Consider the following 52,112-nt stretch of genomic DNA (forward strand, 5'->3'; position numbering starts at 1 on the left):
GGGAGGGGGGCGGCGAGCAGGGGGAAAGCGGAGCAGGGTGCCGGCCTCCCGGGGGGTCCTCCCCCCCCGGCCTGCGTGCTGTCGGCGCCGGTCAGACCACCGTGTAGTCGACCTCGATCGAGAAGATCTCCCGGTCCCCGGAGCGGATGGTCCCGGTGAAGGCCTGGTCGTGGACGGCGGGCTCGGCCGGGGCCGAGGGCTCGACGTCCACCGTGCAGAGCTCGCCGGCCGCCGCCAGGTTGTCCGCCCGCAGCCGGAAGAGCCCCGGCAGCCAGCGGGAGTCGGGGCCGGCGGCCGCCTCCAGCACGTGGTCGAAGAGCGCGAACGCGGCGTAGCCGGCCACCGACACGGGCAGCGCCGGATAGCTGTCGAAGTGTCCCCGGCACATCGACGCCTCGACCGCCAGCTTGGCCGCCGCGTTCCGGGCGTCGGTGGCGACGTCGACGAGCGGGGCGGGCAGGGCGTAGGGGTTGGCCGGCTCCGCCGCGTCAGGGGCCCTGGCCGGCCCCATCATGCGGCGGAAGACCGGTACGGACATGACGAGGTACTCGACGTCCATCTGCGCCACGAGGTTGCCGTGGGAGTCGCGCAGCTCGGTCCGGGCCTCGGCACGGTGCCGGCCCGTCATCTGCGCGCTCGCGGTCCCGGTGAGCGCGGTCAGGGCGCCGTCGGTGGCCGGAAACATCCGGCCGATGCCGCGGTGCGCGAGGTAGTAGTGCCGCCTGGTGCTCGGGTTGGTCGTGGCCGCCGCGCACAGGCCGAGGATGGCGAGGTGCCGGCCGGCCTCCGCGATGTTGACCGGCGTGGCCTGCCGTCCCGTCGGCGACTGGACCGGGACCCGTGCGCTGGTGAGCCCGGGCTCCGGGCTCGTCAGCTCGCTGAGTGCGTAGTAGGGCGGCGTCACGCAGATGCGCGGGCCGATCTGGCCGTATCCCACCGTTGTACCGTCGACAGAGGTCATGCAGTGCCTCCCCGAACCTAGTCAGCAGTGTTCGAACAGGCATCATGTGCACCACGAAGCGCGCCACGCCATGCTCGAAACGTGACTATTAAGTAAAAACCTCTGTATGGATGGGTATAGGGTGAATTTGCCGGGGGCTAACCGGCCAGTCCGCCGATCACCACGTCCCACTGCCGCACGCCGCGCTCGGCGACCAGCCCGCGCAGCGCGAACGGGTCCTCGTCCAGGATCGCCAGCGCCGCGTCGGCCGACTCCGCCTCGAGGATCAGCAGGGCGCCGACCCCGCCGTCGACCGGGCCCGAGGCGCGCACGACGCCGTCCGCGTTGAGGGCGCGCAGGAAGGCGCGGTGGTCGGGGCGGACCTCGTCGCGGGTCGCGACGTCGTCGGTGTAGGTGTAGCTCACGGCGTAGGTGCTCATGGGGGCAGCCTGCCATCCGCCCGGGTCGGCCGGTTAATTCTTGATGAAGACGCTCGCCCTGCACCCGCGCGCGCCCCACACTCTGAGCATGGACGCACGTGAGAACCACTTCGACCTCGTCGTGATCGGCTCCGGACCCGGCGGTCAGAAGGCCGCGATCGGTGCGGCCAAGCTCGGCAGACGCGTGGCGGTGGTGGAACGGCGCGACCAGGTCGGCGGCGTGAGCCTGCACACCGGCACGATCCCGTCCAAGACCCTGCGCGAGGCGGTGCTGTACCTGACGGGCCTGCAGATGCGCGACGTCTACGGCTCCAGCTACCGGGTCAAGGAGCACATCACCGTCCCGGACCTGCTGGCCCGGCTGCAGCACGTCATCGGGCGGGAGATCGAGGTGGTGCGCAACCAGCTCGCCCGCAACGACGTCGAGACCGTCGTCGGCAGCGCCCGGTTCACCGGCCCGCACGACCTCGAGGTGGCCGACGCCGAGGGCGACGTCGTGCGCCGGCTGACCGCCGACAAGGTGGTCGTCGCGGTCGGCACCGCGCCCGCCCGGCCCGCCAACATCGCGTTCGACGGCGTCCGCGTGGTCGACTCCGACGGCATCCTCGACGTCAGCCAGGTGCCCCGCACCATGGTCGTGGTCGGCGCCGGCGTGATCGGCATCGAGTACGCCTCCCTCTTCGCCGCGCTCGGCACGCGGGTCACCGTCGTCGAGGCGCGCGACAAGATCCTCGACTTCTGCGACTCCGAGGTGGTCGAGGCCCTCAAGTTCCAGCTCCGCGACCTGTCGGTGACGTTCCGGCTGGGGGAGAAGGTCGAGTCCGTCACCGCGGGGGAGACCGGCACCATCACCACGCTCGCCTCCGGCAAGCGGATCCCCGCCGACTGCGTCCTGTACTCCGCCGGCCGGCAGGGGTCCACCGACGGGCTCGACCTCGCGGCCGCCGGCCTGGAGGCGGACAGGCGCGGCCGCCTCCAGGTCGACAAGCAGTTCCGCACCGACGTCGAGCACATCTACGCCGTCGGCGACGTCATCGGCTTCCCGGCGCTCGCGGCGACCTCGCAGGAGCAGGGGCGGCTGGCGGCGTACCACGCGTTCGGCGAGCCGGTCTCGTCCGTGCTGGAGCTGCAGCCCATCGGGATCTACACGATCCCGGAGATCTCCTACTGCGGGGACACCGAGGACCAGCTCACCACCGCGGGCGTGCCGTACGAGGTGGGGGTCGCGCGGTACCGCGAGCTCGCGCGCGGGCAGATCGTGGGCGACTCCTACGGGATGCTCAAGCTGCTCGTCTCCACCGAGGACCGCAAGGTGCTGGGCGTGCACGTGTTCGGGACGGGCGCCACGGAGATCATCCACATCGGCCAGGCGATCATGACCACGGGCGGCACGGTGGACCACCTGGTCGACACGGTCTTCAACTACCCGACGCTCGCCGAGGCCTACAAGGTCGCGGCGCTGGACGTCACCAACAAGATGCGGGACGTGGAGCGGTTCGGGCTCTGAGGCCTGACGCGCGAGGGCGCCCGCCCACCGGGTGGTGGACGGGCGCCCTCGTGCGTGACCGGTGCGGCGGTGCTACTTGTCGCCGGCGATCGCGGGCACCTCGGCGTCCGCGAGGGTCACGAGCGCCTGGGCGTGCACGGCGTGCTGCCAGTTGCCCAGGTCCGCGACCGTCTTGATCTTGAGCTCGGCGAGCATCTCGTCGTGCTTGGGCGTGAGGCCCAGCAGCGCCGACGGCGGCGCCGCGAGGATCGCGGCGATGCTCTGGTCCTTGTAGGCCTTGTCGACGAGCTTGTTCAGGTTCAGGCTCACGTGCCTGCCTTTCGTCCGTGCGGTCGTGGATCGGCCGGATTCTCACCCGGCCGAGGGAAGGATGTCGCGATCGAAGGCGGTATGCAACTTTTGCCCGCATTGTCGGAGTAGCGCTGATCTGTCGGAACCCGCTTTGTTACCGGGGTGAATGAGTCGTCAGCTACCTCTTGAGTGTTGGACGTTCGTCCGGTTGACTTGGGCCTCGTGGTGGTCCCGGACGTCTCGACCAGGCTGGCTGCCGCGGTCCGGACCGCCCGTACGGCGGTGGGCCGCGGCCCGCTCCCGGCTGCGGCCGAGTACGTCCCGCACGACGACGCCCGGTGGCCGGCCGTGCTGCTCGACCCGGCCCGCGCCGTCGTCCCGTTCCTGGGCCGCGAGCGGGAGCTCGGCGAGCTCCGTTCCTGGGCCGAGGCGGACGTGCCGGTCAGCCTGCGCCTCGTCGTCGCCCCCGCCGGTTTCGGCAAGACCCGGCTCGCGGGCGAGCTCGGCGACCGGCTGGGCGGGTCCGGCTGGACCGTCGTCCGGGTGCCGCGCGGCAAGGAGGCCGCCACGGTCCGCGCCCGTCCCGCGGGCGACGTGCTGTTCGTCGTCGACGACGCGGCGGCACGGCGCGGCCTCGGCGCGATGCTCGACGCCCTGGCCCGCCCCGCCCGCGGCCGCACCCGGGTGCTCATGCTCGCCCGCGTCGCGGGGGAGTGGCTGCGCCGGCTGCGCTGGGGCTCGACCCTGTGGACGCAGCTCGGACCGGGCGACGCCACGCAGACGGCCCTGGACGTCTCGCTCGCCCCCGACCTGACGGACGTCATGGTGCTGGAGGCCGCGGTCGCCGCGTACGCCGCGCACCTCGGCGTGGCGGCCCCCGCGCTCGGCGACCTGTCCGCGGACGAGCCGGACCACGGCACCCGCGTGGTCGACCTGCACGCGGCCGCGGCGCTCGCCGCCCTGACCGTGGCCGGCGTGCCGGTCCCGGCCCACGAGCCGAACCCGTTGCGGGGCCTCCTGGACGTGGCCGCCGTCTCGTGGGCGGCGTCGGCGCAGGAGGCCGGGCTGGAGCTGAGCCTCGACGAGGTCCAGGACGTCGTCGCGGCGGCCTGCCTGCTCGGGGCCGACGACACCGCGGCCGCGCGCGACGTGCTGCGCCGCGTGGTGCCGGGCGTGCCGGCGCGCGCGGGCGCGCGCTGGCTGCTCGGGCTGCCGACCGCCACCGCGGAGCTCGGACCGAGCGCCGCCGGGCCCGACCGCCTCGGCGACCTGCTGGTCACCGACCGGCTCGGCCGGTCGGTCTCCCTGGTCGGGTCGTGCACGTGGGGGCTGTCCCGCAAGGCCGCGCTACGGGTGGTGCGGGTCGCCCGGCGGCTGGAGGTCGAGCTGTCCGAGGCGCCGGAGGCGACCGCGCTGGCGGGCGAGCTCCTGCGCCGGGCCGCCGACTCCTACGGCGACGACCCGCGCGCGCTGCGGACCGCGTTCCTGCTCAAGCAGCGGTCCGTCGTCGACGCCTCGCCCGACGACGTGTACCGGGGCGAACGGGCCGTCGCGGTCGCGAAGGACGCCGTGGGCCGCGTGGAGGCGCTGGTCGACCTCGGGACCGCGCTGCGGGACGTGGCGCGGCTGACGGAGGCGCTGGAGGTGCTGGGCTCGGCGGTCGAGGCCTGGCGCAAGATCGCCGCCGGCGACCCGGACCGGTACCGCACCGCGCTGGTCTCGGCGATCAACGCCCTGGGCAGCGCGCGCTGGCGGTCCGGGCTCAGCCGGGAGTCGCTGGCCGCCCACCAGGAGGCGGTCGAGCTGTGCCGGGCGGCTCCCGAGCGCGACCGGGCCTGGTGCGAGGCCGAGCTGGCCCGCGTCCTGATCAGCCTGGGCGTGGTGCTCAACGACGCCGGCGCGCCCCGGGCGGAGGACGAGGCCTTCGCCGAGCTGCTCCCGATCCTGCGGACCCTGGTGGAGCGCGACCCGCGGCAGTGGTCCGTGTTCCTGACCACGGCGCTGTCCAACCGCTCGGTGGTGCTCACCGAGAGCCGCCCGCAGGAGGCCCTGCCGTTCGCGCGGGAGGCGGTGGCGCTGAGCCGGGAGATGGTCCGGCAGGCCCCGAAGCGGCACCGCAACGAGCTCGGGTTCGCGCTGACGAACCTGGCCAACACCTACGCCGCGCTGGGCCGGGACCGCGAGGCGGTCGAGCCGCTCGACGAGGCCGTCGCCGTGCGGCGCGAGCTGGTCCGTGAGAACGCGGCGGCGCACACCTGGACGCTCGCCTACAGCCTCGCGTCGCTCGGGGCGGTGCGCTCCCGGCTCGGGGACCTCGAGGAGGCGATCTCGCTGGAGCGGGAGGCGGTGCTGCTGCGCCGCCGGCTCGCCCGGGAGCACCCGGCGCGGTACCGGCGGATGCTCGCGGCGTCCCTGTCCAACCTCGCGGTCACGCACTCCCGGGCCGGCGAGCCGGAGGAGGCCCTGCCGCTGGAGCGGGAGGCGGTCGCGATCCGGCGGGCCCTGGCCAAGGACGGCCAGCCCGGCGAGGACCACCTGGCGCACTCGCTCTCCAACCTGGGCGTGCTCTACGCCGAGCTCGGCCGCCCGGCCGACGCCGTGACGCCCACCCAGGAGGCGGTGGGGCTGCTGCGGCAGCTCGCCGAGGAGGACGCCGGCCGGTTCGAGCCGCCCCTGGCCGACGCCCTGCTCAACCTCGGCGCGGCGCTCCTCGACGCGGGCCGCCCCGAGGAAGGCGTGGAGCCGACGACGGAGGCCGTGCGCCTGCGCCGGGAGCTCGCCGGGCGCAGCCCCGAGGTGCACCTGCCGGGCCTGGCGGCCGCGCTGAGCAACCTCGTCGCGGTGCACGTCGACCTCGGGAGGTCCGACACGGCGGCCGAGTACGCGCAGGAGGTCGTGAACGTCCGCCGCCGGCTCGTCGACGGCTCCTACGCCCACGAGCAGGACCTCCTGCGGGCGCTGGACCTGCAGGCTCGCGTGCGCCGGTCCGGCGCCGTCGACGGGCGCGCGATCCGCTGAACCGTGCGGGTGTGACGAGTCTCCCAGCCCGATTCGTAGAACACCCGTGCGAATGTCAGTGGTCCGCCCTAGGATGCCTCTGTGAGCAATCGTCTCGTCGTCTCCGGTGCCCGTGAGCACAACCTCAAGAACGTCGATCTGGACCTCCCCAGGGACCGGCTCATCGTCTTCACGGGGCTCTCCGGCTCGGGCAAGTCGTCGCTCGCGTTCGACACGATCTTCGCCGAGGGTCAGCGCCGGTACGTCGAGTCCCTGTCCGCCTACGCGCGGCAGTTCCTGGGCCAGATGGACAAGCCCGACGTCGACTTCATCGAGGGTCTGTCGCCCGCGGTGTCGATCGACCAGAAGTCCACCAACCGCAACCCGCGGTCCACCGTCGGCACCATCACCGAGGTGTACGACTACCTGCGCCTGCTCTACGCGCGTGCGGGCACGCAGTTCTGCCCGGTGTGCGGTGAGAAGGTGCAGTCGCAGACGCCGCAGCAGATCGTGGACCAGATCCTGGAGCTGCCGGAGAACACCCGGTACCAGGTGCTGGCGCCCGTCGTGCGCGGCCGCAAGGGCGAGTACGCGGACCTGTTCAAGGAGCTGCAGGCCAAGGGCTTCTCCCGCGCCCGGGTCGACGGCGAGGTGGTCCAGCTGACCGACCCGCCCACGCTCGAGAAGAAGCTGAAGCACGACATCGAGGTGGTCGTGGACCGGCTCGTGGCGCGCGACGGCGTGCAGCGCCGGCTCACCGACTCGGTGGAGACCGCGCTCGCCCTGGCGAACGGCCTCGTGATGATCGAGCTGGTCGATGCCGACATCGACGACATCACGCGGACGCGCAAGTTCTCCGAGAAGCGGGCCTGCCCCAACGAGCACCCCCTCGCGCTCGACGAGATCGAGCCGCGGACCTTCTCGTTCAACGCGCCCTACGGCGCGTGCCCCGAGTGCACCGGCATCGGCTTCCGCCTGGAGGTCGACCCGGACCTCATCGTGCCGGACGACGAGCAGACCCTGCGCGGCGGCGCCGTCGCCCCGTGGGCGCAGACGTCGTCGGAGTACTTCGAGCGGGTGCTCTCCGCGCTGGCCGAGGAGATGAAGTTCTCCATGGACGTGCCGTGGCGCGCCCTGCCGGCCCGGGCGCGGGAGGCGATCCTGCACGGTCGCGACCACAAGGTGCACGTCAAGTACAAGAACCGGTGGGGCCGCGAGCGGCAGTACTCGACCGGCTTCGAGGGTGCGGTGACCTTCCTGGAGCGGCGCCACCGCGAGACCGACTCGGACTGGTCGAAGGAGAAGTACGAGGCCTACATGCGTGAGGTCCCGTGCCCGACCTGCGGCGGCGCCCGGCTCAAGCCCGAGGTGCTCGCGGTCAAGGTGGACGGCCTGTCCATCGCCGACGTCTGCCGCCTGCCCGTCGGGGAGGCCGCCGAGTTCCTCAAGGGCATCGAGCTCGGCGTCCGCGAGGCGCAGATCGCGACGGAGGTCCTCAAGGAGATCCACGCCCGCCTGGGCTTCCTGCTCGACGTCGGGCTGCACTACCTGACGCTGGAGCGGCCCGCGGGCACGCTGTCGGGCGGCGAGGCGCAGCGCATCCGGCTCGCGACCCAGATCGGCTCCGGCCTGGTCGGCGTGCTGTACGTGCTGGACGAGCCGTCGATCGGCCTGCACCAGCGGGACAACCGCCGGCTCATCGACACGCTCACCCGGCTGCGGGACCTGGGCAACACGCTGATCGTCGTCGAGCACGACGAGGACACGATCCGCGCGGCCGACTGGATCGTCGACATCGGCCCGGGCGCTGGCGAGCACGGCGGCGTCGTCATCCACTCGGGCGACTACGCCGGGCTGCTGGAGCAGCAGGACTCGCTCACGGGCGCGTACCTCGCCGGGCGGCGGTCGATCCCGCTCCCGGCGCAGCGCCGGCCCGTCGACGCCGACCGGCAGGTCACGGTGGTGGGCGCGCACGAGAACAACCTGCGCGACGTCGACGTGTCCTTCCCGCTCGGGGTGCTGACCGTGGTGTCGGGTGTCTCGGGGTCGGGCAAGTCGACGCTCGTGAACTCGATCCTCTACACGGTCATGGCCAACCAGCTCAACGGCGCCCGCCGGGTGGCCGGCCGGCACAGGCGCGTGACGGGCCTGGACCAGCTCGACAAGGTGGTCCACGTGGACCAGGGGCCGATCGGCCGCACGCCGCGGTCCAACCCCGCCACCTACACGGGCGTGTGGGACCGGATCCGCAAGATCTTCGCGGAGACCGAGGAGGCCAAGGTCCGCGGTTACGGGCCGGGCCGCTTCTCGTTCAACGTCAAGGGTGGGCGCTGCGAGGCGTGCGCGGGCGACGGCACCATCAAGATCGAGATGAACTTCCTGCCGGACGTCTACGTGCCGTGCGAGGTCTGCCACGGCGCCCGGTACAACCGCGAGACCCTCGAGGTGCACTTCAAGGGCAAGACGGTCGCCGACGTGCTCGACATGCCGATCGAGGAGGCCGCGGAGTTCTTCAAGGCGTTCCCGGCGATCTCGCGGCACCTGTCCACGCTGGTCGACGTCGGCCTCGGGTACGTGCGGCTCGGGCAGCCCGCCCCCACGCTGTCGGGCGGCGAGGCGCAGCGCGTCAAGCTGGCGGCGGAGCTGCAGAAGCGCTCGTCGGGCCGCTCGGCCTACGTGCTGGACGAGCCGACCACGGGCCTGCACTTCGAGGACGTGCGCCGGCTGCTCGGCGTGCTGCAGTCGCTGGCGGACAAGGGCAACACGGTCATCGTGATCGAGCACAACCTGGACGTCATCAAGAGCGCCGACTGGGTCATCGACATGGGTCCGGAGGGCGGCAGCGGCGGCGGCATGGTCGTGGCGCAGGGCACGCCAGAGGTCGTGGCCGAGGTCCCGGAGAGCCACACCGGGACGTACCTCGCCGAGATCCTCGACGGCCACGCGCCCGTGGACGCCGCGGCGACCAACGGGGCGCCCAAGCCCGCCAAGGCCAAGGCGACGGGCGCCAAGGCGAACGGGACCGCGGCCAGCCGGTCCCGGCGCAAGGCCGCCGTCGCGGGCTGACGCGGCCGGGGCCGGCCCCGCACCGGAGGGCCGGACCGAACCCCTGCGCGGGGTCCGGCCCGGCCCTCCGGCGTGCTGCGGAGGTGCGTGTCGCGCGCCTGCCGGGGAGCGTTGCCCGGGGCATGCGTCCTGGCGTCGCCGGGCGGCAGTGCTCTACAGTGATCTCGACGAGGAGGTTGCCTGATATGTCGGAGATGTACGGTGCGGACATCAGCGCGCTCCGGACCCTCGGAAACACGATGGTCCAGCAGAGCGACGTGCTCGAGACCGCTGTCGGCCAGATCACGCAGGCGGTCTCCGAGACGGCGTGGTCCGGTCCCGACCACGAGGGCTTCCTCGAGGAGTGGCACGTGACGCACTCCGGGGCCCTGCGCGCGGTCGCGCTGGGCCTCGCGGAGGTGGGCCGCCGCGTCATCGCGAACGCGGACGCCCAGGAGCGGACGAGCGAGACGTACGACGGCGCCGTCGGCGGCGTCACCGGCCCGGGTCCCGGCCGCGGCCCGGAGGGAACGGACCAGAGCTCGTCCGGCGGCCAGGGCGACAAGGACAAGGCGGCGGGCGACCTCGGCAAGCTGGAGGACGCCGGCAACGTGCCGCTCGACGACAAGGCGATCGACGCGAGCCAGATCGAGCAGGGCAGCCTCGCGGACTGCTGGTTCCTCGCCTCGGCGGGCGCCATCGCCGAGCGGGACCCGGAGTGGATCCGCGAGCACATCAAGCGCAACGACGACGGCACCTACACGGTGACGTTCTACGAGGACGGCGAGCCGGTGCAGGTCACCGTGGACTCGCAGGTGTACGAGAACGCGGCCGGCGACCCGAGCGGCGACCCGTCGTGGATCTCCATCTACGAGAAGGCCGCCGTCCAGCACCTGGGCGGCCAGTACGACGACATCGAGTACGACAGCGCGTCCAAGGCCCTGGAGATGATGACGGGCAAGGACACGTCCAGCGAGTCGCTCGATCCCGTCCTGCCGTGGGACGACCCGCCCAGCCTGGAGTCGATCCGCGACCGGCTGGGCAACGGCGAGCCCGTCGTGGCCGCCAGCCCGGACGGCGGTGGCTGGTTCGGCGACCCGCCGCCGGACAAGGAGGTCGTCAACAACCACGTGTACGTGGTGGACGGCGTCTCGGCGGACGGCAAGACGATCACGCTGGTCAACCCGTGGGGCCCGAACGGCGGTACGGGCTCGGACGGGAACACCAAGCCGGGGACCATCACCATGTCGGCGGACGAGTTCTATGACAACTTCGACTCCGTGACCTACGGCGGGTCGATGAAGTGACCGCCGTCGAACGAGGGAGAGGGGCTGCCGTGGCCGACGACACGGGAACGGGCCCGGGCGCGGGTCCCGTGGTCCGGGTGAGGCAGAGCGCGCAGGCGCGGTTCGGCGCCACGCGCGTGGGTGTCATGGTCGCCGGGCCGCGCGACGGCGTGCCGACGGCGCGCCTCCTGGTGCGTTCCGACGACGGGCGGCGGGCCACGGTGGACGCCGTGGTCGGCGACCGCGTGGACCTGTTCGGCGAGGGCGCGCTGGAGCTCGTCGGGGTCGAGGGCGGGCGCACGCCGAAGGAGCAGAGCGCGGTCACGGTGCGCCAGGTCCCGGCGGCCTGACCGGCCCGCATGGCTTGACAGGCCCGCGCGCCCGGCCCGAGCAGCCGCCTGCGAGGCGTGGCCCTCGTCACCCCGCCCCGCTAGGGTGAGCAGCATGAGCGGAGCCACGCATGACTACGCCGTGACGGTGCGGTGGACGGGCGCGGGGGACACGGGTACGTCGTCGTACACCGCGTACTCGCGCGACCACGAGATCGACCTGGCCCACAAGCCGCCCCTGCTGGGCTCGGCGGACCCGGCGTTCCGGGGCGACCCGGGCCGGTACAACCCCGAGGAGCTGTTCGTCGTCAGCCTGAGCCAGTGCCACATGCTGTGGTTCCTGCACCTGGCGGCGGAGTCGGGCCTGGTCGTGCGCGAGTACTCGGACGCGGCGACGGGCACCATGCGCGTCGAGTCGCGGGGCGAGGGTGCCTTCACGGACGTGACGCTGCACCCGCGGGTGGTGGCGGACGCGGGCGAGCTCGCCACGGACGAGCACGTGGCCGCGCTGCACCACAAGGCGCACGCGATGTGCTTCATCTCGCGCTCGGTCAACTTCCCGGTGCACGTCGCGCCGGTGCCGCTAGCCGTCCCGGCCTGACCCCGGCGGCGCAGGCCGCGCCATCCGCGGTGCCGGCCCGCGTCGTCGTCCCGCGTTGTCAGTGGCAGCGCATAGGTTGGTGCCATGGCGGATCCAGCAACCTATCGACCCAAGGCGGGAGAGATCCCGACGTCGCCCGGTGTCTACCGGTTCCGCGACGAGCACGGCCGGGTCATCTACGTGGGCAAGGCGAAGAACCTGCGCCAGCGCCTGGCGAACTACTTCCAGGACGTGGCGCACCTGCACGAGCGCACGCAGCGGATGGTGACCACCGCGGCGTCGGTCGAGTGGACGGTGGTGGGCACCGAGGTCGAGGCGCTCGCCCTGGAGTTCACCTGGATCCAGCAGTACGACCCGCGGTTCAACGTGAAGTACCGCGACGACAAGTCGTACCCGTACCTCGCGGTGACCCTCGGCGAGGAGGTGCCGCGCGCGCAGGTCATGCGCGGGGCCAAGCGCAAGGGCACCCGGTACTTCGGGCCGTACGGGCACGCCTGGGCCATCCGGGAGACCCTCGACCTGCTGCTGCGGGTGTTCCCGATCCGCACCTGCTCCGCGGGCGTCTACAAGCGGGCGGGCCAGTCGGGCCGCCCCTGCCTGCTCGGGTACATCGACAAGTGCTCGGCGCCGTGCGTGGGCCGCATCAGCGTGGACGACCACCGCGCGCTGGTCCTGGACTTCTGCGACTTCATGGCGGGCGACACCGCCAAGTTCGAGCGCCGGCTGACCAAGCGCATGCAGGAGGCCGCCGCCGAGATGGAGTACGAGCAGGCCGCCCGTCTGCGCGACGACATCGAGGCGCTGCGCCGCGCCACCGAGAAGAACGCGGTGGTGCTGGGCGACGCCACGGACGCCGACGTGTTCGCGCTGGTGGGCGACGAGCTGGAGGCCGCCGTCCAGGTCTTCCACGTCCGGGGCGGCCGCATCCGCGGCCAGCGCGGCTGGGTGGTCGAGAAGGTCGAGGACATCAGCGACGGCGAGCTCGTGGAGCACCTGCTGCAGCAGGTGTACGGGTCCGACCAGGACCTGAGCGGCCCCGAGGCCCGCGACGCCGTGCCCCGCGAGGTGCTCGTCCCGGTGCTGCCGCCCGACCTGGACCAGGTGGGCGCCTGGCTCACCGGCCTGCGCGGCTCGCGCGTGGACGTGCGGGTGCCGCAGCGCGGCGACAAGAAGGAGCTCGCGGAGACCGTCCGCAAGAACGCCGAGCACGCGCTGGTGCTGCACCGCACCCGCCGCGCGGGCGACCTCACGACCCGCAGCCAGGCGCTGCGCGAGATCCAGGAGGCGCTCGACCTGGAGTCGGCGCCCCTGCGCATCGAGTGCTACGACATCTCGCACACCCAGGGCACCTACCAGTCCGCGTCCATGGTGGTCTTCGAGGACGGGCTGCCCCGCAAGAGCGAGTACCGCTCGTTCAGCATCCGCGGGTCGGACGGCGACGGCGCCCGCGACGACACGCAGGCCATGCACGAGGTCATCACGCGCCGGTTCAAGCGTTACCTCAACGACCGGCTCAAGGCCAACGACGTCGAGATCTCCGCGGGGGAGGACCGCGACGCCGACGACCCGGCCGGCGCCCTGCCCGGGGCGCTGCCCGGCGGCGAGGTCGCCGCGGACGCCCCGGAGGAGAAGGCCCGGTTCGCCTACCCGCCGAGCCTCGTGGTGGTCGACGGCGGGCCGCCGCAGGTCGCCGCCGCCAAGAAGGCGCTGGAGGAGCTCGGCATCACCGACGTCGCGCTGTGCGGCCTGGCCAAGCGGCTGGAGGAGGTGTGGCTGCCCGGCGAGGAGTACCCGGTCATCCTGCAGCGCTCCAGCGAGGGCCTGTACCTGCTGCAGCGCGTCCGCGACGAGGCGCACCGGTTCGCGATCACGCAGCACCGCCGCCGGCGCAGCAAGGGCATGACGGCCTCCGTGCTCGACGACGTCCCGGGGCTCGGGCCGGCCCGCAAGAAGGTGCTGCTCACCCACTTCGGGTCGGTCAAGCGGCTCAGGGCGGCGAGCGTCGAGGAGATCGCCAGCGTGCGGGGCATGGGGACCACGACGGCCGCGGCCGTCGTTGCCGCCCTGAAGGCCTGACGCTGGCATGCTTGGTGCCATGAGCAACACCGAGCCGTCCCCCACCACGGCCCCCGAGGGAATCGCCGCGGTCGAGGCCGCCACGCACACCCCCGAGCGCAGCGACCCGCAGGTCCTGGTGATCACCGGGATGTCCGGCGCCGGCCGCTCCCGGGCCGCCGCCGTGCTGGAGGACCTCGACTGGTACGTGGTCGACAACCTGCCGCCCATGATGCTGGTGCCCCTGGTCGACCTCATGGCCAAGGGGTCCAGCATCGAGCGCGTCGCCGTCGTCGTGGACGTGCGCGGCCGCCAGTTCTTCTCGGAGCTGGACAAGGTGCTCGTGCACATGACGGAGGCCAAGGTCGCCTACCGCATCCTGTTCCTGGACGCGAGCGACGAGGTGCTGGTGCGCCGCTTCGAGCAGGTGCGCCGCCCGCACCCGCTGCAGGGCGACGGCCGGATCCTGGACGGCATCGCCGAGGAGCGCTCCGTCGTCGCGACGCTGGCCGAGCGCGCCGACCTGCGGATCGACACCTCCGACCTGTCCGTGCACGACCTCGCCCGGGAGATCCGCGCCTGGCTCGCGCACGACGCGACCGAGCAGCTGCGCATCAACGTGATCTCCTTCGGGTTCAAGTACGGCATCCCCCTGGACGCGGACCACGTGGTGGACGTACGGTTCCTGGCCAACCCGTACTGGATCACCGAGCTGCGGCACCTGACGGGGCGTGACCAGCCGGTACGCGACTACGTGCTCGCCCGCCCGGGCGCCGTCGAGTTCGCGGACCGCTACGTCGACGCTCTGGCACCGGTGCTCGCCGGCTACCTCAACGAGGAGAAGCGTTACGTGACCATCGCCGTGGGATGCACGGGCGGAAAGCACCGGTCCGTCGCCATGTCCGACGCCATCGCGGAGCGCCTGCGCGCCCGCGGGCAGCTCGTCTCCGTCTCGGCGCGTGATCTGGGCCGCGAATGATCCCGCACGCGCCGGGGGTGCCCGACGTCCCCGCCCCGGAGTGGAGCAAGAACCCGTCGGTCGTCGCCCTCGGCGGCGGCCACGGTCTGTCCGCCAGCCTGTCCGCGCTGCGGCTCATGTCGGACCGCCTCACCGCCGTCGTGACGGTGGCCGACGACGGCGGCTCGTCCGGCCGGCTGCGCGACGAGCTCGACGTGCTGCCTCCCGGTGACCTGCGGATGGCGCTCGCGGCCCTGTGCGACGACTCCGAGTGGGGCCGCACGTGGAGCGCGATGCTGCAGCACCGGTTCTCGTCGTCGGGCGAGCTGGACAACCACGCCATGGGCAACCTGCTCATCGTGGCGCTGTGGGAGCTGCTCGGCGACCCGGTCGAGGGGCTGGACTGGGTGGGCCGCCTGCTCGGCGCCCGCGGGCGGGTGCTGCCGATGGCGTCGGTGCCGCTCGTGGTCGAGGCCGACGTGCGGCACACCGCGGCGCCCGGCGAGCCGGAGGCACCCCTGGAGACCGTGATCGGGCAGAGCAAGGTCGCCGTGACCGAGGGCCGGATCGAGCAGCTCCGGCTGCTGCCCGCGGACCCGCCGGCGTCCCCGGAGGCCGTCCAGGCAGTGCTCGACGCCGACTGGGTGGTGCTCGGCCCCGGGTCCTGGTACTCGTCCGTGCTGGTCCACCTGCTGGTGCCCGCCCTCGCGGACGCCCTGCACGTCACCAAGGCGCGCCGGTGCGTCACGCTCAACCTGTCCGCGGAGAACGGCGAGACGGCGGGCCTGACCGCCGTCGACCACCTGGAGGCCCTGCACAAGCACGCGCCCGGCCTGCGGATCGACGCCGTGCTGGCCGACCCGTCCGCCGTTGAGGACGTCGCGGCCCTGGAGGCCGCGGCCGCGTCGATGGGCGCGCGCGTGATCATGCGGCAGGTGCGCCGCGGCGACGACACCGCCCGGCACGACGGCCTGCGCCTGGCGGCCGCGTACCGGGACGTGTTCGAGGGCGTCTACGGCGACGTCTGACCGGGCCTGACCAGCCCCGGCGCGCGATCGCCCGCACGACGACGTGCGGGGCGCACGCCCGCCGTCCGCGATGCGAGACCCTTCGTGGACACCGTTGACATGCCCTGCGGACGGCCGTAACTTCCCGCATACCGAATTCCGATCAATCCGATAGGGAATTCGAATCGGAGGGAGACCGGCATGGCACGAGCGATGAACGGCACGGTGCAGATCGCGCACGCCCGCTCCCTGTGTCGTGCCCGCCAGTGTTGTCCCGCCGGCCGCTGACCGCACCCAGGTAAGACCTAGCAGCGCCCCCCTGCTGACCGGCCCGTCGCGGCCGTCCGTCGTCGCCCCGCCCCGGGGCCGACATCCCGCGCTCCGTCACCTCGCGTCGCCCGCCACCCGTCGTAACCCCCACCCTGCCCCCGCGTCACTCCCGGTGACGGACCTTCGTGCACCCTCACGCAGGTCCGCCTCGCCGTGCCCCGAGAGGACACCCCCCCATGGTCCCGAACCATCCCCGCCGTACGTCGCCCACAGCAGCCGCCGCCCCGGCCGTCGCCACGGCCCTGGCCGCCGCGCTCGCCCTGACCGGCTGCGCCGGACCCGACACCGCCGCGGGCGGCGCGCCCGCCGAGCCGACGCCGGGCGGCACGCTCCGGTTCGCGCTCGGGGCCGCGCCGCAGGGCGTGGACCCGCAGCAGGTCGGCTCGAACGTCAGCATCTACGTGGCGCGGCAGCTCGCCGACTCGCTCACGGACCAGGACCCCGAGACCGGCGAGATCCAGCCGTGGCTCGCGGAGAGCTGGGACGTCAGCGACGACCTGACCCGGTTCACGTTCCACCTGCGCGACGGCGTGACGTTCTCCGACGGCAGCGCGCTGGACTCCGCCGACGTCAAGGCCAGCTTCGACGCCGTCGCGGGCGACCTCGGGGCGAGCGCGCCGCTCGCGGCGAGCTACCTCGCGGGCTACGAGCAGACCGAGACGCCCGACGAGCAGACCGCGACCGTCGTCTTCGACGCGCCGAACGCGCAGTTCCTGCAGGCCACCTCGACGGTGTCGCTCGCGATCCTGGCCGAGGAGACGGCGGCGGTGGACCCCGCCGAGCGCCTGCAGGGCGACGTCGTCGGCTCGGGGCCGTTCGTCCTGGACAGCTACACGCAGGACCAGGGCGCCGTGATCACGCGCCGCGAGGGCTACGACTGGGCGCCCGCGTCGGCCGAGCACGACGGCGACGCCTACCTGGAGCGCGTCGAGTTCTCCGTGGTCCCGGAGTCCGGGGTGCGGGCCGGCGGGCTCGCGTCCGACCAGTTCGACGCCGTCGGCGACGTGCTGCCGCAGGACGTGCCGCAGGTCGAGGGCTCGGGCGGCGCGGTGCTGACCCGCGCCAACCCGGGCGTGCCGTTCGTGCTCCAGCCCAACCTGACCCGCGCGCCCCTGGACGACGTCGAGGTGCGCCGCGCGCTCCTGCTGGCGATCGACCGCCAGGAGCTGGTCGACACGGTGCTGTCCGACGCGTTCGAGCCGGCCACGGGCATCCTCGCGTCCACCACGCCGGGCTACGCCGACCTGTCCGACCGGCTCGCCTTCGACCCGGAGGAGGCCGGCCGCATCCTCGACGACGCCGGGTGGGCCCCCGGCCCGGACGGCATCCGCGAGAAGGACGGCGAGCCGCTGGAGATCGAGGTGACCTACACCCCGGTGTTCACCGGCAGCGGGCCGGTGCTGGAGCTGGTGGCCCAGCAGCTGCGCGCCGTCGGCGTCGACCTCACGCTCCGCCAGCTCACGGCCCCCGAGCAGACCGTCGCCCAGGACTCCGGCGACTACGACTTCTACTACTACAACGTCACCCGGGCCGACGCCGACATCCTGCGCACCCAGTTCTCCACCGCGCAGCGCAACCTCAGCCTGCGCGAGCCCGACGACGTCGTGGACCCGCTGCTCGACGAGCAGCTCGGCGAGGCCGACCCGGCCGCCCGCGACGCGATCGCGGCCGAGGCGCAGGAGGCGCTCCTCGACGAGGGCCTCGCGGTCCCGCTGTTCGAGCTGTCCCAGTCGATCGGGGTGCGCGGCGACGTGCACGGGGTCACCTTCGACGCCTCCTCCCGCCTGCTGTTCCACGACGCCTGGATCGAGCAGGAGTGATGGTCGCCTACGTGCTGCGCCGCCTCGGCGGCGCCGTCGCGGTCCTGTGGGCGGCGTTCACGCTCTCCTACCTGATCCTGTACCTGCTGCCCAGCGACCCGGTCGCGATCATGCTCGACCAGGGCGCCGGGGGCGAGCGCGTGGACCCGGCGCGGGTCGCCGAGCTGCGCGAGCGCTACGGGTTCGACCAGGGCCCGCTCCAGCAGTACCTCACGCTGCTCGGCCGCACCCTGACGGGCGACCTCGGCTCGTCCATCAGCAGCGGCGCCCCCGTGACCGGCCTCATCGCGGACGCGTTCCCCGAGACGGCCAAGCTCGCCGGCCTCGCGCTCGCGCTCGCCCTGGTCGCCGGGGTGGGGATCGCCCTGCTCGCGTCCTGGACCCGGGCCGCGTGGCTGCGCGACCTGCTGCTCGCGCTGCCCCCGCTCGGCGTCGCGGTGCCCGGGTTCTGGGTCGGCCTCGTGCTGCTCCACCTGTTCTCGTTCACCTGGTTCGTCTTCCCGGCGGTCGGCAACGAGGGGTTCGCCTCCCTGGTGCTGCCCGCGGTCACGCTCGCGACCGGCCTCGCCGCCGTCGTCGCGCAGGTGCTCTCCCAGGGCCTGCGCGAGGCCTGGGGCGCGCCCTACGTCGAGACGGCGTTCGCCAAGGGCTCCGGACGGGCCCGGGTGCTCGGCGCGCACGTCGTGCGCAACGGGTCGCTGCCCACCGTCACCGTGCTCGGCGTCCTGGTCGGCAACCTGCTGGGCGGCACGGTCGTGGTCGAGACGGTGTTCTCCCGCCAGGGCTTCGGCCGCCTCGTCGAGAACGCCGTGACCACGCAGGACATCCCCGTGGTCCAGGGGCTCGTGGTCGTCGCCGCCGCGGTTTTCGTGCTCACCAGCCTCCTGGTCGACCTCGTCCACCCCTTGCTCGACCCGCGGGTGCTCGCCGGCGCCCACGGCCGCACCGGGGGAGGCGCGCGATGACCCGGCCCCTCGCCGTGCTCCGCACGGGTCCCCTCGCCCTGCTCCGCACGCGGCCCGCCGCGCTGGTGGCGCTCGCGATCGTCGTCCTGGTCCTGGCCTGGGCGCTCGTCCCCGGCCTGTTCACCGGGCAGGACCCGATCACCGGCGTCCCCGCGGACAAGCTCCAGGCGCCCGGCGCCGCCCACTGGTTCGGCACCGACCACCTCGGCCGCGACCTGTTCTCCCGCACCGTGCACGGCACCAGCCTGTCGGTGCGCGCCGCGCTGCTCGCGATCGGCGTCGCCCTGGTGGCCGGGTCCGGCATCGGGCTGCTCGCCGGCTTCCTCGGCGGCCCCGTCGACGACGCCCTCATGCGCGCCACCGACGTGCTGCTCGCCATCCCCGGCCTGCTGCTGTCGCTCGCCGTCGTGACCGCGCTCGGCTTCGGCACCGTCAAGGTCGCGATCGCCGTGGGCATCGCCTCGGTCGCGACGTTCGCCCGCGTCATGCGCAGCCAGGTGCTGCGCGTGCGGCACGCCACCTACGTGGAGGCCGCGCGGCTCGCCGGAGCGGGCCGGGGCGCCGTCCTGCTGCGGCACGTCCTGCCCAACGCCGCCGGACCCGTGCTGGCGCTCGCGGCCGTCGAGCTCGGCGCCGTGATCCTCGCGGTCTCCGCCCTGAGCTTCCTCGGGTACGGCGCCACGCCGCCCACGCCCGAGTGGGGCTCCCTGGTCGCCGAGGGGCGCGACTACCTGGCCGTCGCCTGGTGGTACTCCACGCTGCCGGGCCTGGTCATCGCCCTGTTCGTGCTCGCCGTCGGGGTGCTCGGCCGGGCACTCACCCGCGAGACGAGGACGGACCGATGACGCTGACGACGCGGCCCGGCACGGGCACCCCTGCGACCGGCACCCCCGCTCCGGCGACCGCCGCGGGTGACCCCGCGCCGTCGGGCGGCCCGCTGCGCGTGCGCGGCCTGCGGGTCGCCTACGGCGAGGCCGAGGTGGTGCACGGCGTGGACCTGGACGTGCGGCCCGGCGAGGTGGTCGCGCTGGTCGGCGAGTCCGGGAGCGGCAAGTCCACCACGGCGCACGCCCTGATCGGCCTGCTGCCCGACGGCGGCCGCGTCACCGCGGGCGAGGTGACCCTCGGCGCCGGGCCGCGGTCCACGCCGCTGACCGGCCTGCTCCCCGACGCGTGGCGGCGGGTGCGCGGCGTGCGCGTCGGGTTCGTGCCGCAGGACCCGGGCACCGCGCTCGACCCCGTGGTGCGGGTGGGGGACCAGGTCGCCGAGGCCCTCGTGGTGCACGGGACGCCGCGCCGGGCCGCCCGCGAGCGGGCCGTCGAGATCCTGGCCGAGGTAGGGCTGGACCGGCCGCGCGAGCGGGCCCGGCAGTACCCGCACCAGCTCTCGGGCGGCATGCGCCAGCGGGTGCTCGTCGGCATCGCCATGGCGTGCGAGCCGGAGCTGGTGATCGCCGACGAGCCGACGTCGGCCCTGGACGTGACCGTGCAGCGCCGGGTGCTGGACCTGCTCGCCGACCTCACCGGCCGGGCCGGCACGGCCGTGCTGCTCATCACGCACGACCTCGCCGTGGCCGCCGACCGGGCCGACCGGGTGGTCGTGCTCAAGGACGGCGTGGTGGTCGAGGAGGGGCCGGCCGCCCGGGTGCTGGGCGCGCCCGAGCACCCGTACACGCGGGAGCTGGTCGCGGCCGTACCTGGCAGAAATAATGTGCCAAGCGCGTACGCGCCGGACGCCGGTGCCGAGGACGAGGCGGGCGAGGGACCGGCCCCGAGGAGGGCCGCCGGCACGGCCTCCGCCACCGTTGCCGCCACCGTCGCCGGGACCGTCGCTGACGGCGCCCGCACGCAGGACGGCGCCGCGGAGACCCCGTCGTCCGCCCTGCTGGAGGTCCGGGGCCTGGTCAAGGAGTTCCGCCTGGGCCGCCGCGAGCGGCTGCGCGCCGTCGACGACGTGTCGTTTGCCGTCCCGCGCGGCTCCGCGTTCGCGCTGGTGGGGGAGTCGGGGTCGGGCAAGTCGACCACGGCGCGCCTGGTGCTCGGCCTGGAGCGGCCCGACGGCGGTGCGGTCGAGCTGGACGGCGCGCCCGTCGGCGCCGACCGGGCGACCCGCCGTCGCACCCAGCTGGTGCACCAGGACCCGTACTCGTCGCTGGACCCGCGCTTCACGGTCGCCGCGATCGTGGAGGAGCCGCTGCGGTCCCACCGGATCGGCGACCGCGCCGAGCGGCGCGACCGCGTGGCGCAGCTCCTGCAGCAGGTGCACCTCTCGCCGGACCTGGCCGGACGGCGGCCGGCCGAGCTGTCGGGCGGGCAGCGCCAGCGGGTGGCCATCGCCCGGGCGCTGGCGCTCGACCCGGAGCTGCTCGTCCTGGACGAGCCCACCTCCGCGCTCGACGTCTCCGTGCAGGCCCGCGTGCTGGAGCTGCTGGCCCGGCTGCGCGCCGAGCGGGGCCTGACCTACCTGTTCATCTCGCACGACCTGGCGGTGGTGCGGCAGGTCGCCGACCACGTCGGGGTCATGAGCGCCGGCCGGCTCGTGGAGACCGGACCCGTCGGCCGTGTGTTCGACCACCCCGCCCACCCGTACACCGCGGAGCTGATCGCGGCGATCCCCGGTGCCCGCACCGCTGCGCAGCACCCCGACCGGAAGGACCTGACATGACCGAGGTACTGAGCAAGCCGGCGGCGGCCTCGCCCGACGCCGCCGCTGCCGACGACGCCGCCGCGACTGCCGATGCCGCCGCGCGCGAGCACGCCGCGTGGCGGTCCGCCCGCGAGCGCGACCTGCGTACGCCCCACGGCTGGCTGACCCCGGCGGCGCTGCTGTGGCCCACGGCCACGCCGGCGCGCCTGCCGGGGCTGCCGGGCGAGTGGTGGGTCGAGGACCGGGCGCTGTACACCCGCCCGGCGTCCGGCGACACGGCCACGCTGGTGGGGGAGCACGTCGAGCCCGACGGTCCGACGTCGGTCGTCGTGGGCGAGGGCCGCAGCCGGATCCTGGGCACGTTCCTGCCCCAGGGCCGCGCGGCCGGCGTCGAGCACGAGGTGGCGGTCGAGGTGGTGCTGCGCACCGGCCGGTACGCGGTGCGGCCGCGCGACCCGGAGGCGGCTACCCGCGCGGGGTTCGACGGCGTCCCCGCATTCGACCACGACCCGGCCTGGGTGCTGGACGTGCCCGTGCGCTGGTACGACGAGCCCGACGCGGTGACCGTGGGCGCCGCGCAGCCCCGCCTGGTGCACCACGTCGAGGTGTTCGGCGAGGTGGACGTCGCCCACGCCGGGACGGTCACCACCCTGGCGCTGACCGGCAGCGCCACGGAGCCGACCCTGCTGTTCACCGACGAGTCCGACGAGGTCGCGCCGTGGCGGGTCCTGCACGTCCGTGTCCCGGCGCTGGTCCCGGGGACGACGGCGGACGCCGCCGACGGCCCGGCCCCCGGCACGCTGCGCCTGGACCTGAACCGGGCGCTGAACCTGCCGTACGCGTTCACGCGGTTCGGCACGTGCCCCGCGCCGCTGGCGGGCAACCACCTGCCGTTCGCGGTCACCGCGGGCGAGAAGGCACCCCGATGACGGCGCTCGCCGGGCTGGAGGTCCGCGACGTGCACCTGTCCGACCCGCTGGTCGAGCCGCTGCTGGCGGGCCTGTCGGTCGAGTACCGCACCCGCTACCACGACCTGCTGACCGAGGAGCAGCACCGGGCCGAGATGGCGCACTACGCCGCCGAGGAGTTCGCCCCGCCCGTGGGCGCCCTCGTGCTGCTCCTGGAGCACGGGGAGCCGGTGGCGGGCGGCGCGTTCCGCCGTCGGCTGGAGCCCGAGCTGGGGGAGGCCGCGCGCCTGGCGCGCGCCGACGCCCGGGACGCGGACGGCGTCCCGGCCGTCCCCACGGCCGAGCTCAAGCGCATCTGGACCCACGACGCGCACCGGCGCCGGGGCCTGGCCCGGCGCGTGCTGGCCGAGCTGGAGACGCGGGCCCGCGACCTGGGCTACCCGCGGCTCTACCTGACCACGGGCCCGCGCCAGCCGGAGGCGGCCGGGCTCTACCGCGCGACGGGCTACACGCCGCTCACCGCGGCCGCCGCCGGCGAGCCCGCGCCCGCCGATCCTGCGACCGAGCAGCCGTTCGGCCCGCTCCCGTTCGAGAAATGGCTGACGACATGAGCGCCGACCTGGCCGAGGGCGAGTCCCGCCTGTTGTACCCGCCGCCCGGCCTGCCGCCGGGCGGGGACGGGCCGGCGCAGGCCGGACCCGCTGACGAGGACCTGCGTGTGGTCGCGGCCCGGCACCCGGGCCGCTGGATCGCGACCGCCGTGGTGGGCGTGCTGCTGGCCATGGTCGTCTCCTCCCTGGTCACCAACGACCGCTGGGAGTGGGACGTCGTGGCCCGCTACCTCACGTGGCCCTCCATCCTGGAGGGGGCGTGGGCCACGATCCGGCTCACGGTGACGGCGTCGATCGTGGGCTTCGCGCTCGGCACGGTGCTGGCCCTGATGCGGCTGTCCCGCTCGCCGCTGCTGCAGGCCGTCTCGTGGGCCTACACGTGGGTGTTCCGGTCGGTGCCGCTGCTGCTGCAGCTCCTGCTCTGGTACAACCTCGCCTACCTGTACCCGGTGCTGAGCCTCGGCATCCCGTTCGGGCCGGAGTTCCTGTTCTTCGACACGCTCGACCTGATCGACAAGTTCTGGGCCGCGATCCTGGGCCTCGGGCTGTCGCAGGCGGCGTACAGCGCGGAGATCGTGCGGGCCGGCATCCTCGGCGTCGACCAGGGCCAGCACGAGGCCGCGGCGTCCCTGGGCATCCCGCGCCACCGCCAGGTGCGCCGGATCATCCTGCCGCAGGCGATGCGGTCCATCGTGCCCACCGCGGTGAACGAGGTGATCGGCCTGCTCAAGGGCACCTCGATCGTGTACGTGCTGGCATACGGCGAGCTGTTCTACATCGTGAGCGTCATCTACGGCCGCAACGGCCGGGTGGTGCCGCTGCTCATCGTCGCCGCGATCTGGTACCTCGCGCTGACCACGCTCATCACGGTGGTCCAGTACTACGTGGAGCGGCACTACGCGAAGGGCGCCCTGCGCACCCTGCCGCCCACGCCCGTCCAGCGCGTGCGGTGGGAGCTCCAGGTCGGCTGGTCGCGCCTGACCGGCGCCCCCGTGCCCGACGGCGTCCCGCCCGCCTTCGCGGCGCGCGTCCGGGTGGGGCGCTGGGTCGCCCCGCGCGCCGGCACCACCACCAACGCCGGCTCCGGTACCGGCACGGGACCTCAGGGAGGTGCCGCATGACCGGCGGACTGCTGGAGATCCGGGGCGTGCACAAGTCGTTCGGCCTGCTGGAGGCCCTGCGGGGCGTGGACCTGACCGTCCGGCCGGGCGAGGTGACCGCGATCATCGGCCCGTCCGGGTCGGGCAAGTCGACCCTGCTGCGTGCCATCAACCACCTGGAGAAGGTGGACCGCGGGTTCGTGTCCCTGGACGGCGAGCTCATCGGCTACGCCCGGCACGGCAACACCCTCCGGGAGCTCACCGAGCGCGAGATCCTGCGCCGGCGCACCCGGATCGGGTTCGTGTTCCAGAACTTCAACCTGTTCCCACACCTCACCGTGCTGGAGAACATCGTCGAGGCGCCGATCTACGCGCAGGGCCGCCCGCGCGCCGAGGCCGAGGCGGAGGCGCGCGAGCTGCTGGCCCGCGTCGGGCTCGCCGACCGGGCCGACGCCCGGCCCCGGCAGCTCTCCGGCGGCCAGCAGCAGCGCGTCGCCATCGCCCGCGCCCTGGCCCTGCGGCCGGCGGTCGTGCTCTTCGACGAGCCGACGTCGGCCCTGGACCCCGAGCTCGTCGGCGAGGTGCTCGGCGTCATCAAGGAGCTCGCCGGCACCGGCACCACGCTCGTCGTCGTCACCCACGAGGTGGGCTTCGCCCGCGAGATCGCGGACACCGTCGTCTTCATGGACGAGGGCGTCGTGGTCGAGCAGGGGCCGCCCGCCGACGTGCTCGACAACCCCACCAGCGACCGCACCAAGGCCTTCCTGGAGAAGGTCCTGTGACGCCGCGCCCCGTCCCGACCCCTGTCCCAGCCCCAGCCCCGAGAACTGCCCCGAGAGGAACCATCGTGACCGTCTCCCGACGAGCCGTCCGCACCCGTCTGCTCGCCCTCGCCGCCGTACCGCTGCTCGCCCTCACCGCCGCCTGCTCGGCCGCCAGCACCGAGCGCCCGGAGGCGGACGACGCCGCCGGCCTCGCCGGGAACGCGCCCGAGTCGGCCGGCCTGCAGGTCAGCACCAGCCCCGACCAGGAGCGCGTCCGCACCACCGAGTCCGCCGAGGCCGTCGCGCTGCTGCCCGACGAGTGGGCCGACAAGGACGAGATCACCGTCGCCGTCAGCGCCAGCGGCTCCCCGCCCCTGGTCTTCCTGGCCGACGACGACAAGACGCCGATCGGCCACGAGACCGACATCGCCCAGCTCGTCGCCGACGCCCTCGGCAAGGACGTGAACCTGGAGGTGAAGGCCTGGGCCGACTGGCCGCTCGCCCTCCAGTCGGGCGACGTCGACGCCGTCATCTCCAACATCACCGTGACCGAGGAGCGCAAGGAGACGATCGACTTCTCCAGCTACCGCGTCGACGAGCTCGGCTGGCTCACCGCCGCCGACTCCGACCTGACGATCGAGAAGCGCGAGGACATCGCGGGCAAGGTCGTCGGCGTCGGCTCCGGGACCAACCAGGAGAAGATCCTGCTCGAGTGGGACCGCCTCAACCAGGAGGACGGGCTGGAGCCCATCCAGGGCCCCGAGTACTACGAGCAGCTCTCCGACGTGCTGCTCGCCCTCCAGTCGGGCCGCGTCGAGGCCTACGTGGGCCCCAACGCCGTGCTCGCCTACCAGGCCGCGGTCTCCCCGGAGGACTTCAAGGTGGTCGGCACCCTGAACGGCGGCTGGCCCGACACGGCGCAGATCGCCGTCGCCACCAAGAAGGGCGCCGGCGCCGCCGAGGCGGTCACCGCCGCCCTCAACCACGCCATCGAGGACGGGTCCTACCAGCAGGTGCTGGAGCGCTGGGGCCTCGAGGTCGAGGCCGTGGACCGCGCCGAGACCAACCCGCCCGGCCTGCCCAAGACCGAGGAGTGAGCCGCATGACCGAACCGACCACCGACCGCGCCACCCGGGTGCCCCTGTCCGTGCTGGACCTCGCCCTGGTCGCCGACGGCTCCACCGGCGTCGAGGCGATCCAGCGGGCCGTGGCGCTCGCGACCGACCTCGACGCCCTGGGCTACCACCGCGTCTGGTACGCCGAGCACCACCTCGCGCCCGGCGTCGCCTCCGCGTCGCCGGCGGTCCTCGCGGCCGCCGTCGCGGCCCGCACCTCGCGCATCCGCGTCGGCTCCGGGGCGGTGCTGCTGTCCACGACGTCGCCCCTGATCGCCGCCGAGCAGTTCGGCACCATCGCCGCCCTGCACCCCGGGCGGGTCGACCTGGGGCTGGGCCGGTCGTTCACGGTCCCGCCGTCGGCCCGCCCGGGTGGCGAGGGAACGCGGGCGGACGGCGCGCCGGGCGGTGCCGCCGCCGTCGTGCCGCCGCCCCGCCCGCCGGCGCCTGCCGTGCCCCGGCTGGTGGACGGGCTCTACGTGCCGCCCGCGCCGCCGAACGGGTTCAACGACCCCGCGCTGCGCGAGCGGATCCTCGCCCAGCAGGAGGTGATCGGCGTGCAGCGCAAGCCCGCCGACTTCCGGGAGGAGGTCGAGCTCGTGCTCGACGTCCAGCGCGGCACCTACCGGGACCGGACCGGCGGCGCCTACACGAGCCCGCCCGTCGAGGGCGCCCAGTTCGACCTCTGGCTCCTCGCGTCCAGCGGGGGCGAGAGCGCCCGCGTGGCGGGCGAGCTCGGCCTGCCGCTCGCGGCCAACTTCCACGTCAGCCCCGCCACCGTGCTGGACACCGTCGCCGCCTACCGGGAGGCGTTCCGGCCCGGCGTGCTGGAGGAGCCGTACGTCATCGTGTCGGCCGACGTGCTCGTGGCGCAGACCCTGGAACGCGCCCGCGTGCTCGCCGAGCCGTTCGCCGACTGGGTGCTGTCCATCCGGCGCGGCGAGCGCGGCGCCATCGCCTACCCGTCGCCGTCCGCCGCCACCGCCTGGACCGACCGGCCCGACGCCGAGCGCGCTCTCGTGGCCGACCGGGTCGACACGCGGATCGTGGGCGACCCGGAGACCGTCGTCGAACGGCTGGAGACGCTCGTGCGGGTCACTGGCGCCGACGAGCTGCTCGTGACCACCGCCACCCACGACCCCGCCGAGACGCGCCGCTCGTTCGAGCTGCTGGCCCACGCCTGGGGCGGCGCCGACCGGACCGCCGCCCCGGACACCGGGCGCGTGGCCAGCGGCGTCTGACGCGGTACCCCCACCGAACCGTCCCGGCACCGAACGAAGGAGAACCCCCATGCCCGTCGAGTTCCTCGGCATCGCCGCGACCAGCGACGCCTCCGAGACCACCGCACGCACCACCCGGCCCTTCGACCCCGAGTACCTGGTCCGCATCGCCCGCGCCCACGCGGACAACGGCTGGACCCGCATCCTGTTCGCCTACGGCTCCTCCGGCCCGGAACCGTCGGCGCTCGCCGCGCACGTCGCGGCGCACGTGCCGGACATCGAGCTGCTGGTGGCGCACCGGCCGAACGTCTCCTACCCGACGTACGCGGCCAAGACGTTCGCGACCCTGGACCAGCTCTCGGGCGGGCGCCTGTCCGTGCACTTCATCTCGGGCGGCAACGACCACGAGCAGGGCCGGGAGGGCGACACCCTCACCAAGGACCAGCGGTACGCCCGCACCCGCGAGTACATCCAGATCGTGAAGCGGGCCTGGACCAGCGCCGAGCCGTTCGACCACCACGGCGAGTTCTACGACCTCGACGACTTCGTGCTGGACACCAGGCCGGTCGAGGGCCACGTGCCCACCATCTCGTTCGGCGGCTCGTCCGAGGCCGCCTACCCGGTGGGGGCCGCCGAGGCGGACATCTACGCCGTCTGGGGCGAGCCGCTGGACCGCACCGCCGAGCAGATCGCCCGCGTGCACGCCGAGGCGGCCGCGGCCGGCCGGGCCACGCCGCCGCGCATCCACGCGGCGTTCCGGCCGATCATCGCGCCCACCGAGGAGCTGGCCTGGGCGAAGGCGCACCGCATCCTGGACCGGATCGAGGCGCGCAAGGCCGCCCAGGGCGGCGTGCTGAGCCGGCGCCACCCCATCGACAAGCCGGAGAACGCGGGGTCCCAGCGCCTGCTGGAGATCGCCGCCCAGGGCGAGCGGTTCGACACCGCGCTCTGGACCGCCACCGCGAAGGCGACCGGCGGCGCCGGGAACTCCAACGCCCTGGTCGGCACGCCGGAGCAGGTCGCCGAGGCGCTGCTGGCGTACTACGACCTGGGGGTGCGGGTCATCTCCGCCCGCGGCTACGACCTGCTGGACGACGCGATCGACTTCGGCCGGTACGTCATCCCGCTGGTCCGGGAGGGCGTGGCCCAGCGCGACGCGGCGGCGGCCGCCGCGGAGAGCGCGGCGGCCTGATGCGCTTCCAGGTCCTGGACATCGCGTTCAACCCGCCGCACCCCGTGACGGGCCGGGAGGTGCCGCCCGCCGACCGGCTGAACCGGATCGTGGACACCGCCGTGCTGGCCGAGGAGCTCGGGTTCGACTCCTTCGCCGTGGGGGAGCGGCACGCGGGCCCGGTGCTGTCCTCGGCCCCGACGGTGCTGCTCGGCGCCATCGCCGCCCGCACCTCCCGCATCCTGCTGTCCACGGGCGTCACGGTGCTGTCCCTGCACGACCCGATCCGGCTCGCCGAGGACCTCGCGACCGTCGACCAGCTCAGCCGCGGCCGGCTGGAGATCGTCATCGGCAAGGGCAACGAGGACCTCCAGTACCCGCTGCTCGGCCTGGACATCACCAAGCAGTACGAGTACCTGCGGGAGAACTACGAGCTGCTGCGGCTGCTGCTCTCCACCGAGGACGTCACGTGGGAGGGCCGGCACCGCCACCGGCTGGAGCACGCGACCACCCTGCCGCGGCCGTTCGCGGGGCCGTTCCGCATCTGGCACGGCTCGGCGACGTCGCAGTTCGCCGTCGACCTGGCGGCCGAGCACGGCGACCCGATCGTCACCGCCAACGCCCTCCAGCCCCGCGAGAACTACGCGGTGCTCATCGACCGGTACCGCGAGCGGTACGCGGCCGCGGAGCACGACCCCGCCTACGGGTTCGTGGGCGCCGGCTCGGGCGGGCTGTTCCTGGCCGACACCACCGAGGAGGCCGTGGAGCAGTACCGGCCGATCTACGAGGGTCAGGTGCGCCAGCAGGACGCGCGCCGGCACGCGCCGGGCGCGGTCGGCAAGGTGACCAGCTTCCGCACGCTGGAGGACGCCGTCGAGCGCGGGCCGGCGCTGGTGGGCTCGCCCGAGCGGGTGGCCGAGAAGATCCTCGACTACCACGGCTCGTTCGGGCACGTGCTGCAGTCGGTGTCCGTGAACCACCTGCTGGAGCCGGCCCGGCAGGAGGACGTGCTGCGCCGGTTCGCGGCCGAGGTGGTGCCGGTGGTCCGGGCGGAGGTGACCACCGACCTGTGGGGCCCGCACGACGACCGGCGCGCGGCCGGCTTCATGGCGTCGGACGCGCCGGCCACCGCGACCGCACCGGCCGGTGGCGGGCGCGGTGTGCTTCGTTGACACTCCTGGAGGAGCGACGTAATTTCGTGCGCGGCGATCTCCGACCGATCGAATGTCTATCCGGTCGGTCGGTTATCGCGCGCCGCGACTTCACCCGCGGTGCGGGACAACCAGTGCGGCCCCCAGCTCGTCTTGTGCGGTGGGGGCCCTCGCCGGCGGACGCCGGCACCCCGACCGGGAGGACATGACATGACCGAGGCTCTGCAGGCCGCCACGTCCGGTACGAACGTCGCCGAGGAGGCCGTTCGTGAGCACGCCGCCTGGCGTGCGGACCGGGAGCGTGAGCTGCGCGAGCCGTACGGCTGGCTGAGCCCGACGGCGCTGCTGTGGCCGACGGCGACGCCGTCGCGCCTGCCCGGGGTGCCCGGCGAGTGGTGGGTCGCCGACGGCGTGCTGCGCACCCAGCCCGTCCCGGGGGAGACCGCGGTGCTGGTGGGCGAGGACATCGAGCCCGACGGCCCCACGGCGATCGGCGTCGGCGAGGGGCGCGGCCGGGTCGTGGGTACCTTCCTGCCCGAGGGTCGGGCCGCCGGGCCGGACGACGCGGCCAAGGTCGCCGTCGAGGTGATCGTGCGCACCGGCCGGTACGGCGTGCGGCTGCGCGACCCGCAGGCCGCCACGCGCACCGCCTTCGCCGGCGTCCCCGCGTTCGACCACGACCCCGCCTGGGTGCTGGAGGTGCCCGTGCGCTGGTACGACGAGCCCGAGCCCGTCACGGTCGGCGCGGCCCGGCCCGGGCTGGTGCACCACGTCGAGGTGCTCGGCGAGGTCGACGTCGTGCACGGCGGCCGGTCGGCCACGCTCGCGCTGACCGGCACCCTGACGTCGCCCGTCGTCGTGTTCAGCGACGAGGCCGACGGCGTCGCGCCGTGGCGGGCGCTCCAGATCACGACGACCGACGCCGCGCCGTCGGGCACGCTGCGCCTGGACCTGAACCGGGCGGTGAACCTGCCGCACGCCTTCACGGACTTCGGCACGGGCGCCGCGCCGCTGGCGGGCAACCACCTGCCGTTCGCCGTCACCGCCGGGGAGAAGGCGCCGCGATGAGGGCGATTCACTGCAAGCGGATCGACCGATGAGGCGACACGCCGGGACAATTCGCCCGAGTTTCCGCGATTCCACCGGGTTACCGTGCACATGACCATGGCAGGATGACGCCATGGCGCTCACGGGACAGGTCAAGGAGGAGCTCGCGCGGGTGCGGGTGGCGAAGACGTCGTGCCGTAAGGCAGAGGTCTCCGCGACGCTGCGGTTCTCGGGCGGGCTCCACATCATCTCCGGGCGGGTCGTGATCGAGGCGGAGCTGGACACCGAGGCGGCGGCGACCCGGCTGCGGCACGCCATCCACGACCTCTACGGGCACACGAGCGAGCTCATCGTGGTGCAGGCCGGCGGCCTGCGGAAGAGCTCGCGGTTCGTGGTGCGCGTGGTGCGCGAGGGTGAGTCGCTCGCCCGCCAGACCGGCCTGCTCGACGCCCGCGGCCGCCCCGTGCGCGGCCTGGCGCCCGAGGTCGTGTCCGCCGGCGTCCCCGAGGCCGAGGCCGTCTGGCGCGGCGCGTTCCTGGCGCACGGGTCCCTGACCGAGCCCGGCCGGTCCATGGCGCTCGAGGTGACCAGCCCCGGGCCGGAGGCCGCGCTCGCGCTCGTCGGCGCGGCCCGCCGCCTGGGCGTGGCGGCCAAGTCCCGCGAGGTGCGCGGCATCGACCGCGTCGTGATCCGCGACGGCGACTCCATCGGCCGCATGCTGGAGCGGATCGGCGCGCCCGAGACGCTCAAGGTCTGGGAGGAGCGGCGCGAGCGCCGCGAGGTGCGCGGCACGGCGAACCGGCTGGCCAACTTCGACGACGCGAACCTGCGCCGGTCCGCCCGGGCGGCCGTGGCCGCAGGGGCGCGCGTGCAGCGGGCGTTCGAGATCCTGGGGGACGAGCTGCCGGAGCACCTGCGGCAGGCCGGTGAGCTGCGCCTGGCGCACAAGCAGGCGTCGCTGGAGGAGCTGGGCCGGCTCGCGGAGCCGCAGCTGTCCAAGGACGCGGTCGCGGGCCGGATCCGCCGGCTGCTGTCGACGGCGGACAAGCGCGCCCTGGAGCTCGGCATCCCGGACACCGAGGCGGGGCTGTCGGCGGACCTGCTCGATCTCTGATCTGTTTCCGTGGGATCTGTATTTGTGGGAAAGGACAGAACCGGGAGTTCCAGGCTGTCCGGCTCGGGTCACGGTTCGGCACGGTTCGGGTATAGGCTCGAAATCGTCAGGTGACGACGCCGTGACCATCGCGTTTCCCCTTCGGGTCGTCGCGGGGTCGCGGCGCCCGGAAACACCCTGGCAACGCACTGACTGTCGGGCATCGACGGCAGTGGCGTCAGATCCAAGGAAACGTGTGCGCCGGGACGGCCGGCGCCCCTGAGGAGGGCATTGTGACCATCCGCGTCGGCATCAACGGCTTCGGCCGTATCGGCAGGAACTTCTACCGGGCTCTCGTGGAGTCGGGTGCGGACATCGAGGTCGTGGGCGTGAACGACCTCACCGACAACAAGACGCTCGCGCACCTGCTCAAGTACGACACGACGCTGGGCCGCTTCGGCAAGTCGGTCGACTTCGACGACGACAACATCATCGTGGACGGCAAGAAGATCCGTGCGCTCGCCGAGCGCAACCCGGCCGACCTCCCCTGGGGCGAGCTGGGTGCGGACATCGTCATCGAGTCCACGGGCTTCTTCACGGACGCCACCAAGGCGAAGGCGCACATCGACGCCGGCGCGAAGAAGGTCATCATCTCGGCCCCGGCCAAGAACGAGGACGCGACGTTCGTCATGGGCGTCAACCACGAGCAGTACGACGCCGCGGCGCACCACATCATCTCGAACGCGTCGTGCACCACGAACTGCCTCGCCCCGCTGGCGAAGGCCCTGAACGACTCGATCGGCATCGAGCGTGGCCTCATGACCACGATCCACGCCTACACGGGTGACCAGAACCTGCAGGACGGCCCGCACAGCGACCTGCGTCGCGCCCGCGCCGCCGCGCAGAACATCGTGCCGACCACCACGGGTGCCGCCAAGGCCGTCGCCCTGGTGCTGCCGGAGCTCAAGGGCAAGCTGGACGGCTACGCCCTGCGCGTGCCGGTCATCACCGGCTCGGCCACGGACCTCACGTTCGAGGCGCCCCGCGACGTCACCGTCGAGGAGGTCAACGCCGCGGTCAAGGCCGCCGCCGAGGGCCCCCTGAAGGGCATCCTGGAGTACGTGGACGACGAGATCGTTTCGTCGGACATCGTGACCAACCCGCACCAGAGCATCTACGACTCGAAGCTCACCAAGGTGATCGGCAACCAGGTCAAGGTCGTCTCCTGGTACGACAACGAGTGGGGCTACTCGAACAGCCTCGTCTCGCTCACCGTGTTCGTCGGCGAGAAGCTCTGACCGCTTTCTCACCAGCGTGAACTCCGACGTCCGCGTGCGCATCGGCCAGCCGGCGCACGCGGACGTCGTCATGTGACGGAAACCCTGACCGGCCTCCTGGCGGCCGGTCCCCGACCTGGAGTGCTCATGAAGACCATCGACTCCCTCGGCGACCTGCGCGGCAAGCGCGTCCTGGTCCGCTCCGACTTCAACGTGCCGCTGGACGGCACCAAGATCACGGACGACGGCCGCATCCGTGCCGCCCTCCCGACGCTGACGCGGCTGACCGACGCCGGTGCGCGCGTCGTCGTCCTGGCGCACCTGGGCCGCCCCAAGGGCACGCCCGACCCGCAGTACTCCCTGGCGCCTGTCGCCGCCCGCCTGGGCGAGCTGCTCGGCCAGGACGTCGCCCTCGCCGAGGACCTCGTGGGCCCGTCGGCGAAGGCCACGGTCGAGGCCCTGGCCGACGGCCAGGTCGCCCTCCTGGAGAACGTGCGGTTCGACGCGCGCGAGACCTCGAAGGTCGACGCGGAGCGCGCCGAGCTCGCCGGTGAGCTCGCGCAGCTCGCGGACGCGTTCGTCTCGGACGGCTTCGGCGTCGTGCACCGCAAGCAGGCCTCCGTGTACGACATCGCGCAGGTGCTGCCCGCCGCGGCCGGCGACCTGGTGCTGAACGAGGTCCAGTCGCTGTCGAAGGCGACCGGCGACCCGGAGCGCCCGTACGCCGTGGTGCTCGGCGGCTCGAAGGTGTCGGACAAGCTGGGCGTCATCGCGAACCTGCTGACCAAGGCGGACCGCCTGCTCATCGGCGGCGGCATGGTCTTCACGTTCCTCGCGGCCAAGGGCCAGTCGGTGGGCAACAGCCTGCTGGAGGCCGACCAGATCGAGACCGTCAAGGGCTACCTGGCCACGGCCGAGGCCAACGGCGTCGAGATCGTGCTGCCGACCGACATCGTCGCGGCGGACTCGTTCGCCGCGGACGCGCCGCACCAGGTCGTCGCGGCCGACGCGATCCCGGACGGCACCATGGGCCTGGACATCGGCCCCGAGTCGGGCAAGCTGTTCGCCGGCAAGCTGGCGGACGCGAAGACCATCGCGTGGAACGGCCCCATGGGTGTGTTCGAGTTCGAGGCGTTCGCGGACGGCACCAAGGCCGTGGCGCAGGGCATCGTCGACGCGACGGCCGCCGGCGGGTTCTCCATCGTGGGCGGCGGCGACTCCGCTGCCGCGGTGCGCGTGCTGGGCTTCGACGAGGCCGGGTTCAGCCACATCTCGACCGGTGGCGGCGCGAGCCTGGAGCTGCTGGAGGGCAAGGAGCTCCCCGGCCTCACGGTTCTCGCCGACTGACGCTCGCCGACGACGCTCGTCGGCCGACCTGACCTCCCTCTGAACAGAAAGAAGAAGCACGTGGCTACCACCCGCACGCCGCTGATGGCGGGCAACTGGAAGATGAACCTGGATCACCAGCAGGCGATCAGCACGGTCCAGAAGCTTTCCTGGACCCTGAAGGACGCCAAGCACGACTACGCGGCGGTGGAGGTGGCGGTCCTCCCGCCGTTCACCGACCTGCGCTCGGTGCAGACGCTGGTGGACGCCGACAAGCTGGAGATCGTCTACGGCGCCCAGGACCTGTCCAAGCACGAGTCCGGCGCCTACACGGGTGAGATCTCCGGCACGATGCTGAAGAAGCTGGGCTGCACCTACGTGGTGATCGGCCACTCGGAGCGCCGCGAGTACCACGCGGAGACCGACGACGTCGTCAACGCCAAGGTGCGCGCCGCGTTCGCGCACGGCCTGACCCCGATCCTGTGCGTCGGCGAGGGCCTGGAGGTCCGCAAGGCGGGCAACCAGGTCTCGTACACCCTCGCGCAGGTCGAGGCCGCCCTGGCCGACGTGCCGGCCGAGCAGGTCGCGAGCATCGTCATCGCCTACGAGCCCGTCTGGGCCATCGGCACCGGCGAGGTCGCCACCCCGGACGACGCGCAGGAGGTCTGCGGCGCGATCCGCCGGGTGCTCGGCGAGCTGTGCGACCCGGGTGTCGCCGACGGCGTCCGCGTGCTGTACGGCGGCTCCGTGAAGTCGGGCAACGTCGCGCAGATCATGGCGCAGCCCGACGTCGACGGCGCCCTGGTGGGCGGCGCGAGCCTGGACCCGGAGGAGTTCGCGAAGATCGCCCGCTACCAGTCCCACGTCGTCGCCTGAGACCAGAGCGCAGCGCAGGGTGAGGGCCGAGGTACGAGGCACTCGCCCGGAGCGGAGCGGCGGTCTCGGGCGACCGAAGGCACCGCGTAGCGAACCCCTTTCCTGACGTGTCAGACCCACAGGTCACGAGAGTGACCTGTGGGTCTGACACGTAGGGCAGGACGCACGTTTTCCGCAACCTGCCTGAGGTACCCTCACACGGGCGTGACGTTCCAGGTGCGACTCCCTTTCGGGGCCTTTCAAAGGTCTGATCAGGGGGTTCGCAATGTGAGGTACGTCTCGCTTATTCTTGACCGAATCCGCCGCCGGGGAACGCCCTGGCACATCTACAACCGAGGACGTGAACCGTGGACGCGCTCCGCATCATCCTGGAAGTCCTGCTGGTCCTGACCAGTGGCTTTCTCACCATGCTCATCCTGCTCCACAAGGGCAAGGGTGGCGGTCTGTCCGACATGTTCGGTGGCGGTATCTCGATGGGCGCCGGTTCGTCCGGCGTGGCCGAGCGGAACCTCAATCGCATCACAATCGCCTTCGCCCTCGTGTGGGCCGTGGTGATCGTCCTGCTCGGACTCATCCAGAAGGTCAGCTGACCCGGTCGCCAAGCGCCTAGCAGCTGACGGCCACACACAGAGGGGACGACAGACGTGGCATCAGGCGGTCATGCGATTCGGGGGAGCCGGGTAGGCGCCGGCCCCCTCGGGGAGACGGAGCGGGGCGACACCGCCCCGCGTATCCGAGTTTCTTACTGGTGTGCCAACGGGCACGAGACGGCACCGAGCTTCTCGGTGGGCGAGGACGTCGAGGCGCCCACGCAGTGGGACTGCCCGCGGTGCGGCTTCCCCGCGGGGATGGACCCGGTGAACCCGCCGTCCCCGGTACGGAACGAGCCGTACAAGACGCACCTCGCCTATGTGAAGGAACGCAGGTCCGACGAGGACGGCGCGGCCCTCCTGGAGGAGGCGCTGGAGGCACTGCGGGTCCGCCGTGGTGGCCGCGTAGCAGGCTAAGAGTTTTCGCGGCGAAGTAGTCGTGCAGAAAGAGGTGGCCACCCGGTTCGCGCCGGGTGGCCACCTCTTTCTGTGCGCCTCGTGCTACGCCGTCGCCGTCGTCGCGCCCGCGGACTCCAGGTCCAGCAGCCACAGCGTCCGTGCCTGCCCGACGGCGCCCGCGGCGGGCACCTCCGTGACCGGGTCGCCGGCCAGGGCGGCCGCAACGCGGTCCGCCTTCTCGGCGCCCGCCGCCACGACCCACACCTCGCGGGCGGACCGGATCGCGTCGAACGTCAGCGAGACCCGCTCCGGCGGAGGCTTGGGCGAGCCGTGCACGCCCGTGGTGGTGCCCTGCGCGTCCAGTCCCTCGTGGCCGGGGAACAGGGACGCGACGTGTCCGTCCGGGCCCATGCCGAGCAGCAGGACGTCGAACGCCGGGACGCCGCCCGCCTCGCCCTGCGCGTGCTCGGCCAGCAGCGCCGCGTAGGCCGCCGCGCCCTCCTCGGGCGTGGCGACCGACGTCGGCCCCGGCATCGGGTGGACGTTGGCCTCGGGGAGCCCGTGCTCGGCGACCAGGGCGTCGAGCAGGGCCTCCCGGGCCTGCGTCTCGTTGCGGTCGGGGTCGCCGTCCGGCAGGAACCGCTCGTCGCCCCACCACAGGTGCACGTTCGACCAGTCGATCGCCGGCACGAGCGGGCTCGCGGCCACGGCCGCGAGCGACGCGATGCCGACCGTGCCGCCCGTGAGCACCACGTGCACGGGGGACCGGACCGACTGCACGTCCAGGACGCGCGTCAGCAGGCGCGCGGCGGTCGCCTGCGCGAGCACCTCCTTGTCGGGGTGCACGACGACGAGCCGCACCCCGGACGACTCGGCCATCAGGCCGCCGTCCGGTTGGTGACGTGCCCCAGACCCCGCGTGAGGACCTCCTCGAAGACCTCGTCCGGGTCGAGCCGGCGCAGCTCCTCGATCAGGGCCTCGTTGAGCGCGCGGATCGGCAGGGCGATCCGGCGTGCGGGCTTGCCCGGCTGGGTGATCGTGACGGTGCGGCCGTCCGGGCGGTCGAGCACGATGGGGCCGCTCTTGCGCTCCAGGACCACGCGGGTGATCGCGTCGTCGCTGGCGGTGCGCACCACCTCGGCCGGGCAGTTCAGCCGGGCGCCGAGCCAGGCCGCGAGCAGGTCGAGCGACGTGTGCCGCTTCTGCCCCTCGACCGTCACGGACAGCACGGGCTCGAACGGCGGCTGCTCCACGGCGGCCGCGATGAGCGCCCGCCACAGGGTGACGCGCGCCCATGCGAGGTCGGTGTCCCCGGGGGCGTACGTCCCGGCGAGGTTGCCGAGCATGTCCTGCGGGTGCTTGGCCGTGGTGCTGTCGATGATCCGGCGGGTCGCCATGGCGCCCACCGGGTCCTGCGACGGCACCGCGGGCGCCTCACGCGGCCACCAGGCCACGATCGGCGCGTCGGGCAGCAGGAGCGGCATCACCAGCGTGTCGGTCCGCTCCAGGAGCGGGCCGAAGGCGCGCAGCACCACCACCTCGGAGGCGCCGGCGTCACCGCCCACGCGGATCTGCGCGTCGAGCCGGGCGTCCGCACCGCGCGTCGCCGGGGCGACGACGATGACCCGGCACGGGTGCTCACGGCTCGCGTCGTTGGCGGCCTCGACCGACTCCTCGACGTCGCGCTCGTCGGCCAGCACCACGAGGGTCAGCACGCGGCCCAGGGCCACCGCACCGCCCTCGTCGCGCAGGCGCACCAGGCGCTTGTTGACGTCGTTGGTCGTCGTGTCCGGCATGTCGATGATCACGGTCGCCTCCAGGTCCTGCCGTCGCGCTCCATCATGGCGTCGGCCGACGGCGGACCCCAGGTGCCGGACGCGTACGGCTCCGGCTGGCCCTTGCGTGCCCAGTAGGACGTGATCGGGTCGAGGATCTTCCAGGAGAGCTCGACCTCCTCACGCGTCGGGAACAGCGGCGGGTCGCCGAGCAGCACGTCGAGGATGAGCCGCTCGTAGGCCTCGGGGGAGGACTCGGTGAACGAGTGCCCGTACCCGAAGTCCATCGTCACGTCGCGCACCTGCATGGCCGTGCCCGGCACCTTGGCGCCGAACCGCATGGTGACGCCCTCGTCGGGCTGCACGCGGATGACCAGGGCGTTGTTGCCGAGCTCGGACGTCAGCGACGTCTCGAACGGGAGGTGCGGGGCCTTCTTGAAGACCACGGCCACCTCGGTGACGCGGCGGCCCAGGCGCTTGCCGTGCCGCAGGTAGAACGGGACGCCCGCCCAGCGGCGGTTGTCGACGTCCACCCGGATCGCGGCGAAGGTCTCCGTGCTGGAGTCCTTCGCGATGCCGTCCTCCTCCAGGAAGCCCGGCACCTCCTCGCCACCCTGCCAGCCGGCCTCGTACTGCCCGCGGGCGGTGTGCTTGCCGAGGTCACGCGGCAGGCGCACGGACGAGAGCACCTTGATCTTCTCGGCGCGCAGCTCGGCGGCGTCGAAGTTGCGGGGCTCCTCCATGGCCACCAGCGCCAGGAGCTGGATCAGGTGGTTCTGGATGACGTCGCGCGCGGCGCCGATCCCGTCGTAGTAGCCCGCACGGCCGCCGATGCCGATGTCCTCGGCCATCGTGATCTGCACGTGGTCCACGTAGTTCGAGTTCCACAGGGGCTCGAACATCGTGTTCGCGAAGCGCAGCGCCAGCAGGTTCTGGACGGTCTCCTTGCCCAGGTAGTGGTCGATGCGGAACACCGACTCCGGGTCGAAGACCTTCGAGACCACCGCGTCGAGCTCCTTGGCGCTGGCCAGGTCGTGCCCGAACGGCTTCTCGATGACGACGCGCCGCCAGGCGTGCACGCCGTCGCCGTCCGCGTCCTTGTCCGGGTGCGACAGCCCGTGCTTGGAGAGCTGCTCGCAGACCACGGGGAACGCCGACGGCGGCACCGACAGGTAGAACGCGTGGTTGCCGCCCGTGCCGCGCTCCTTGTCGAGCGTCTCGACGGTCTCGCGCAGCCGCTCGAACGCGTCGTCGTCGTCGAAGGAACCCTGGACGAACCGGATGCCCTCGGCGAGCTGGCGCCACGTGGCCTCCCGGAAGGGAGTCCGGGCGTGCTCCTTGACGGCGTCGTGCACCACCTGCGCGAAGTCCTGGTCCTCCCAGTCGCGCCGGGCGAAGCCCGTCAGGGCGAAGCCCGGCGGCAGGAGGCCGCGGTTGGCGAGGTCGTAGACGGCGGGCATGAGCTTCTTGCGCGACAGGTCACCCGTCACGCCGAAGATCACGAGCCCGCTGGGCCCCGCGATGCGGGGCAGTCGCAGATCGAGGGGGTCGCGCAGGGGGTTGACCCCCTGCGCGATCTTGGCCGGCCTCACCGCTCGCCGGCCCCGGCCTCGTCGAGGCCGGCCTTGGTGGTCGTCAGGAGCTCGTCCCAGCTGACCTCGAACTTCGTCACGCCCTCGTCCTCCAGCTGTGCGGTCACCTCGTCCATCGAGATGCCCTGCGCCTCGACGGCCGCGATGGTCGCGGCCGCCTGCTCGGCCGAGCCGGTCACGGTGTCCGCCAGCACGATGCCGTGGTCGGCGAAGGCGTCGAGCGTCTTCTCCGGCATCGTGTTGACGACGCCCGCGACGACCAGCTCGTCGACGTACATCGTGTCGCGGTAGGCCGGGTCCTTGACGCCGGTCGACGCCCACAGCGGCCGCTGCGGCTGCGCGCCGTCCGCCGCGAGGGCGGCCCAGCGCTCACCGGAGAAGACCTCCTCGTAGGCGGCGAAGGCCAGGCGGGCGTTCGCGATGGCGGCCTGGCCGCGCAGCGCGAGCGCCTCGTCCGTGCCGACGGCGTTCAGCCGCTTGTCGATCTCGGAGTCCACGCGGGACACGAAGAACGACGCGACCGACCCGATCACGGACAGGTCGTGGCCGGCGGCCTTCGCCTGCTCCAGGCCGGCCAGGAACGCGTCCATGACCGCCCGGTACCGCTCGATCGAGAAGATCAGCGTCACGTTGACGCTGATGCCCTTGGCCAGGGTCGACGTGATGGCCGGCAGGCCCTCGACCGTGGCGGGGATCTTGATCATCACGTTCGGCCGCGCGACGGTCTCCCACAGCCGGACGGCCGTGGTCTCCGTCGCCGCCGTGTCGCGGGCCAGCCGCGGGTCCACCTCGATGGACACGCGGCCGTCCACGGCGGCGGTGGCGTCGTAGACGGGGCGCAGCAGGTCCGCCGCGTCCCGCACGTCGTCCGTGGTGATGCGCTCCACGGCCTCCTCCACGTCCGACCCGGCCAGCTCGGCCAGCGTCTCCGCGTAGGCGTCGCCGTGCGCGAGCGCCGCCGCGAAGATCGTCGGGTTGGTGGTCACGCCCACGACGTTCCTGCTGGTCATGAGCCCGGCGAGGTTGCCGGTGCGCAGGCGCTCACGAGACAGGTCGTCGAGCCAGATGGCGACACCCGCCTCGGACAGCCGCTCGGTGGGGCTGACGTTCTCGCTGCTGTCGCTGGTGCTGTCAGTCATCGTGCCCTTCCTCTCTCGTGTCCAGGTGTGCCGGCGCGGTTCAGGACGCCGCCTCGATCGACTCCTTGGCGGCCTGGGCGACCGCCTCGGAGGTGATGCCGTACTCGGCGTAGAGCGTCTTGTAGTCGGCCGAAGCGCCGTAGTGCTCGAGCGAGACGATGCGGCCGGCGTCGCCGACCACCTCGCGCCAGCCCTGCGCCACGCCCGCCTCGACCGAGACGCGGGCCTTCACACCGGACGGGATGACCGACTCGCGGTACGCCTCGTCCTGCTTGTCGAACCACTCGCGCGAGGGCATGGAGACCACGCGGGCCTTGACGCCGTCGGCGGCGAGGATCTCGCGCGCCTCGACGGCGAGCTGCACCTCGGAGCCGGTGCCCACGAGGACGACGTCGGGCGTGCCCTCGGTGTCCAGGAGCACGTAGCCGCCCTTGAGGGTGCCCTCGGCGCCGGCGAAGCCGTCGGTGCCGCGCGGGTAGGTGGGCACGTTCTGCCGGGTCAGCACGAGGCCGGCCGGGTTCTTCGTGTTCTCCAGGATGCCGCGCCAGGCCCAGGCGGTCTCGTTCGCGTCGGCCGGGCGGACGACGTCGAGGTTCGGGATGGCCCGCAGCGCCGCGAGGTGCTCCACCGGCTGGTGGGTCGGACCGTCCTCGCCGAGGCCGATCGAGTCGTGCGTCCACACGAAGGTGGTCGGGATGCTCATCAGCGCGGCCAGGCGCACCGAGGCACGCATGTAGTCGGCGAACTGCAGGAACGTGCCGCCGTAGGGGCGCGTCAGGCCGTGCAGCACGATGCCGTTGAGGATCGAGCCCATGGCGTGCTCGCGGATGCCGAAGTGCAGGGTGCGGCCGTAGGGGTCGCCCGGGAACTTCTTGGTCGCGTGCTCGGTCGGCACGAACGACGGCACGCCGTCCATGGTCGTGTTGTTCGAGCCGGCGAGGTCGGCGGAGCCGCCCCACAGCTCGGGCAGCACGTCCTTGAGCGAGGTCAGGACCTTGCCCGACGCCGCACGGGTCGCGACGCCCTTCTCGCTCGCCTCGAACTCCGGCAGGGAGTCCGTCCAGCCCTCGGGCAGCTCGTTCGAGCGCAGGCGCTCCAGGAGCGCGGCCTGCTGCGGGTTCGCCTCGGACCAGGCGGCGAAGGCCGTCTCCCAGGCCTGGCGCTCGGTGGCCTGGCGCTCGCCGACGGAGCGCGTGTAGGCCAGCACCTCGTCGTCGATCGTGAACGTGGCCTCGGGGTCCAGGCCGAGCGCGGACTTGAGGCCCTTGACCTCGTCGGCGCCCATGGCCGAGCCGTGGATGCCGCCCGTGTTCTGCTTGGTGGGCGACGGCCAGCCGATGATGGTGCGCAGCGCGATGATCGACGGCTTGCCGGTCTCGGCCTTGGCGGCGTCGATGGCGGCGGCCAGCGCGTCGGTGTCCTCCGCGTAGCCCTCGCCGCCCGAGGTCCAGTCCACGCGCTGGGTGTGCCAGCCGTAGGCCTCGTAGCGCTTCAGCACGTCCTCGGTGAACGCGATGTTGGTGTCGTCCTCGATCGAGATCTTGTTGTCGTCCCAGATCAGGATGAGGTTGCCGAGCTGCTGGTGGCCCGCGAGGGACGAGGCCTCGGAGGTCACGCCCTCCTGCAGGTCGCCGTCGGACGCGATGACGTACACGTGGTGGTCGAACGGCGACTCGCCGGGGGCGGCGGCCGGGTCGAGCAGGCCCCGCTCGCGGCGCGACGCGAAGGCCATGCCGACGGCGGAGGCGAGGCCCTGGCCCAGCGGGCCCGTCGTGATCTCGACGCCCGCGGTGTGGCCGAACTCCGGGTGGCCCGGGGTCTTGGAGCCCCAGGTGCGCAGCGCGGCGAGGTCGTCCATCTCCAGGCCGTAGCCGGCGAGGAAGAGCTGCAGGTAGATCGTCAGCGACGAGTGGCCGGCGCTCAGCACGAACCGGTCGCGACCCTGCCAGTCGGGGTCGGACGGGTCGTGGCGCATGGCCTTCTGGAAGAGGAGGTACGCGGCCGGCGCGAGCGAGATCGCGGTGCCGGGGTGTCCGTTGCCCACCTTCTCGACGGCGTCCGCGGCCAGCGCCTTGATGGCCTTGACCGCTCGCTCGTCGAGCTCCGACCACTCCAGGGGCTTCAGCACGGGGTCGAAAGCGTTCACGAGTCCTCTTTCTCTCCGCCGTCGACCCTCGTCCTTGTCCGGAGAGCGGACGCGCTGGAGAGCCGCGCAGCGTGCGTGCGGCGGCGGCGGGATGCCGGCCGCCCTTCAATCGATGGCGTCAACAACCCTATACGCGCGCGTAATCCGTTGCGCAGGGCTGTCCACGGACTGTTCGTCCCAGGATGCGGTGGACAAATCTCACACGCCCGTCCGGGAGCGCGGTGCGCGGCGGGGTCAGCCTGCGACGTACCATGGGCACGCACCCGACCGGCAACAGCGCCCACCAGGTGCGTTATCGACTCCAGGACCCTCCCGAACGGAACTGCGACGCGCGTGAGAACGAGCCACCCGACGAACGGCCAGACCGCGCGTCCCCAGACGTCCGCCCCCGAGGCCGCGGCCGGCGTCGAGCAGCGTCCCGGGGGATGGTTCATGCGCCGCGCCGGCGCGTACGTCGCCCTGACCAAGCCGCGCGTCATCGAGCTGCTGCTCGTGACGACCGTGCCCACCATGATCCTGGCGGCCGACGGCCTGCCCAGCTTCTGGCTGATCGTCGCCACGCTGATCGGCGGCGCCGGCGCCGCGGGCAGCGCGAACGCGTTCAACATGTGGTGGGACCGCGACATCGACCAGGTCATGAACCGGACCAAGAAGCGTCCGCTGGCCACCGGCGAGATCACGCCGCGCGCCGGCCTGGTGTTCGCCTCGATCCTCGGCCTGCTGTCGCTCGCGTGGTTCGCGCTCGTCATCAACTGGGCCGCGATGTGGCTCACGCTGGGCGCGATCGCGATCTACGTCGTGGGCTACACGATGATCCTCAAGCGCCGCACCCCGCAGAACATCGTGTGGGGCGGCATCGCCGGCTGCATGCCGGTGTTCATCGGCTGGGCCTCGGTCACCGGCGGGCTGAGCTGGGCCGCGCTGGCGCTGTTCGGCATCATCTTCTTCTGGACGCCGCCGCACTACTGGCCGCTGTCGATCAAGTTCAAGAAGGACTACGCGAACGCGAACGTCCCGATGCTCCCCGTGGTCAGCGACGACAAGCGCGTCGCGGCCGAGATGGTGGGCTACACGATCGCGATGATCGCCTGCTCGCTGGCGCTGACCCCGCTCGCGGGCATGTCGTGGGTGTACACCGTGGTGGCCGCCGTCCTGGGCGGCTGGTTCCTCTGGTCCACGATCGCGATGCTGCGCCGGGCGCAGGGCAAGGCCAGCGGCAAGCTGGGCGCCATGAAGGTGTTCCACGGCTCCATCACCTACCTGTCGCTGCTCTTCGTGGCAGTCGCGGTGGACGTCTTCCTGCCCTTCTGATCGTCCGCCGGGCGCCGCACCAGACCTCTGCATAGCGGTGGTCATGATTCGGCCTGCACCCTCGTGGCCGCCTAGGCTGAGCGCGTGACCGAGACCCCAGCCGACCGAACCACCGACCCTGCCGAACAGCCGGCCGCGCAGTCCGCGGGCTACTCCTCGGGCCTGCCGACGGCGTCCGCCGTCGTCCCCGAGAGCGACCTGGCGCCGCGCCGGGCGGCCCGCGAGAAGTCGCGTGTCGCCCCCGACTACGCGCGTGCCTGGCTCCTGCTCTCCGCGATGCGGACCGAGCTCTTCGACAAGGCGCAGCTCTCCCGGGCGGACCAGGTGATCCTCGACTGCGAGGACGCGATCGACGACTCCCTGAAGGACGAGGCGCGCGAGAACGTCATCCGCTGGATCAAGAGCGGCGGCAGCGCCTGGGTCCGGATCAACGACCGCACGGCGCCGTCCTGGGCGGACGACGTGGCCTACCTGCGCGGCCTCGAGGGCCTCAACGGCGTCATGCTGGCCAAGACCGAGAGCGCGGACGACGTCATCGACACCGCCCAGCGGCTCGGCGGCGACGTGCCCGTCATCCCGCTCGTGGAGTCGGCCCTCGGCATCGAGGAGGCCGTGCACATCGCGAAGGCGCGCGGCGCGTTCCGGCTCGCGTTCGGCTCGGGTGACTACCGCCGCGACACCGGCGCCGCCAACGAGCCCATGGCCATGGCCTACCCGCGCACGCGCCTCGTGGTCGCCAGCCGCATCGGCGGCCTGCCCGGCCCCGTGGACGGCCCCACGGTCGGCTCGTCGCACGCGCTGCTGCGCGAGCAGTCGACCGACGCCGTCAACCTCGGCATGACCGGCAAGCTCTGCCTGGACTTCGAGCAGTCGAGCGTCATCAACGAGTCCTTCGCGCCGACGTCGTCCGACGTGGCCTGGGCCGTCGACTTCTTCGCCGAGTTCGAGGCCGCCGGCTCCGTGATCCGCGACGGCAGCGACAAGCCCCGCCTGGCCCGCGCCCAGGTGATCCGCTCGCGCGCCGAGCTGTTCGGCATCAACCCGGCGTGACCTGACGTCACCCGCCGACGGCGTGGCCCGCCCGCACGGCGGGCCACGCTCGGCATGATGGGCCGGTGTCCACCGCACTGGCCCGTCCGTCCCACGAGCACCAGCCCGCCGTCCCGTCCGCCCCTGCCGTCTCGGTCGAAGGCCGGCTCGACCGCGCGCTGCGCGACTACCTCGCGCACCTGAGCGTGGAGCGCGGCCTCTCGGCCAACACCGTCGCGGCCTACCGGCGCGACCTGGTGCGGTACGCGGCGTTCCTCGACGCGGCGGGCCGGGACCTGGCGGGGGTCGCCGAGTCCGACGTCACGAGCTTCGTCGAGGCCGTGCGCCAGGGGTCCGACGGCGGCCGGCCGCTGTCGCCGTCGTCCACGGCCCGCGCCCTGGCCGCCGTGCGCGGCTGGCACAAGTTCGCGCAGGCCGAGGGCCTGGCCGTCGAGGACCCGTCCGCCGACGTGCGGGCGCCCACCCAGCTGCGGCGCCTGCCGCACGCACTGTCCGTGGACGACGTCGCCGGGCTGCTCGACGCCGCCGGCGCGGGCGACGGACCGCTGCCCCTGCGCGACCGGGCCCTGCTGGAGCTGCTCTATGCGACCGGGGCGCGGATCTCCGAGATCGTCGGGCTGGACGTCGACGGCGTGGGGGACTCCGCCGCCGTCCGGCTGCTCGGCAAGGGCTCCAAGGAGCGGGTGGTGCCCGTGGGGTCGTTCGCGCGCGACGCCCTGGAGGCCTACCTCGTGCGGGCCCGTCCGGAGCTGGCCGCCGCGGGGCGCGGCACCCCCGCCCTGTTCCTCAACACGCGCGGCGCGCGCATGTCCCGGCAGACGGCGTGGGCCGCGCTCCAGTCCGCGGCCGGCCGGGCCGGGCTCACGGAGCACGTCTCGCCGCACACCCTGCGGCACTCGTTCGCGACCCACCTGCTGTCCGGCGGGGCCGACGTGCGCGTGGTCCAGGAGCTGCTCGGGCACGCGTCGGTCACCACCACGCAGATCTACACGATGGTCACGCCCGACGCCCTGCGCGAGGTCTACGCCGCCGCCCACCCGCGTGCCCGCTGACCGCCCGGCACCGAACCACGCCACGCCGGGGCTCCGAGCCGGGTGGTGCCCACACTCTGGTATAGCGTGGCGGGCGTGAGCGAGGCACCCAGCCAGGAGGGAGCGAGCACGATGACCGACATTCTTCTCGGCAAGGCGGTCGTCGGCGCACCCACGGACTCGGAGATCGTGCGCGACGTGGTGGGGCGGGTCATGCCCGACCTGCCCGAGCCGGCACCTCTGGCCAGTCACGGCCCGGCGCGCATCATCGCGATGTGCAACCAGAAGGGCGGGGTCGGCAAGACCACGACCACGATCAACCTCGGCGCGTGCCTGGCCGAGTACGGCCGCAAGGTGCTGCTGGTCGACTTCGACCCGCAGGGCGCCGCGTCGGTCGGCATCGGCGTCAACCCGCACGAGCTCGACCTGACGATCTACAACCTGCTCATGGAGCGGGGCGTGGACGTCCAGGACGTGCTGATCCCGTCGGGCATCGAGAACCTCGACGTGCTGCCGGCGAACATCGACCTGTCGGCCGCGGAGGTGCAGCTCGTGGGCGAGGTCGCCCGGGAGTCGGTGCTGGCCCGCGCGCTGCGCCCGGTGGTCGACGACTACGACGTGATCCTCATCGACTGCCAGCCGAGCCTCGGCCTGCTCACCGTCAACGCCCTCACGGCGGCGCACGGCGTGCTCATCCCGCTGGAGTGCGAGTTCTTCGCGCTGCGCGGCGTCGCGCTGCTGGTGGAGACCATCGAGAAGGTGCGGGACCGGCTCAACCCCGCCCTGGAGATCGACGGTATCCTCCCCACCATGTACGACTCGCGCACCCTCCACTCCCGTGAGGTCGTGGCCCGGGTGCACGAGGCCTTCGGCGACACGCTGCTGCACTCGATCATCGGGCGCACGGTCAAGTTCCCCGACGCCACGGTCGCCGCAGAGCCCATCACCGCGTACGCCCCGGGGCACCCCGGTGCCGCCGCGTACCGTCAGCTCGCCCGGGAGCTCGTGGCCCGTGGCGACGCTGCCTGATGCCTGAGGCGGAGGTGCTGTCGGTCGAGGCGCCCGAGGCGCTGCCGGCCGACCCGGCGTCGACGGCGGAGCAGGCGCCTCAGGTGCCCGAGGAGCAGCCCGCCGAGCGGTCGTCGTCGCGCATGTTCCAGGTGCGGCTGCACAACTTCGAGGGCCCGTTCGACCTGCTCCTGTCGCTCATCGCGAAGCACAAGATGGACGTCACCGAGGTGGCGCTCGCGGTGGTGACCGACGAGTTCGTCGGGCACATCCGCGAGGCGGAGCGGGCGTCCCGGGAGGCCGCCGAGCGCGGCGAGGTGCACGAGTCGTGGGACCTAGGTGTGGCCAGCGAGTTCCTGGTCATCGCCGCGACCCTGCTGGACCTCAAGGCCGCGCGCCTGCTGCCCGGCGTCGTGGACGAGGACGCGGAGGACCTCGAGCTGCTGGAGGCCCGCGACCTGCTGTTCGCGCGGCTGCTGCAGTACCGCGCGTACAAGGAGGTCTCGAAGGTCCTCGCGGAGCAGATGGCGTCGTCCGGACGCCGCGTGCCCCGCCTGGCGCCGCTCGAGCCGCACCTGGCCGCGATCCTGCCGGAGCTGGTCTGGGACACGACGGGGGAGCGGCTCGCGGAGCTGGCCGCGAAGGTGCTCGCGCCCAAGCCGCCGCCCGTGGTCGGGCTGGCGCATCTGCACGGCTCGGCGGTGAGCGTGCGCGAGGAGGCGGGCGTCATCGTCCGGCGCCTGCGCTCGGAGCACGCGGTCACGTTCCGGTCGCTCACGGCCGGTACGGAGCGCCTCGTGACGGTCGCCCGGTTCCTCGCGCTGCTGGAGCTGTTCCGCGACGCGCTGGTCGGCTTCGAGCAGGTCAGCCCGCTGGGCGAGCTGACGGTGCGGTGGACGGCCGGGCCCGACGACGGCGGGAAGTACCTCGACCCGGCGGCCGGCCCCAGCGAGTTCGACGAGGAGGACCTGACCGCCCCGGCGGTGGAGCAGGCGCCCGAGCCGGTAATCGAGCAGGGAACCGAACAGGCAGACATCCCGCAGCCCGGAACGGAGGCGACAGCATGACGGTCGAGGAACAGGCCCCGCCGGCGGACGCCCCCGCCAACACCGAGGCCCCCGCGGCGCCCGCCCCGGAGGAGCAGCTCGTCGTCGACGTGCACACGCTCCCGGGCGGGGCGCACGCGGCCGTCGAGGCCGTGCTCATGGTGGCCGACGCGCCGATCGGTGCGGACCGCATCGCGGCGGCGCTGAACCTGACGCAGGACGAGACCGACGACATCCTGCACGAGCTGGCCGACGAGTACGCCGGCCACCTCGGGTCCCGGCCGCGCGGTTTCGAGCTGCGGCGCACCGTGGACGGGTGGCGCATCTACTCCTCCACGGCGCACGCGGACCCCGTGGGGCGCTTCGTGCTGGACGGCCAGTCGGCCAAGCTGAGCCAGGCTGCGCTGGAGACGCTCGCCGTGATCGCGTACCGTCAACCGGTGTCGCGCGGCCAGATGAGCGCGGTGCGTGGCGTGAGCGTGGACGGCGTCGTGCGGACCCTGCTGACCCGCGGGCTGATCGCCGAGATCGGTCAGGACCCGAGCTCGGGTGCGGTTCTGTTCGGAACCACGGGATACTTCTTGGAGCGGATGGACTACTCGTCGCTCGACGAGCTGCCCCCGCTGGCGCCGCACCTGCCGGATCTCGACACGATCGACGGCCTCGACGGGCTGGACTCCTAGTCCTGCCCGGGGCCTGCACGACGGGTTTCGCGCGCGCCCCTTTTCCGAGAACTTCCGACGTACCGAGAGACGAATCATGAGCAACGAACGCCGCGGCGGGAGCCGCCGCGAGTCCGGCAAGCAGGGCGGACGACAGGGCCAGAACTTCCGTGGGGGCAGCTCCGCGAAGAGCCGCGCGCAGGCGAACCGGCCGCGCCGTCGGCCCGCGAAGCCCACGGAGCCGGCCCGGGACGTGCACGTCGAGGACGGTGTGCGCCTGCAGAAGGTGCTCGCGCAGGCCGGGCTGGGCTCGCGCCGCGCGTCCGAGGAGCTGATCGCGAACGGGCACGTCGAGGTGGACGGCCAGCTCGTCACCGAGCTGGGCGTGCGGGTCGACCCCACCACCGCCGTCATCCACGTGGACGGGCTGCGCATCCAGCTCGACCAGGCCAAGGTGACGATCGCGCTGAACAAGCCGCTCGGCGTGGTGTCCACGATGGACGACCCCAAGGGCCGCCCGACGGTCGCGGACCTCATCAGGAACCGCGAGGAGCGCCTGTTCCACGTGGGCCGGCTCGACGCGGACAGCGAGGGCCTGCTGCTCCTGACGAACGACGGCGAGCTCGCCAACCGCCTCTCGCACCCGAAGTACCAGATCGCCAAGACGTACCTCGTGACGGTCGAGGGCGAGGTGTACCCGCGCGTCGGCCGCGAGCTCCTGAAGGGTGTGGAGCTGGAGGACGGCGTCGCCAAGATGGACGCCGTGCACGTGCTCCAGCAGATCGACGGCTTCGCGATGCTGGAGGTCGTGCTGCACGAGGGCCGCAACCGGATCGTGCGCCGCATGTTCGACGCCGTCGGGCACCCCGTCACGCGGCTGGTGCGCACCCGGATCGGCCCGATCCCGCTCGGCGACCTGAAGGCCGGCCGCACCCGCGTCCTGGGCCGCACGGAGCTGGGCACCCTCATGGGTGCGGTAGACCTGTAACCTCTCCCGCTGAGTGCTGGCTATTTGCGGCTGACGAGCACTCTGAAGCGCAGATACCCAGCACTCAACGGAAATGAGCGAACCTGTGACCAGCCCTGTAGTGATCGCCATCGACGGGCCGTCGGGCTCCGGCAAGTCGAGCGTGTCGAAGGCGGTCGCCGCGCGGCTCGGCCTGGCCTACCTCGACACGGGGGCCATGTACCGGGCGGCCACGGTGTGGAGCATGGAGACGGCGGACCTGGCGGACGCCGGGGCCGTCACCACCGCGGTCCGGGCGATGCCGCTGGTCATGGGGCTGGACCCGGCCGCCCCCGGCGTCGAGCTGAACGGCCGGGACGTCGCCGTGACGATCCGCTCCACCGAGGTCACGACCAACGTGTCGAAGGTCGCGTCCAACCTCGACGTGCGCGCCGAGCTCAAGCGGCTCCAGCGCGCGATCATCGACCAGGAGTCCGAGGCGGCCCGGGCCGTGCAGTCGGGCGGCCGCGGGATCGTGGCCGAGGGCCGCGACATTACGACGGTCGTGGCGCCCGACGCCGACGTCCGCGTGCTGCTCATCGCCTCGGAGGAGGCCCGGCTGCGCCGCCGGTCCCTGGAGCTGCACGGCGCCGCCGACGCCGGCGCCGTCGAGGCGACGAAGGACCAGGTGCTGCGCCGGGACCAGGACGACGCCAAGGTGACGCAGTTCCTCGTCGCCGCGGACGGCGTGGTGACCGTCGACTCCAGCGACCTCGACTTCGAGCAGACGGTCGACGCCGTGCTGGCCGTCGTCACGCAGGTGACGGGACGCGAGGTCGCGCCCTCCGCTTGAGTTCTCGCCACGGCCCGGGCCCAGGCCCGGGCCGGAGCGACGCAGGTCATATGCGCGGGAGTCGGCCTGAGCGGGTCGGGCCTGCGACAATGGGGGCATGACCCACGACTCCTCTGCATCTGAGGCTGCCCTGGACGCGGCGGCCCGAGACGATGCTGCCCCGGACGCTGCCGCCTCGGACGCTCCCGACCTCGACCTCACCGAGACCGAGGACGACGTCGCGCGCGAGCGCGCCCTGCGCGTCGGCCTCGAGGAGTTCGAGCTCGACGAGGAGGACCAGGCGCTCCTGGACTCCGAGTGGTCCGACGAGGAGTCCGAGGCCGAGCAGATCCTGCCGGTGCTCGCGATCATCGGGCGGCCGAACGTCGGCAAGTCGACCCTGGTCAACCGCATCCTCGGCCGCCGCGAGGCGGTCGTGGAGGACAAGCCGGGCGTGACGCGCGACCGCGTCTCCTACCCGGCCGAGTGGGCCGGCCGCCGGTTCATGCTCGTGGACACGGGCGGCTGGGAGGTCGACGTCGCCGGCATCGAGTCCAAGGTGGCGGAGCAGGCCGAGGTCGCGATCTCCCTGGCCGACGCCGTGGTCTTCGTGGTCGACGCCGCCGTGGGCGCCACCGCGACGGACGAGCGGGTCGTGGAGCTGCTGCGCCGCTCCGGCAAGCCGGTCGTGCTGTGCGCCAACAAGGTGGACGGCGCCTCGGGCGAGGCGGACGCCACCTACCTCTGGGCCCTTGGCCTGGGGGAGCCGTACCCGGTCTCGGCCCTGCACGGCCGCGGCACGGGCGACCTGCTCGACGCCGCCGTCAAGGCCCTGCCCACCAAGTCCGCGCACGGCACGCTGCGGCCCTCGGGCCCGCGCCGCGTGGCGCTCGTCGGCCGGCCGAACGTCGGCAAGTCGTCGCTGCTGAACAAGATCGCCGGCTCGGAGCGCGTCGTCGTCGACGAGGTGGCGGGCACCACGCGTGACCCCGTCGACGAGCTGATCGAACTGCGCGGCATCCCGTACTGGTTCGTGGACACCGCCGGCATCCGCCGCCGCGTGCACCAGACCAAGGGTGCCGACTTCTACGCGTCGCTGCGCACCGCGGCCGCCATCGAGAAGGCCGAGATCGGCGTGGTCCTGGTGGACGCGTCCGCCCCGCTGACCGAGCAGGACATCCGCGTGATCCAGCAGGTCGTGGACTCCGGTCGCGCCCTGGTGATCGCGTACAACAAGTGGGACCTCATGGACGAGGACCGCCGCCCCTACCTCGAGCGCGAGATCGAGAAGGAGCTGGTGCAGATCCAGTGGGCGCCGCGCGTCAACCTGTCGGCCCGCACGGGCTGGCACAGCGAGCGCCTGGTGCCGGCGATCGAGCGGTCGCTCGCGTCCTGGGACCGCCGCATCCCCACGGGCAAGCTCAACTCGTTCCTCGGTGAGCTCGTGGCCGCGCACCCGCACCCGCTGCGTGGCGGCAAGCAGTCGCGCATCCTGTTCGCGACGCAGGCCTCGACGCGGCCGCCGCGGTTCGTCATCTTCGCCACGGGGTTCATCGAGGCCGGTTACCGCCGGTTCATCGAGCGCCGCCTGCGCGAGACGTTCGGCTTCGAGGGCACGCCCATCGAGATCTCGGTGCGGGTGCGGGAGAAGCGCCGGCGCTGAGGCGTCATCCCGGCATGCGGCTCGGGGGGGGTGGCCGAGGGGGCT

The 52,112-nt window shown here is 73.1% G+C and carries 45 protein-coding genes; 37 read left to right on the top strand and 8 right to left on the bottom strand.

What is annotated here, in order from left to right:
• Window positions 1-91: 91 nt before the first annotated feature.
• Entirely contained in the window at window positions 92-961 is an 870-nt protein-coding gene (locus ACFV9Q_RS24765; protein ID WP_377236618.1) for a hypothetical protein, read from the bottom strand.
• 137 nt (window positions 962-1,098) lie between these two features.
• On the bottom strand, window positions 1,099-1,380 hold the full coding sequence (locus tag ACFV9Q_RS24770) for a YciI family protein (RefSeq protein ID WP_377228526.1): 282 nt from the start codon (window positions 1,378-1,380) through the stop codon (window positions 1,099-1,101).
• Between the two features lie 88 nt (window positions 1,381-1,468).
• Between ACFV9Q_RS24770 and sthA the strand changes: the two genes are divergently transcribed.
• Entirely contained in the window at window positions 1,469-2,887 is a 1,419-nt protein-coding gene (gene sthA / locus ACFV9Q_RS24775; RefSeq protein WP_377236619.1) for a Si-specific NAD(P)(+) transhydrogenase, read from the top strand.
• Between the two features lie 72 nt (window positions 2,888-2,959).
• Here sthA and ACFV9Q_RS24780 read toward each other — a convergent pair whose 3' ends face one another.
• Complete coding sequence (locus tag ACFV9Q_RS24780; RefSeq protein ID WP_020014780.1) at window positions 2,960-3,196, bottom strand: hypothetical protein; 237 nt, start codon at window positions 3,194-3,196, stop codon at window positions 2,960-2,962.
• Between the two features lie 204 nt (window positions 3,197-3,400).
• On the opposite strand from ACFV9Q_RS24780, the gene ACFV9Q_RS24785 reads away from it, so the two are divergent.
• The 27 genes from ACFV9Q_RS24785 to ACFV9Q_RS24915 all read left to right on the top strand — a co-directional run bounded on the left by ACFV9Q_RS24785 (window position 3,401) and on the right by ACFV9Q_RS24915 (window position 35,884).
• Entirely contained in the window at window positions 3,401-6,196 is a 2,796-nt protein-coding gene (locus tag ACFV9Q_RS24785; protein WP_377236620.1) for a tetratricopeptide repeat protein, read from the top strand.
• A gap of 81 nt (window positions 6,197-6,277) precedes the next feature.
• Window positions 6,278-9,241 carry an excinuclease ABC subunit UvrA gene (uvrA, locus tag ACFV9Q_RS24790; RefSeq protein ID WP_377236621.1) on the top strand — a complete coding sequence of 988 codons (2,964 nt, stop codon included), beginning with the start codon at window positions 6,278-6,280 and terminating at the stop codon, window positions 9,239-9,241.
• Between the two features lie 185 nt (window positions 9,242-9,426).
• Entirely contained in the window at window positions 9,427-10,527 is a 1,101-nt protein-coding gene (locus tag ACFV9Q_RS24795) for a C2 family cysteine protease (RefSeq protein WP_377236622.1), read from the top strand.
• Window positions 10,528-10,556: 29 nt separating this feature from the next.
• Complete coding sequence (locus ACFV9Q_RS24800; RefSeq protein WP_377236623.1) at window positions 10,557-10,856, top strand: hypothetical protein; 300 nt, start codon at window positions 10,557-10,559, stop codon at window positions 10,854-10,856.
• Window positions 10,857-10,950: 94 nt separating this feature from the next.
• Window positions 10,951-11,436 carry an OsmC family protein gene (locus ACFV9Q_RS24805; RefSeq protein WP_377236624.1) on the top strand — a complete coding sequence of 162 codons (486 nt, stop codon included), beginning with the start codon at window positions 10,951-10,953 and terminating at the stop codon, window positions 11,434-11,436.
• Window positions 11,437-11,520: 84 nt separating this feature from the next.
• A complete protein-coding gene (gene uvrC, locus ACFV9Q_RS24810; RefSeq protein WP_377236625.1) occupies window positions 11,521-13,512 on the top strand; it encodes an excinuclease ABC subunit UvrC in 1,992 nt (663 codons plus the stop codon).
• 19 nt (window positions 13,513-13,531) lie between these two features.
• Window positions 13,532-14,470: an RNase adapter RapZ gene (gene rapZ, locus ACFV9Q_RS24815; RefSeq protein WP_377228518.1), complete on the top strand. Its 939-nt coding sequence runs from the start codon at window positions 13,532-13,534 to the stop codon at window positions 14,468-14,470.
• Complete coding sequence (yvcK, locus tag ACFV9Q_RS24820; RefSeq protein WP_377228517.1) at window positions 14,467-15,477, top strand: uridine diphosphate-N-acetylglucosamine-binding protein YvcK; 1,011 nt, start codon at window positions 14,467-14,469, stop codon at window positions 15,475-15,477. Before rapZ ends, yvcK begins: the two co-directional genes overlap by 4 nt.
• 485 nt (window positions 15,478-15,962) lie before the next feature.
• Window positions 15,963-17,606, top strand: coding sequence for an ABC transporter substrate-binding protein (locus tag ACFV9Q_RS24825; protein WP_377236626.1), 1,644 nt, complete (start codon window positions 15,963-15,965; stop codon window positions 17,604-17,606).
• Window positions 17,606-18,571 carry an ABC transporter permease gene (locus tag ACFV9Q_RS24830; RefSeq protein ID WP_377236627.1) on the top strand — a complete coding sequence of 322 codons (966 nt, stop codon included), beginning with the start codon at window positions 17,606-17,608 and terminating at the stop codon, window positions 18,569-18,571. Before ACFV9Q_RS24825 ends, ACFV9Q_RS24830 begins: the two co-directional genes overlap by 1 nt.
• Complete coding sequence (locus ACFV9Q_RS24835) at window positions 18,568-19,416, top strand: ABC transporter permease (protein WP_377236628.1); 849 nt, start codon at window positions 18,568-18,570, stop codon at window positions 19,414-19,416. The genes ACFV9Q_RS24830 and ACFV9Q_RS24835 overlap by 4 nt, the downstream gene beginning before the upstream one ends.
• Window positions 19,413-21,236 carry a dipeptide ABC transporter ATP-binding protein gene (locus tag ACFV9Q_RS24840; protein ID WP_377236629.1) on the top strand — a complete coding sequence of 608 codons (1,824 nt, stop codon included), beginning with the start codon at window positions 19,413-19,415 and terminating at the stop codon, window positions 21,234-21,236. Before ACFV9Q_RS24835 ends, ACFV9Q_RS24840 begins: the two co-directional genes overlap by 4 nt.
• Window positions 21,233-22,147, top strand: a complete 915-nt coding sequence (locus ACFV9Q_RS24845) for a DUF1684 domain-containing protein (RefSeq protein WP_377236630.1) — start codon at window positions 21,233-21,235, stop codon at window positions 22,145-22,147. The genes ACFV9Q_RS24840 and ACFV9Q_RS24845 overlap by 4 nt, the downstream gene beginning before the upstream one ends.
• Window positions 22,144-22,737, top strand: a complete 594-nt coding sequence (locus ACFV9Q_RS24850; protein WP_377228511.1) for a GNAT family N-acetyltransferase — start codon at window positions 22,144-22,146, stop codon at window positions 22,735-22,737. The genes ACFV9Q_RS24845 and ACFV9Q_RS24850 overlap by 4 nt, the downstream gene beginning before the upstream one ends.
• Window positions 22,734-23,858 carry an amino acid ABC transporter permease gene (locus tag ACFV9Q_RS24855; protein WP_377236631.1) on the top strand — a complete coding sequence of 375 codons (1,125 nt, stop codon included), beginning with the start codon at window positions 22,734-22,736 and terminating at the stop codon, window positions 23,856-23,858. The genes ACFV9Q_RS24850 and ACFV9Q_RS24855 overlap by 4 nt, the downstream gene beginning before the upstream one ends.
• Entirely contained in the window at window positions 23,855-24,619 is a 765-nt protein-coding gene (locus tag ACFV9Q_RS24860) for an amino acid ABC transporter ATP-binding protein (protein ID WP_377236632.1), read from the top strand. Before ACFV9Q_RS24855 ends, ACFV9Q_RS24860 begins: the two co-directional genes overlap by 4 nt.
• Before the next feature lie 65 nt (window positions 24,620-24,684).
• Complete coding sequence (locus ACFV9Q_RS24865) at window positions 24,685-25,698, top strand: ABC transporter substrate-binding protein (RefSeq protein WP_377236633.1); 1,014 nt, start codon at window positions 24,685-24,687, stop codon at window positions 25,696-25,698.
• 5 nt (window positions 25,699-25,703) lie between these two features.
• On the top strand, window positions 25,704-26,957 hold the full coding sequence (locus ACFV9Q_RS24870; protein ID WP_377236634.1) for an LLM class flavin-dependent oxidoreductase: 1,254 nt from the start codon (window positions 25,704-25,706) through the stop codon (window positions 26,955-26,957).
• A gap of 49 nt (window positions 26,958-27,006) precedes the next feature.
• Window positions 27,007-28,128 carry an LLM class flavin-dependent oxidoreductase gene (locus tag ACFV9Q_RS24875; RefSeq protein ID WP_377236635.1) on the top strand — a complete coding sequence of 374 codons (1,122 nt, stop codon included), beginning with the start codon at window positions 27,007-27,009 and terminating at the stop codon, window positions 28,126-28,128.
• On the top strand, window positions 28,128-29,279 hold the full coding sequence (locus ACFV9Q_RS24880; RefSeq protein ID WP_377236636.1) for an LLM class flavin-dependent oxidoreductase: 1,152 nt from the start codon (window positions 28,128-28,130) through the stop codon (window positions 29,277-29,279). Before ACFV9Q_RS24875 ends, ACFV9Q_RS24880 begins: the two co-directional genes overlap by 1 nt.
• 189 nt (window positions 29,280-29,468) lie before the next feature.
• Window positions 29,469-30,326, top strand: coding sequence for a DUF1684 domain-containing protein (locus tag ACFV9Q_RS24885; protein ID WP_377236637.1), 858 nt, complete (start codon window positions 29,469-29,471; stop codon window positions 30,324-30,326).
• Window positions 30,327-30,438: 112 nt separating this feature from the next.
• Window positions 30,439-31,419 carry a DNA-binding protein WhiA gene (whiA, locus tag ACFV9Q_RS24890; RefSeq protein ID WP_377228504.1) on the top strand — a complete coding sequence of 327 codons (981 nt, stop codon included), beginning with the start codon at window positions 30,439-30,441 and terminating at the stop codon, window positions 31,417-31,419.
• Between the two features lie 272 nt (window positions 31,420-31,691).
• Window positions 31,692-32,696 carry a type I glyceraldehyde-3-phosphate dehydrogenase gene (gene gap, locus ACFV9Q_RS24895; RefSeq protein WP_377236638.1) on the top strand — a complete coding sequence of 335 codons (1,005 nt, stop codon included), beginning with the start codon at window positions 31,692-31,694 and terminating at the stop codon, window positions 32,694-32,696.
• Window positions 32,697-32,822: 126 nt separating this feature from the next.
• Window positions 32,823-34,022, top strand: a complete 1,200-nt coding sequence (locus ACFV9Q_RS24900; RefSeq protein ID WP_377236639.1) for a phosphoglycerate kinase — start codon at window positions 32,823-32,825, stop codon at window positions 34,020-34,022.
• Between the two features lie 84 nt (window positions 34,023-34,106).
• Window positions 34,107-34,877, top strand: coding sequence for a triose-phosphate isomerase (tpiA, locus tag ACFV9Q_RS24905; protein ID WP_377236667.1), 771 nt, complete (start codon window positions 34,107-34,109; stop codon window positions 34,875-34,877).
• A 347-nt stretch (window positions 34,878-35,224) separates the two neighbouring features.
• Window positions 35,225-35,467, top strand: coding sequence for a preprotein translocase subunit SecG (secG, locus tag ACFV9Q_RS24910; protein WP_020014806.1), 243 nt, complete (start codon window positions 35,225-35,227; stop codon window positions 35,465-35,467).
• Between the two features lie 54 nt (window positions 35,468-35,521).
• Window positions 35,522-35,884, top strand: coding sequence for an RNA polymerase-binding protein RbpA (locus ACFV9Q_RS24915; protein ID WP_377236640.1), 363 nt, complete (start codon window positions 35,522-35,524; stop codon window positions 35,882-35,884).
• 84 nt (window positions 35,885-35,968) lie between these two features.
• Here the strand turns inward: ACFV9Q_RS24915 and pgl are convergent, their stop codons facing one another.
• From pgl to tkt, 5 genes are read right to left on the bottom strand one after another with little or no spacing between them, the layout of a single operon-like run.
• Complete coding sequence (gene pgl / locus ACFV9Q_RS24920; protein WP_377236641.1) at window positions 35,969-36,745, bottom strand: 6-phosphogluconolactonase; 777 nt, start codon at window positions 36,743-36,745, stop codon at window positions 35,969-35,971.
• Window positions 36,745-37,674 (bottom strand): glucose-6-phosphate dehydrogenase assembly protein OpcA, encoded by a 930-nt coding sequence (gene opcA / locus ACFV9Q_RS24925; protein ID WP_377236642.1) that lies wholly within the window; start codon window positions 37,672-37,674, stop codon window positions 36,745-36,747. The genes pgl and opcA overlap by 1 nt, the downstream gene beginning before the upstream one ends.
• Complete coding sequence (gene zwf / locus ACFV9Q_RS24930) at window positions 37,671-39,233, bottom strand: glucose-6-phosphate dehydrogenase (RefSeq protein ID WP_377236643.1); 1,563 nt, start codon at window positions 39,231-39,233, stop codon at window positions 37,671-37,673. The genes opcA and zwf overlap by 4 nt, the downstream gene beginning before the upstream one ends.
• Complete coding sequence (tal, locus tag ACFV9Q_RS24935) at window positions 39,230-40,372, bottom strand: transaldolase (protein WP_377236644.1); 1,143 nt, start codon at window positions 40,370-40,372, stop codon at window positions 39,230-39,232. Before tal ends, zwf begins: the two co-directional genes overlap by 4 nt.
• 40 nt (window positions 40,373-40,412) lie before the next feature.
• Window positions 40,413-42,518 carry a transketolase gene (tkt, locus tag ACFV9Q_RS24940; RefSeq protein WP_377229076.1) on the bottom strand — a complete coding sequence of 702 codons (2,106 nt, stop codon included), beginning with the start codon at window positions 42,516-42,518 and terminating at the stop codon, window positions 40,413-40,415.
• A gap of 333 nt (window positions 42,519-42,851) precedes the next feature.
• Between tkt and ACFV9Q_RS24945 the strand changes: the two genes are divergently transcribed.
• The 9 genes from ACFV9Q_RS24945 to der all read left to right on the top strand — a co-directional run bounded on the left by ACFV9Q_RS24945 (window position 42,852) and on the right by der (window position 52,067).
• Window positions 42,852-43,829 carry a heme o synthase gene (locus ACFV9Q_RS24945; protein WP_377229075.1) on the top strand — a complete coding sequence of 326 codons (978 nt, stop codon included), beginning with the start codon at window positions 42,852-42,854 and terminating at the stop codon, window positions 43,827-43,829.
• 198 nt (window positions 43,830-44,027) lie between these two features.
• Window positions 44,028-44,879 carry an HpcH/HpaI aldolase/citrate lyase family protein gene (locus ACFV9Q_RS24950; protein WP_377229080.1) on the top strand — a complete coding sequence of 284 codons (852 nt, stop codon included), beginning with the start codon at window positions 44,028-44,030 and terminating at the stop codon, window positions 44,877-44,879.
• 158 nt (window positions 44,880-45,037) lie between these two features.
• The gene (gene xerD, locus ACFV9Q_RS24955; RefSeq protein ID WP_377229079.1) at window positions 45,038-45,931 is read left to right on the top strand and encodes a site-specific tyrosine recombinase XerD; all 894 of its coding nucleotides are present in this window, start codon (window positions 45,038-45,040) and stop codon (window positions 45,929-45,931) included.
• A 111-nt stretch (window positions 45,932-46,042) separates the two neighbouring features.
• The gene (locus tag ACFV9Q_RS24960) at window positions 46,043-46,939 is read left to right on the top strand and encodes a ParA family protein (protein ID WP_377229078.1); all 897 of its coding nucleotides are present in this window, start codon (window positions 46,043-46,045) and stop codon (window positions 46,937-46,939) included.
• Complete coding sequence (locus ACFV9Q_RS24965; protein WP_377236645.1) at window positions 46,939-47,985, top strand: segregation and condensation protein A; 1,047 nt, start codon at window positions 46,939-46,941, stop codon at window positions 47,983-47,985. The genes ACFV9Q_RS24960 and ACFV9Q_RS24965 overlap by 1 nt, the downstream gene beginning before the upstream one ends.
• A complete protein-coding gene (locus ACFV9Q_RS24970; RefSeq protein ID WP_377236646.1) occupies window positions 47,982-48,647 on the top strand; it encodes an SMC-Scp complex subunit ScpB in 666 nt (221 codons plus the stop codon). The genes ACFV9Q_RS24965 and ACFV9Q_RS24970 overlap by 4 nt, the downstream gene beginning before the upstream one ends.
• Window positions 48,648-48,723: 76 nt before the next feature.
• The gene (locus ACFV9Q_RS24975) at window positions 48,724-49,614 is read left to right on the top strand and encodes a pseudouridine synthase (protein ID WP_377236647.1); all 891 of its coding nucleotides are present in this window, start codon (window positions 48,724-48,726) and stop codon (window positions 49,612-49,614) included.
• A 73-nt stretch (window positions 49,615-49,687) separates the two neighbouring features.
• Window positions 49,688-50,425 (top strand): (d)CMP kinase, encoded by a 738-nt coding sequence (gene cmk / locus ACFV9Q_RS24980; protein WP_377236648.1) that lies wholly within the window; start codon window positions 49,688-49,690, stop codon window positions 50,423-50,425.
• Window positions 50,426-50,522: 97 nt separating this feature from the next.
• A complete protein-coding gene (gene der, locus ACFV9Q_RS24985) occupies window positions 50,523-52,067 on the top strand; it encodes a ribosome biogenesis GTPase Der (RefSeq protein ID WP_377236649.1) in 1,545 nt (514 codons plus the stop codon).
• Window positions 52,068-52,112 lie beyond the last annotated feature (45 nt).

Source organism: Promicromonospora sp. NPDC059942 (assembly GCF_042731755.1).
Lineage (GTDB): Bacteria > Actinomycetota > Actinomycetes > Actinomycetales > Cellulomonadaceae > Promicromonospora.

Excerpts from the sequence above, each read along its gene's own strand:
- ACFV9Q_RS24765 (WP_377236618.1), bottom strand. The coding sequence starts at position 961 with ATGACCTCTGTCGACGGTACAACGGTGGGATACGGCCAGATCGGCCCG.
- ACFV9Q_RS24770 (WP_377228526.1), bottom strand. The coding sequence starts at position 1,380 with ATGAGCACCTACGCCGTGAGCTACACCTACACCGACGACGTCGCGACC.
- sthA (WP_377236619.1), top strand. The coding sequence starts at position 1,469 with ATGGACGCACGTGAGAACCACTTCGACCTCGTCGTGATCGGCTCCGGA.
- ACFV9Q_RS24795 (WP_377236622.1), top strand. The coding sequence starts at position 9,427 with ATGTCGGAGATGTACGGTGCGGACATCAGCGCGCTCCGGACCCTCGGA.
- ACFV9Q_RS24805 (WP_377236624.1), top strand. The coding sequence starts at position 10,951 with ATGAGCGGAGCCACGCATGACTACGCCGTGACGGTGCGGTGGACGGGC.
- uvrC (WP_377236625.1), top strand. The coding sequence starts at position 11,521 with ATGGCGGATCCAGCAACCTATCGACCCAAGGCGGGAGAGATCCCGACG.
- rapZ (WP_377228518.1), top strand. The coding sequence starts at position 13,532 with ATGAGCAACACCGAGCCGTCCCCCACCACGGCCCCCGAGGGAATCGCC.
- yvcK (WP_377228517.1), top strand. The coding sequence starts at position 14,467 with ATGATCCCGCACGCGCCGGGGGTGCCCGACGTCCCCGCCCCGGAGTGG.
- ACFV9Q_RS24825 (WP_377236626.1), top strand. The coding sequence starts at position 15,963 with ATGGTCCCGAACCATCCCCGCCGTACGTCGCCCACAGCAGCCGCCGCC.
- ACFV9Q_RS24830 (WP_377236627.1), top strand. The coding sequence starts at position 17,606 with ATGGTCGCCTACGTGCTGCGCCGCCTCGGCGGCGCCGTCGCGGTCCTG.
- ACFV9Q_RS24835 (WP_377236628.1), top strand. The coding sequence starts at position 18,568 with ATGACCCGGCCCCTCGCCGTGCTCCGCACGGGTCCCCTCGCCCTGCTC.
- ACFV9Q_RS24840 (WP_377236629.1), top strand. The coding sequence starts at position 19,413 with ATGACGCTGACGACGCGGCCCGGCACGGGCACCCCTGCGACCGGCACC.
- ACFV9Q_RS24845 (WP_377236630.1), top strand. The coding sequence starts at position 21,233 with ATGACCGAGGTACTGAGCAAGCCGGCGGCGGCCTCGCCCGACGCCGCC.
- ACFV9Q_RS24850 (WP_377228511.1), top strand. The coding sequence starts at position 22,144 with ATGACGGCGCTCGCCGGGCTGGAGGTCCGCGACGTGCACCTGTCCGAC.
- ACFV9Q_RS24855 (WP_377236631.1), top strand. The coding sequence starts at position 22,734 with ATGAGCGCCGACCTGGCCGAGGGCGAGTCCCGCCTGTTGTACCCGCCG.
- ACFV9Q_RS24860 (WP_377236632.1), top strand. The coding sequence starts at position 23,855 with ATGACCGGCGGACTGCTGGAGATCCGGGGCGTGCACAAGTCGTTCGGC.
- ACFV9Q_RS24870 (WP_377236634.1), top strand. The coding sequence starts at position 25,704 with ATGACCGAACCGACCACCGACCGCGCCACCCGGGTGCCCCTGTCCGTG.
- ACFV9Q_RS24875 (WP_377236635.1), top strand. The coding sequence starts at position 27,007 with ATGCCCGTCGAGTTCCTCGGCATCGCCGCGACCAGCGACGCCTCCGAG.
- ACFV9Q_RS24880 (WP_377236636.1), top strand. The coding sequence starts at position 28,128 with ATGCGCTTCCAGGTCCTGGACATCGCGTTCAACCCGCCGCACCCCGTG.
- ACFV9Q_RS24885 (WP_377236637.1), top strand. The coding sequence starts at position 29,469 with ATGACCGAGGCTCTGCAGGCCGCCACGTCCGGTACGAACGTCGCCGAG.
- whiA (WP_377228504.1), top strand. The coding sequence starts at position 30,439 with ATGGCGCTCACGGGACAGGTCAAGGAGGAGCTCGCGCGGGTGCGGGTG.
- ACFV9Q_RS24900 (WP_377236639.1), top strand. The coding sequence starts at position 32,823 with ATGAAGACCATCGACTCCCTCGGCGACCTGCGCGGCAAGCGCGTCCTG.
- tpiA (WP_377236667.1), top strand. The coding sequence starts at position 34,107 with ATGGCGGGCAACTGGAAGATGAACCTGGATCACCAGCAGGCGATCAGC.
- pgl (WP_377236641.1), bottom strand. The coding sequence starts at position 36,745 with ATGGCCGAGTCGTCCGGGGTGCGGCTCGTCGTCGTGCACCCCGACAAG.
- tal (WP_377236644.1), bottom strand. The coding sequence starts at position 40,372 with ATGACTGACAGCACCAGCGACAGCAGCGAGAACGTCAGCCCCACCGAG.
- ACFV9Q_RS24960 (WP_377229078.1), top strand. The coding sequence starts at position 46,043 with ATGACCGACATTCTTCTCGGCAAGGCGGTCGTCGGCGCACCCACGGAC.
- ACFV9Q_RS24965 (WP_377236645.1), top strand. The coding sequence starts at position 46,939 with ATGCCTGAGGCGGAGGTGCTGTCGGTCGAGGCGCCCGAGGCGCTGCCG.
- ACFV9Q_RS24970 (WP_377236646.1), top strand. The coding sequence starts at position 47,982 with ATGACGGTCGAGGAACAGGCCCCGCCGGCGGACGCCCCCGCCAACACC.
- ACFV9Q_RS24975 (WP_377236647.1), top strand. The coding sequence starts at position 48,724 with ATGAGCAACGAACGCCGCGGCGGGAGCCGCCGCGAGTCCGGCAAGCAG.
- cmk (WP_377236648.1), top strand. The coding sequence starts at position 49,688 with ATGAGCGAACCTGTGACCAGCCCTGTAGTGATCGCCATCGACGGGCCG.
- der (WP_377236649.1), top strand. The coding sequence starts at position 50,523 with ATGACCCACGACTCCTCTGCATCTGAGGCTGCCCTGGACGCGGCGGCC.